Here is a 51,675-nt window from a genome sequence, read left to right as displayed (position 1 = left end):
GCTCGACGCAACTTGCATTGAGCGTGTCGCCCATCAGTGCCGGGGCGATGTAGTCGATGCTGCAGCCCAGGCCGATGGTGACCTGGTTGCCCGGTCCGGCACCCCGTCCAGGAAGGCGACCGCGGCTTCGATCTCGTAGGGGTGCGACTGCTCCAGGGCGTCGACGGCGCTCCAGCAGAAGTCCGTCGCCCGGAACAGCCAGGCGTGCCACACCTCGTTGCGGTGCAGCAGTCCGACGATCGGACCGGTCGCGAGCAGTTCGGCCGGTGGGTCGTCGACCACGGGGACGAACGGCGCGGCGGGATATCCGCGCTGTGAGGGGAGTAGCGCGGGCAGCGCGCCCTCTTTGGTCGACACGTCGCTCAGATAGCGGCAGATCCGTTCCACACGGGGCCCGTCGCAGCGGCCGATGGAGTCGAGGACGCTGAGCGCGTGGGCGGTGTGCAGCGGCTGGCTGACCGGACCGCGGAGGTCGGGTTCCAGCGCGTGGGCGTAGCCGCCGTCCTCGTTCCGGTAGGCGGCGAGCGCCGTCTCGACGGGGTCCGGGGCGCCGTCGAGGAAGCGGTGGGCGAACCTCCGCTGTTCGAGGACGCGGGCGGTGAGCCAGATGAAGTGCTCGGCGCGGGCGAGGGGGTGTGCTCCGGTTCCAGCCATGGACCGACCGTAGAGGGCGAAGGGGCCCCGGCACACACCCGGCGGACCGGCTGCACTCTCAGGAGCGCGATAATGAGGGCATGCGGTTGACGATTTTCTGGGAGCGGATGGCGGACCACTTCGGTGCCGTGTACGCGGACTCCTTCGCCCGTGACCATGTGATGGCCGAACTCGGCGGCCGTACGGTGCACCAGGCACTGGACGCGGGCTGGGAGGCGAAGGACGTCTGGCGCGCGGTCTGCACGTCCATGGACGTCCCCGCCGACAAGCGCTGACGGCGACGGGCCTCTCCGTCTGCGAGTGCTGACGCCCGGGGGCCTCCCCGTCAGCGAGCGCTGACACTCAGGGGCCTCCCCGGCGAGCGCTGACGCCCACAGGTTTTCCCCGTCGGCGAGCGCTGATCCCGTCACCGACCGGCCGGGGGACCGGCTGTCGGTGGCGTAGGCGAGACTTGTCCCGTGTCATCGACAGACGAGACCGTTCCGGCCCAGCCGCCCGCCGCCCCGCCCCCCGGGCCCCCCGCGCCACCGCCCGGCCCGGCGCCCTCCCGGATGCCGGGCTGGTTGCCGCGCGCGATGGTGCTGGCCCTGGCGCTCTACGCCTGTTTCCAGCTCGGCAGCTGGGCGTTCGACCAGGTCATCGGATTGCTGACCAATGTGCTGATCGCGTTCTTCCTCGCGCTCGCCATCGAGCCGGCGGTGGGCCGTATGTCGGCCCGGGGAATGCGCCGGGGGCTGGCCACGTTCCTCGTCTTCATCGGCCTGATGATCTTCAGTCTCGGGTTCGTCGTCCTGCTGGGGTCGATGCTGGCCGGCCAGATCGTCGACATGGTCGACGACTTCCCCAAGTACATCGACTCGGTGATCAACTGGGTCAACCAGACCTTCCACACCGAGCTCTCGCGGGTCCAGGTCCAGGACAGCCTGCTGCACTCCGACTGGTTGCAGAAGTACGTCCAGAACAGCGCCACAGGGGTGCTCGACATCTCCACCACGGTCCTGGGCGGTCTGTTCCGGCTGCTGACGATCTTCCTGTTCTCCTTCTACTTCGCCGCCGACGGCCCCCGGCTGCGCCGCGCCCTGTGCTCCGTACTGCCGCCGGCCCGGCAGACCGAGGTGCTGCGCGCCTGGGAGATCGCGGTCGACAAGACCGGCGGATACATCTACTCGCGCGGCCTGATGGCGCTGATCTCGGGCGTCGCGCACTACATCCTGCTGGTCGTCCTCGGTGTGCCCTACGCTCCGGCGCTCGCGGTCTGGGTGGGGCTCGTCTCGCAGTTCATCCCCACCATCGGTACGTATCTGGCGGGCGCCCTGCCGATGCTGATCGCCTTCACGGTCAACCCCTGGTACGCGCTGTGGGTGCTGGGCTTCGTCGTCATCTACCAGCAGTTCGAGAACTACGTCCTCCAGCCCAAGCTGACCGCCAGGACCGTCGCCATCCACCCGGCGGTCGCGTTCGGTTCGGTGATCGCGGGGACGGCCCTGCTGGGAGCCGTCGGCGCGCTGATCGCCATCCCCGCCGTCGCCACGCTCCAGGCGTTCCTGGGGGCCTATGTGAAGCGTTACGACGTCACCGACGACCCCAGGGTGCACGGCGGCCCCCCACCGCGGCGCGGGGAGCCGGTCCTCTCCCGGATACGCCGAGCGCTCGGCGCCGCCGGGCGGACGGACGACGGAGCGTCCGGGTAGAGCGCGGTCAGAGGTACGAGGGGCGCGTCACCCGGTGCCGGAAGGTGTGCCAGGTCCACGCCTGGGCGGCGACCAGCAGCGGGCAGAAGGCGAGCAGGACGGGGACGAGCAGGGTGAGGGTCGCCCGGTCCGCGGCGTTCGCCGTCAGATGCAGCGCCGGGCCCGCGAACAGCGGCAGGGCCCCCATCAGGACGGCGGTCAGGGCGAAGGACTTGCGGGCGCCGGTGCGCCCGACGAGCCGGTGCGCCCGCGTCCAGGGCCGCCCGGTCAGCCGTACGGCCGCGAAGCCCAGACCGTGCGCGGCGAACAGCGCGGCGACGGCGAGCGCGGTCACGGCCCCGACCGGGGCGGCGGCCGTGTGCTCCGGCGTACCCGCGAAGAGCGCGGCCAGCAGCCAGCCCCAGGCCAGCGCCACCGTCCAGCTGCCGCACACCACCGCGCCGTCGCACGCCGCCCGCCACCGCCGCCCGCCGGCCCGGCCGCGCAGCCACAGCCCCGCGTCGCGCACCATCCACCCGGCGATCAGCGGCACGACCACGGTGAGCTGGGCGCTCAGCAGCTCACCCTCCAGGACCGGGAAGCAGCCCACGAGCACGCCCGCGGTGGCGACCAGCCAGACCTCGTTGCCCAGGAAGAACGGGGCGAAGGAGGCGATCACCAGGCGTCGTTCGCCGTCGTCCTCGCCCAGGTACGGCAGCAGCATGCCGGTGCCGATGTCCGCACCGGCGAGGACGAAGTAGCCGGTGGCGAAGAAGGCGAGCAGGCAGACGGCCAGGGTGTCCACGACGGCTCCTCAGTAGCGGGGGGTGAAGGGCGGCGGCCCGGCGGGCCCGCCGGATTCCGGAGCGGCGGGGACCCGCTCGTCGTGTCCGAGCCCGCTCTCCACCGGACCGAGACGCGCGTGCCGCAGGAGCAGCCAGCCGTTGAGGACGGCCAGCGCCGCGAACAGCACGGTGAACGTGATCAGCGAGGCCAGCATGGTGCCCGGGGAGTGGCCGGAGACGGCGTCCTCGGTCTTCAGCAGCCCGTACACCACCCAGGGCTGGCGGCCCGCCTCCCGGAAGACCCAGCCGCTGATCATCGCCAGGTAGGGCAGCGGCACGGAGGCCATCAGCACCACGTGCCAGAGCCGGAAGCGCTGCACGACCTTGCGGAAGCAGGCGAGCACGACCCCGGCCAGGCAGAGGTACATCATCAGCGCGAAGGCGAGCAGCATCACCAGGGCGCCGCCCCGCGTCCACACCTCGGAGGGCACGTAGTCGCCGGGGCCGAACCGGGCGACCATCTCCGCCTGCAGTTCGGCGATCTCCGCCGTCTTCCCGCTGAAGACCGCGGACTTCATCGGCTGCATATCCGACAGCGAGGCCAGCTGGACTCCGCCGAACCCCGCCGTGACCCACAGGGCGGGGAAGGAGACGAAGACCCCGATGCGCAGGCTCCCCGTGAAAAAGCCCACCTCGGGCGTGCGCCGGAAGAGGTGGTGGGCGCTGACACCCGCCATGAAGAAGCCGGCCGTCAGCAGCGCGCCGCCCAGGATGTGCCCGAAGGCCAGCAGCGTACTGGGGTTGGTGAGCAGCGCCCCGGCGTCCGCGAGGACCAGTCGGCCGTTCTCGGTGCGGTGGCCCACGGGGTTGTTGAGGAAGCCGTTGGAGACGAGGATCCAGTACGCCGACACGCAGGCGGTCAGGGCGACGATCCAGATCGTCGCCAGATGGACCCACCGGTTGAACCGGTGCCACCCGAAGATCCACAGCCCCAGGAACGTCGACTCCACGAAGAACGCGACGATCGTCTCGACGGCCAGCGAGGCACCGAACACATTGCCCGCGTAGTGCGTCAGACCGCTCCAGCTCAGCCCGAACTGGAACTCCATCACCAGCCCGGTGATGATGCCGACCGCGTAGTTGATGACGTACAGCTGCCCCCAGAACCGCACCATACGGTGATGCGGCGCCTTATCGGTGACCGTGGCCGCGGTCTGGAGGCAGGCCACGATGAGGGCCATCCCGAGCGTCAGGGCGACGAAGAGGAAGTGGCCGCCCGCCGTGAGGGCGAACTGCAGCCGCGCGAGGTCGAGCGTTTCCGGATCCACCCCGCAAGGCTCGGTCCACGGTCCGCCGCCGCGCGTCGGCCCGGGGAGGGCAACGAGCCTACTCCGGAAGTTGTGGCCTCGGCTGTCCGCGTACTACGGAAGTTGACGCCGCGGGACCGCTCAGAACGGCGCTCCGGATCCCGAAGGACCGCGCTCAGAATCCCGAGAACGGTACTCAGGGTCCCGAGACGGTACTCAGGGACCCGACGACCGCGCGCAGGGCCCCGAAGGGCCGCGCTCAGGCCATCCAGCCGGGCGTGATCATGCCCGACTCGTAGGCGAGGATCACCAGCTGGGCCCGGTCGCGGACGCCGAGCTTCGTCATGATCCGGCTGACGTGCGTCTTGGAGGTGGCGGGGCTGAGCACGAGCCGGGCGGCGATCTCGTCGTTGGAGAGCCCGGCCCCGACCAGCCCCATGACCTCCCGTTCCCGCTCGGTCAGCGCGTTGAGGCGCGGGCCCGGCTCGGGCTGCTTCCGGCGGCTCGCGAACTCGGAGATCAGCCGCCGGGTCACGGCCGGGGCGATCAGCGCGTCGCCCCGCGCCACCACCCGTACGCCGTGCAGCAGCTCCATCGGCTCGGTGTCCTTGACCAGGAAGCCGGAGGCTCCGGCGCGCAGCGCACCGTAGACGTGGTCGTCCATGTCGAAGGTGGTCAGGATGACGACCCGGACGGCCGCCAGGCGCGGGTCGGTGGTGATGCGGCGGGTGGCCTCCAGGCCGTCGGTCCCGGGCATCCGGATGTCCATCAGGACCACGTCCGGGCGCTGTTCGTGGGCCAGGGCGACGGCCTGTTCGCCGTCGGCGGCCTCGCCGACGACCTCGATGTCGTCCTCGTCGGACAGGATCGAGCGGAAGCCCGCCCGTACCAGGGTCTGATCGTCGGCCAGCACTACGCGGATCATTCGGTCCCCTCGATCGGCAGCCGGGCGCTCACGCCGAAGCCCTGTGCGGTGTTCTGAGCCGTCAGCTCGCCGCCGAGGGCCCTGGCCCGCTCGGCCATGCCCCGGATGCCGCTGCCGGCCGGTGAGCCCTCCGGTGAGCCCTCCGGTGAGCCCTCGCCGTCGTCGTCGACCCGCACCCGTACGGCTCGCCCGTCCGTGTAGTCGACCGTCACCACCGCGCCGGTCGCCCGTGCGTGCCGGGTGACGTTGGTGAGCGACTCCTGCACGATCCGGTACGCCGCCAGGTCGACCGGGGGCGGCAGGGGCCGCCGCTCGCCCTCGGTGCGGAGGTGGACCTCGATGCCGGCCGAGCGGGCCCGTCCGACGAGTTCGTCGAGCCGGTCGAGCCCCGAGGTGGGCGAGGTCGGGGCCCTCTCGTCGGGCTCGCGCAGCGCGCCGAGGGTGGAGCGCAGCTCGCGCAGCGCGTCCTTGCTGGTGGCCTTGACCGCCTCCAGGGCCTCCTCTGCGGCGGACAGGGCCGCCGCGGGCTCCGGCTTCTTGCTCAACTTGTGCAGGGCCGCGCCCGACTGCACGTTGATCAGCGAGATGCTGTGCCCCAGGACGTCGTGCAGCTCCCGGGCGATCCGCAGCCGCTCCTCGGTCGCGCTCTGCTCGGCCCGCGCCTCCTGCTCCCGCTCGGCGGCCAGCGCCCGCTGCTCCACCTCGGCGAGATAGGCGCCGCGGGTCCACTGGGCCCGGCCCACGGCGACGAGGCTGATCAGCCAGCCCGCGAGCATGAACAGCGACATGTCGTCGATCTGCCGGTTGCCGTCGTGCTGGCGCACCTCGCCGAAGCCGACGGCGATCAGGGTGACGACGCCGAGGGCGACCGCGGCCGTGAACCGTCCTTCGGCCGCCGCCGTGTACAGCGCGACCGCGAACGTGACCATAAGAGGACCGTCGTACACGGACAGCGGGTAATAGACGACGCAGACGACCAGCGTCACGACGGCGACGGCCACGGGTGCGCGGCGCCGGAAGTACAGGGCGGCGCAGCCCACCGCGATGAGCGCCCAGCCGATCACCGTACGGTTCAGCGGCTCGCTCTCGTACCGCATGGTCGCCAGCGTCCAGACCGCCACCAGCACGGTGACGGCGGCGGCCACCCCGATGTCGGCCGTACGCGCGGACAGGGCGCCGCCGCGTGGACGGGAGGCACCGGCGTGCGGTCCGGGAGGGAGGGGCATGTCAGGAAGGATAGGCGCGCGGCGCCGAGCGATCACGGCCGGCGGCCCGGGACGACTTGCGAGGTCAGCGGTAGCCCGTGACGTCGGCGGGCAGCCCCCGGTCCTGGACCTCGGCCAGATACCGCCAGGCGTCGGGCCTGCTGCCGTCCGTGTCGGTGAAGCCGTACACCTGGGCGAGCCGCCCGCTGGAGAGCGACTGGCCGTTCCAGCGCGCCACCTCCGGGTCGCGGGCGAGGGCGGCCACGGCGCGGCCCACGTAGGCGGGGGACTCGGAGATCGCGAAGTGGGGCGCGTGGCCGATCGCGTCGCGCCAGGTGGCCTCGGTGACGCCGTGGGCCTGGAGCATCGCCTCGGAGCGGAGCCAGCCGGGGGTGAGCGCCACGGCGGTCGCACCGTGCGGGGCGAGCTCATGGGCGAGCGCGAAAGCCATCCGGTTCACCGCGGCCTTCGCCAGGTCGTAGAAGAAGGAGACGCGGTAGTTGGCCGCGTTGTACTCGTCCGTCCCGTCGGTCATCTCGACGACCAGGCCGCCCGGGGTCTCGATCAGCAGCGGCAGCGCGAAGTGACTGGTGATGGCGTGCGTGTCGACGGCCAGCCGCAGTGTGTGCAGTCCGGTGTCGAGCGACGACTCCCAGACCGGCTTGTTCCACTCGATCTCGGCGCCCCAGATGTCGTTCACCAGGATGTGCAGGGCCCCCTGCTCGGCGGAGACGCGTGCGACGAGCGCGCTGACCTGGTCGGGGACCAGGTGGTCGACCTGGACGGCGATCCCGCGCCCGCCCGCCGCGTCGACCAGGCCGGCGGTCTCCTCGATGGTCTCGGGCCGGTCCATCTCGGAGCGCTCGGAGCCGCTCGTACGCCCGGTGACATAGACGGTCGCCCCGGCGGCGCCGAGCTGTACGGCGATCCCGCGGCCCGCTCCACGGGTGCCTCCGGCGACGAGCGCCACCCGCCCGGCGAGGCCGGAGCCCGCGCCGGGCTCACCGGAGGGTGCTTTCGGTGTCATAGAGGGTCCCATATCGCCCTAATGTAGGGCGGTGCTTCCGTGTGCGCAGGCCGCCGTTCCGCTTCGGCTCCGCGTCGGATGCGTCGGCTCCGTGTCCGCGAACAGGAGCACGCGTCGCCTCAGAGGCCGAGCTGCGAGCCGATCTCGGTGCGGGACGACACCCCCAGCTTCCGCAGGGCGCGCGCCACGTGGTGTTCGACCGTCCGGTGCGAGAGGACCAGCTCACGCGCGATCTCGCGGTTCGAGAGGCCGAGCGAGGCCAGTCGGGCCACCGCTCGCTCCCGGGGCGAGAGATGGTCGCCGTACCCGAGAGCGCCCGGTCTTCGGACGGTGACCTGGCCGTGTTCCCGCAGCCCGCGCTGGCAGCGCAGCACATCCCATACGGCGTCGATGTCCTGGTAGGCCGCGATGGCCTCGTGCAGCACGGTACGCCCGCCCGCCGCCCCGGCGGCCAGCAGCCGCAGCCCCCAGGCCTCCCTGATGTACGCGGCCTCGTAGGGCCGCTCCAGGGCCGTCCAGGCGTCCGCGGCGGCCGTGTACGGGGCGTCGGACCCGTCGGCCTGGGCCTGCGGTCCGTTCGTGGCGGTGAGCAGCGCCCGGCAGGTCAGGAGGGCGGCGCGGGCGGCCGGCGCGTCCCGGTCGGTGATGCCGTCGGCCAGCTCCCCGACGAGGCGGTGGGCATCGTCGGGCCGGCCGTCCCGGATCAGCGCCTGAACGGCCACCGGGGCCAGGGGTGCCGCCCACATCCACGCACCGGTACGGCGGACGTGGCGCAGCGCCTCCTCCATCGCCTGGACGGCCTGGTGAGGACGGTCGGCGGCGAGATGGATCCGTACCACGGCGGCCGCGGCGGCGGTCAGCACGACGCCGGTGTCCAGCGCGGTCGTGCGGACGGCCCGCTCCAGGAGACGGCGCGCCACGTCGGTCTGCCCCTTGGTGTGCAGGCGCAGCAGCCCGCAGGTCACGAGGGCCTCCGCGTGGAAGTCGGGCACGTCCCGGTACTGCGCCTCGGCGCGCTCGGCCCGCTTCAGCAGCCCGGTCCACCGGCCCCCCGCGAAGGCGGCGAGCATGTCCGTGGTCTCGACGAACGCCTCGAGGTACGGGGCGTGATGCGGCCGGAGGGCCTGCCAGGCCCGGGTCTGGCAGGCGCGGGCACGCTCCGGATGGCCGAGGGTGGTCGCGGCGCCCGCCAGGTTGGCGTGCATCCGCGCCGTCGCCTCGTCGGGGAGGGCGGCGGGCAGATCGGCCACCGCGTCCCAGGCCGACCGGTCGCCCATCAGGGCCAGGGCGGTGGCGCGGTTGGCCAGCACGGCCGAACGCAGGTCCTCCTCGTCGACCTGGGGCAGCAGCCGTTCCGCCTCGGCCAGCAGACGCCGGTGCTCGCCGACCGGCCAGCCCTTGAGGGAGGGGATGGCGATGATCGCCAGCGCGCGTGCGGCCTGCCCCGTCGACACGGCGAGGAGATCGGGAACGGCGCGCGCTATCTCCTCCAGCGCTTCCAGCCCCGAACCCGACTGGTTGCGCAGCAACAGCCCCAGGAGCAGCCGGATCTCGCCGCTGGGCCCGGGGTCCAGGGAGCGCTGATCGAGCACCTGCCGCAGGGCGGCGGGCACCTGGGGGCCGGGCCGGGCGTTCAGCGCGACGCGGGCCAGCTTCAGCGCGAGCCGGTCCCGGACGACGGCCGAGGGGTCGCCGCGCAGGGCGTCGAGGTAGTGGGCCGTGGCGGTCCCCGCGTCCCCGCTCCCGGCGGCCCGGTCCGCCGCCGCCTCCAGGCACCGCACCGCCTGCGCGGACCGACCGGCCAGGCGGTGGTGCTCGGCGATCCGCACGAGCGGGAGGGGGCTGGTGTGCCAGGCGAGGGCACGGGCCGCGCGTAGGTGCAGTACGGGCCGTTCCGGTTCGGCGACCGCCTCGTAGGCGGCCCGGCGCGCCAGCTCGTAAGGGAAGGCGTAGGTTCCGTCCGCCGCCCGTACGACGCCTTCCCTCAGAGCCGCCGCGAGCGCACGACGGGTCTCCGGCTCGTCCAGCCCGGCGATCGTCCCCAGCAGGTGTACGGGCGCCGGGTCACCGAGAACCGCCGCCGCGGCGACCACCCGCCGCGCGTCCGAAGGAAGGTGACGCAACCGCTCCACCACCACGCGCCGCACCGACGCGGGCAGGGCCGGCTCCGGGATCTCCGCCGTCCCGGCAGGGCACGCCGCGGAGTCGGGCCACTGCCGCAGCACCTCCTCGATCACGTGAGGGAGGCCCCCCGTCCACCGGTGCAGACGTTCGGCGAACGCCTCCGGCGCCGCCCCCGCGCCGAGCAGGCCGACGGCCATCGCACCCGTCTCCGCCACCGACAGCGGTACGAGGTGACGCTCGGCCACCGTCACATGGGCCGGTGGGCGCAGCGGGAAGGGGAGCCCGCCGTCCCCCTCCACGTCGGTGTCGGGAACCGTGTGGCTGCGGGCGGTGAGCGCGAGCCCCAGGTGCGGCGGCGGATCGGCGACGACCGTACGGAGGAAGGCGCGGGTGGACCCGTCGGCCCACTGGAGGTCCTCCACGGCCAGAACCGCCCTCCCCAGGGATGCGGTCAACGCGCACAGGGCCCGCAGGAGCCGGTGGCGTTCAACGTGCGGATCGCCCAGAGGCGGTGGGGCGGGCGGGAGGAGGTCCGCGAGGTCGGGCAGCACCCCGCGCAGCGCCCCCGTCACCGGTGGCAGGTCCTTCGGGAGCGGCCGGCACAGGCTCAGCGCCTCGATGAGCGGTGCGAACGGGAAGGGGTCGTCCGACGGCTGGCAACGGGCGACCAGCGTGACGGTGTCCGAGGAGCGCGAGGAACCGGGGGGACTCGGGGGACCCAGGGGACCCGAGGGGCCGGGGGAGCCCGACGGCGGGGTCCGTGTCAGGAGTTCGCGTACCAGCCGGCTCTTCCCCACCCCCGCCTCACCGGTGATCACCACGACGGCGGGCCGGCGGTCGAGCTCAGAGCGCAGCTCGTCCAGGAGCGTGGAGCGTCCGATCAGGACATCGGGGGTGGAGGTCGGGGGGTAGGCGTTCACGGCTTCCTTCCGCACCCGTGGGCAACATGGGCATGACGGGCGGGCGGTTCGGCCGGGCCGCCCGGCGGCCTCATGATGACCCGTCGCGAGGGCGGTGAAAAGGGGAGTGACGCCTGCGGCGCGTGTGCGGACGCCGCAGACGCCCCCCATCCGTCCGGTGAGGTTCGCGGAGAGGTCTCACCGGACGGGTTCGCCGGGGTCCACCAGGGTTCGGGAGCGGACCACCGGCGGTCCTGTGGGTAGCGGCCGGAAAGGTGGCGCCGCTTTTGGAGCCGGTCAGCGGGTCAGGGCCGCTCCGGGCCGGTCAGAACCCGAAGGTCCGGCCCGAGGGCGGTGGCGTGGTGTCGCCCTGGGCCACGGAGTCCTTGAACGTGGCGATGTACGAGCCCTTCACCGCGCCGGCGCGGTCGGCACCCAGGATGCGGCCCTCGCCGGGCGGGGGCGTGGGTGTGGCCCCGGCCGTACCGGCGCCGGCGATCGGTGCGCCGACGGCACAGGTGGCAGCGGCGAAACGCCCCACCGCGGCTCGAAGCACCATGCGACTCCTCCTGAGGGTCGGCCGGACCGGCTCGGTCCGGTGTGGCCCACGCACGGCGAACACCGGGCGCGGGCGAAGGAAAGGGCACGGAGGGGGCTCCGGACGACGGGACGTCGGCCTTGCACGGCGGCTGCCGATCTCGGGGGCCGGCAGATGCACGAGGGCGGAGCCACCGCCGCCTCAGGAAGAATCGAGCCATAGGGGCAGGTCGAACAATGCGTAGGCGTACCCAACCGTTCCGGCCGACCGGACTCCGCTGTCCTGACCGACAGGACCCCGCTGTCCTGTCCGACCGGGTCCGCCGTCCCGGCCGACCGGACCCCGCGTGGTGCGCTTGACACCAAAATCGAACATCCATTCTCATGGATTTCGGCCGGGTTTTTCCGGGGCCCGACCGTGGAGTTGTCCACAGGCCGGGAGGACGTCGAGGCCCATTGTCAGTGGCAGGGGTTAGCGTCTTTGACGTGAAGCGATCGACTCAAGCAAATCGGGTGGAACCCATGGCAGGAACCGACCGCGAGAAGGCGTTGGACGCCGCACTCGCACAGATTGAACGACAGTTCGGCAAGGGCGCGGTGATGCGCCTCGGTGAGCGGCCCAACGAGCCCATCGAGGTCATCCCCACGGGATCGACCGCCCTCGACGTCGCCCTCGGCGTCGGCGGTCTGCCGCGCGGCCGCGTGGTGGAGGTGTACGGACCGGAGTCCTCCGGTAAGACGACGCTGACGCTGCACGCCGTGGCGAACGCGCAGAAGCTCGGCGGTTCGGTGGCGTTCATCGACGCCGAGCACGCCCTCGACCCCGAATACGCCAAGAAGCTCGGCGTCGACATCGACAACCTCATCCTGTCCCAGCCGGACAACGGTGAGCAGGCGCTCGAGATCGTCGACATGCTGGTCCGTTCCGGCGCCCTGGACCTGATCGTCATCGACTCCGTCGCGGCGCTCGTGCCCCGTGCGGAGATCGAGGGCGAGATGGGCGACTCGCACGTGGGCCTCCAGGCCCGTCTGATGAGCCAGGCACTCCGCAAGATCACCAGTGCGCTCAACCAGTCCAAGACCACGGCGATCTTCATCAACCAGCTGCGCGAGAAGATCGGTGTGATGTTCGGCTCCCCGGAGACCACGACCGGTGGCCGGGCGCTGAAGTTCTACGCCTCGGTGCGTCTCGACATCCGCCGGATCGAGACGCTCAAGGACGGTACGGACGCCGTCGGCAACCGCACCCGTGTCAAGGTCGTCAAGAACAAGGTCGCCCCGCCCTTCAAGCAGGCCGAGTTCGACATCCTCTACGGCCAGGGCATCAGCCGCGAGGGCGGGCTGATCGACATGGGCGTGGAGCACGGCTTCGTCCGCAAGGCCGGCGCCTGGTACACGTACGAGGGCGACCAGCTCGGCCAGGGCAAGGAGAACGCCCGCAACTTCCTCAAGGACAACCCCGACCTCGCCGACGAGATCGAGAAGAAGATCCTGGAGAAGCTGGGTGTCGGTGCCCGTCCGGAGGCCGAGTCCGCCGAGCCGGCCGCAGAAGGAGCGGCGACCGCGGGAGCGGCGGCGGACGGTGCGGCGAAGCCGGTGACCGCTGCGGCCACCAAGGCGAAGCCGGCCAAGACCGCGGCGGCCAAGAGCTAGGCCGTGACACGTCGTACGGAGTGGCCGGGGAGGCCCGTGGAGCCCGGAAACGGCCCCGAATTCGCCGACGGACCCACCGACGGGCCCCTCGACGGACCCACCGACGGGTTCGTCTCCGGGCCGGTGACCGGGCGCGGGGGGCGGTCCGGGCGCCGCTCCCGCGCAGGGGCGGACGCGGGCGGCGGGTTCGGCGAAGGGGCGGGCCGCCGTGCCCGCTCCGGCACCAGAAGCAGCGGCTCCCCCTCCTCGTCGAGGGCCGAGCAGGGGGAGTCGCGTGACCGGCGGGACAAGGGGGAGCCGCGCGACCCGGTCGAGCAGGCGCGCAACATCTGTCTGCGCCTGCTCACCGGGACACCGAGAACGCGCAAGCAGCTCGCGGACGCCCTGCGCAAGCGGGAGATCCCGGACGAAGCCGCCGAGGAGGTCCTCGCGCGCTTCGAGGACGTCGGGCTGATCGACGACGCGGCCTTCGCCGGGGCATGGGTGGAGTCCCGGCACCACGGCCGGGGGCTCGCCCGCCGCGCCCTGGTCCGCGAGCTGCGCACGAAGGGCGTCGACCCGTCCGTGATCGACGAGGCGGTCGGGCAGCTCGACGCCGACCAGGAGGAGGAGACGGCCCGGGAGCTGGTGGCCCGCAAGCTCCGCTCCACCCGAGGCCTGGACCGCGACAAGCGGCTGCGCCGCCTCGCGGGCATGCTCGCCCGCAAGGGATACGGGGAGGGCATGGCCCTGCGGGTGGTGCGCCAGGCGCTGGAGGAGGAGGGCGAGGACACCGAAGGCCTGGACGAGCCGTTCTGAGGACCGGAGCCGTCAGGTGCGGTGCCCCGGTGCCCCGGTGTTCCGGTGCCCTGGTGCTTTCAAGCCCGCCGTCCGATGGGCGCCCGGTCAGTGTCCGGCCAGGGCCGCGCGGCGGGCGGCCCTGTCGATGAGGGTCAGCGCCTCCGTGGCGGTGCGGCCCGGCACGCGGTTCCAGGGGCCGATCAGGCCGGGCCAGCCTTGGGCGCGGAGCTCGGTGATGAGCCAGGCGCCGGCCCGGTCCACGGTGGCGGAGGAGCCGTAGCCGAGCCGGTGCGCGGTGAGCAGCGCGCCGCAGACGCAGCGCGCCCCACGGGCGTCGCGCAGCCGGTACGGGGTGTTCTGCCAGCCCCACTCGGCCAGGATCTGCCGTGCGTAGCCGAGGTGGACGGAGGGCCTCAGGTCGCTCTGGCCGACCCGCCGCCAGGCGTGGACGCGGTCAGGCAGGACCGCCCCCAGCCGCCCGGGGAGCGGGCGCTCGGGCGGAGGCGCTGCCGGCAGCGTCCGCAGCGAGTCCTCGATGAGCCGGTCGACGGGGACGGACAGCAGACTCCGCCAGTCGGCGGGCCGGTCCGGTGCCGGGGGCTGCGCGCGGGCCGGTTCCGTATGCCCCGCCAGGGACGGGCCGGGCTCGGGGGCGGTGCGCTCCCACCCCGAGACGATCTGCTGCCACGCCTGTGTGTCGTGCAGCTGGGACGCCTGGGCGTCGAGCTGGTCGGGGGTGAGAACAGACATCGCCATAAGTGCGTCATCTCCGTACATTTCGCCTCTGTGTGAGGTGAATGTCGGTCGTGCGCGGCGATGGCTCCACCGGAGTGTGGCGTTCGGGTGTGTCCCGCCCGGAGATGAGACACGAGTGAGGGAGGGGGGCGGCCACGTCACGCCGGTGGCCGCCCCCTCCCTCTCACGTTCGGCGTCAGCCGTCGGCGGTGGCCGGGGCCACCGGAAGTCCCGCCGCGCGCCAGGCCTGGAATCCGCCGATCAGGTCGGTGGACCGGTGCAGCCCGAGCCCGCGCAGCGACGCCACCGCGAGGCTGGACGCGTACCCCTCGTTGCAGATGACGACGACCGGGAGGTCGTGGCTCACCGCCTCGGCGGCGCGGTGGCTGCCCTGCGGGTCGAGCCGCCACTCCAGTTCGTTGCGCTCCACGACCAGGGCGCCGGGGATGAGCCCGTCCCGCTCCCGGAGGGCCGCGTACCGGATGTCCACCAGCAGCGCGCCGTCCGCCGCCGCGGCCGCCGCCTCGTGCGGGCCGATCCGTTCGTAGCCGGCGCGGACCCGCTCCAGCAGCTCGTCTATGCCCACCCGTTCCGTAGCGCCCGCGCGTTCCGTGGCATCCACCCGTTCCGTAGCGCCCGCGCGCTCGGCCCGGCCCTGGTCGTCGCTCACTGCCAGTCCTCCGGGACCTCGGTCTGCTCCAGGCGGAGCACCGCGCCGGTGCGGCTGAAGCGGCGGATCCTCGGCAGCGGCGGGTAGTACGCGTGGACGGAGACGGCGTGCACGCTGTCGGACTCGTTGAGGACCTCGTGCACGTGGTTCTGCCCGAAGGCCCGGCCCTGACCGGCCGCCAGCTCCCGTGACCGGTCCACCCCTTCGTTCAGCTCCAGGGTCTTCCAGCCGTCGGTGGGCAGCCGTACGGCCAGCGAGTGCTCCTTGAGGGTGCCGGACGCGGTGGTGAAGGCGCCGACCGAGTCGGCGTGGTCGTGCCAGCCCGTCCCGGTCCCCGGCGGCCAGCCGATCAGCCACGCCTCGCTGCCTGCGGGCCCGTCGAGCCGGACCCAGGTGCGGCCCTCCGGATCGAGCGGCAGGGAGTCGATGAGCGCCGTGTCCTCGGCGGCGCGACGTACGAAGTCGAGCAGCTCCGCGACCGTGGGGCCGGAGGCGGCGGGACGGGACGGGCCGACCCGCGCCGAGACGGCGGGGGCGGAGGCCACAGCGGTGACAGGAGTGGCGGGGGAGGGTACGGAGGCAGCAGCCGTGGGCACGGCGGAAGAAGGGGATGACACGGAGACCGTCCTGAGGGTTCGCGCGAGGACCCGGCCGTGCGGAAAGCGGCACGCACCGGCAGAGGAAGGCGATTCAGCAGGACGGGCGACACACGCAGCCCGCGTAACGGAGGAGGTCCATATGGACCCTCCGCCACAGGCGCACATCGGTGTCGGTCATGATCTGGAGTACACCATGCGCGCCCGTGACGGTCAATTGATCCTGGCGGTCCGATCGGCGTGAACCCGCTCGCGAGGCCCCGGAGCGCGCGCCGCCCCCGGCTCGCCCGCGCCGCCCTTCCCTTCTCCGCCCTGCCCGTCCCCGCTCTCGCCGTCCCCACGCTCCGTGGAACCGGAGTCGGGACCGGAACCCGAGCCGGAGCTAGAACTCGGTCCAGAACCCGAGCCAGAACCCGAACCGGCTGAGGCCCCAGGCGACCCGCCCAGTGCCGCTCGCGCCGCGGCGAGCAGCTCCGCGGGCCGTACGCCGGCGAAGGCGGCCACCAGATGACCGTCGGGCCGTACCAGCAGGACGGTGTGGGCCGACGCCCCCGGATAGCTCTCCGTGACCAGCAGTTCCGCCGTGGACGGCAGCGCCTCCACGGCCTCCACGAGGCGCGGCATGATGCCGGCGGTCAGCCAGTGCCGCCGGTCCCACACCCCGGTGCCGGGCGCCACGAGGATCACCAGCGGATGCCCCCGCCCGAGCCGCTCGCGCAGCCGTATCGCCGTCCCGTCCGGCGCCGTCACCCGTACATCGGCGACCGGCGCACCGGGGGGCGTACCCACCGACGTGTGCGCCTGGGCGTGCAGTGGTGCGAGGGGGGAGTGCGAGTACGAGGGGGGCGCACCGAGGGCTCCACAGCCCAGGTGGCCGTCGGCGAGCAGGGTGTCGTGGCTCCGGGCCGTACCCGGCACCAGCGTCCGCAGCCCACCGCCGCCCCGCAGTATCGGCAGGGACTGGTCGGCGGCGCGCAGCCGGGCGGCCACCGCGGCCCGGCGCTCGGCCTGGTAGCTGTCGAGCAGCTGGTCGCCGCCGCTGTGATGCCAGGCGTGGGCGAGCTTCCACGCCAGGTTCTCGGCGTCCCGGATCCCCTCGTCGAGCCCCTGGGTGCCGAGCGCCCCCAGCAGATGCGCCGCGTCGCCCGCCAGAAAGGCCCGCTGCACCCGCCAGCGCCGGGCGAGGCGGTGGTGGAGCGTGTGGACGCCGGTGTCGAGCAGCTCGTACGGCGGGGTCTCGCCGCACCAGCCGGCCAGGGTGTCCCGGACGCGGGTGATCAGGGCGTCCGGGGTGACCAGCTCGCCGCGCGGCGGGAGCAGCCAGTCCAGCCGCCAGACCCCGTCCGGCAGCGGCCGCCCGCTGACCTCGGCACCCCCGGTGCGCCACGGCGGCTGCCGGTGCAGCACGGCCTCGCCGGGCCAGGGCAGGTCGGCCCGCAGCGCGGCGACGGCGTGCCGCTCCACCGCCGTACGACCGGGGAACCGGATGTCCAGGAGCTTGCGAACGGTCGACCGGGCGCCGTCGCAGCCGACCAGATAGCTGCCGCGCCACCACGTCGAACCGGGCTCCTTGGTGTGCACCGTGACGCCGTCGCGGTCCTGTTCCAGGGTGTCGACGCGGCTGAGCGGCACCAGCTCGACCAGGGGCGCCGCCGCCACCGCCGCGCGCAGGGCGGAGGCCAGCGCATGCTGCGGAACGTGGAGGGGGGCCGGGAGAGGCGCCGCCTCCTCATGACGGGAATCACGGGAACCACGGGAGCCACCGAGGCCCCCCGGGCCACCGGAGCCACCGGACCCCGCGTCCAGCGGCACATCGCGGACCAGTTGCTTCCGGCGCATCGAGCGCCACCCGCTCCACCGCAGCCCGTCCTTCTCCAGACCGGCGGCGCCGAGGCGTTCGACCAGGTCGGCGGTGTCCTCACGCAGCACGACCGTGCGGGCGAGACGTACTTCCTCCGTGCCGGGCCCCTCGTCCAGGAGCACGCACGGAACGCCCTGGGCGGCGAGGGCCAGCGACAGCGTCAGACCGACGGGTCCGGCGCCGACGACGATCACCGGGTCCACGGCGCGTCTCCTCCGGCCCGTACGGTCATGCGGAACGTGGCAGTGGAAGCCGGGTGCGTGATCACAGAACGTATGCAACCCATTGGGGGTGCTTGCGTCAAGTGACCGAGGCAGCGACGCGTGCGCCGCTGCCTCGAATGCTTCCGCCGGGAAAGACCCCTGAAGGTCAGTCCTTCGTCACTCCGGCCCCACCGGCACCGCCGGCCTCGGGGCCTGCGCCCCCTGCGCCCCCCGCACCCTCGGCGTTCGGGCCGAACGTGGCGGCCGTCGCGTCGATGGTTCCGGGCGCCTGGGCGGCCGGCGCCACCGCGATGCCGGTCTTGGCGCGGCGGCCGCGCTTCTCGATCCAGGTCGCCAGCGACGAGAGCAGCAGACACAGGGCGATGTAGATCGTGCCGATGACGGCGATCGTCGAGACGTACGGGTACTGCTCGTTCACCTGTGTGTTGGAGGCGATCAGACGCGCGGTCTGGAGCAGCTCCGGGTAGAGGATGATGAAGCCGAGCGAGGTGTCCTTGAGGGTCACCACCAGCTGGCTGATGATCGTCGGCAGCATCGACCGGACGGCCTGCGGCATCAGCACGGTGACCATGACCTGGGTCTTGCTCATGCCGAGCGCGTACGCGGCCTCGCTCTGGCCCCGGGGGACGGCGTTGATGCCGGCGCGCAGTACCTCGGCCTGTACGCAGCCGTTGTAGACGGACAGGCCCGCCGCCAGCGCCCACATCGAGTAGTCCGTGAGGAAGCCGACCCAGATGGCGTAGATCGTGATGAGCAGCGGGAGCGAGCGGAACAGCTCGATGAAGGTGGTCGCCGCCCAGCGCACCGGTTTGTGGTCGGAGAGGCGTCCCACCGCGAGCACCACGCCGAGGACGAGCGAGCCGACCGCCGCCAGCCCGAACGCCTTGAGCGTGGCGACGAGGGCGTCGGCGATGTTCTGCCGGATACCCGCGTAGTTGAAGATGTCCCACATCTCGGGGGCCAGGTGGCCCTTGTCGGCGAGCCGCAGCAGGCTGACGGCGATCAGCGCCGCGATGGCGAGGGTGCCGACGACGGCGTAGACGCGGTTGCGGACGAGAGCCTTGGGGCCCGGGGCGTCGTAGAGAACGCTGGCGCTCATCGGGCGACCTCCATGCGACGCTCCAGCAGCCGGAAGAGGCCGCTGATGGTAAACGTGACCACCAGGTAGCCGAGAGCCACCCAGATGAAGACGGGGACGATGTCGTAACCGCGGTCGCTCATCAGCTTCTGCCAGCCGAAGAGCTCGGCGACGCTGAAGGCGCCGGCGATCGCGGAGTTCTTGGTGAGCGCGATGAAGATGCTGCTCAGCGGCGGGATGACGGTCCTGGTCGCCTGGGGGAGCACCACGATGCGCAGGGTCTGCGCGAACGTCATACCGATCGAGCGCGCGGCCTCCGCCTGTCCCAGCGGCACGGTGTTGATGCCGGAACGGACCGCCTCGCAGACGAACGAGGAGGTGTAGAAGCCGAGGGCGAGCGAGCCGAGCACGAACGGGCTCATCCCCGGGAAGAGGATCTCCGGGACGACGAAGAAGAAGATCAGGAAGAGCAGCGTGAGCGGGGTGTTGCGCATCAGCGTCACCCAGGCCGTGCCGAAGTACCGCAGCGGCGGCACCGGCGAGACCCGGAAACCGGCGATGATGACACCGAGCACCAGGGCGATAACCGAGCTGATGGCGGTGATCGACACGGTTCCTATGAAGCCGTCGCGGAACTCTGGGAAATTGTCGAGCAGTACGTTCATGAGGTCTCCGCGTCGGCGGTCAGCGGCATCAGGGCAGGGGAAGGGGCGCCCCGTACGCCCGCCGTGCTCCACAGCAGCGGCGGCGTACGGGACGCCTGGGTCACACGCGGTGCGTCAGTGACGGGTGTCGGCCGCGGGGGCGGCGGACGGCGTCAGTAGCGCTCGAGCGCCGGCGGCTCGACGTAGTCCGAGCCGGACAGGCCCAGCGTCGCCTCGTAGATCTTCTTGTACGTGCCGTCCTTGACCCGGTTCTCCAGCGAGGTGGTGATGGCCTCGCGCAGCACCTTGTCGTCCTTGTTCAGACCGACGCCGTAGGGCTCGTCGGTGAACGGCTGGCCGACGACCTCGAGCTTGCCGGAGTTGGCGGCCGCGTAGCCCTTGAGGATCGAGTCGTCCGTGGTGACGGCGTCGACCTGCTTGGTCAGCAGCTGCTGCACGCAGTCGGAGTACTTGGCCAGCTCGACGACGCTCGCGCCGTACTCCGGCTTCTTGATCTCCTGGAGCGGCGTGGAACCGACGATCGAGCAGACCTTCTTGCCCTTCACCGACTCCTTGCCCTTGATCGAGTCGTCGCCCTTGCGGATCAGGAGGTCGGCGCCCGCCTTGTAGTACGGACCGGCGAAGCCGACCTGCTTCTTGCGCTCGTCGTTGATCGTGTACGTGCCGAGGTAGTAGTCGACCTGGCCCTTGGAGATGGCCGTCTCACGGATGCCGGAGTCGACGGTCTTCCACTCGATCTCCTTCTCCGAGAAGCCGAGGTCCGCCGCGATCATCCGGGCGATCTCGATGTCGAAGCCGGAGCGCTCCTTGGTCGACTGGTCCTCGAAGCCGAGGTAGGGCTGGTCGGCCTTGGCGCCGATGATCAGCTTGCCGCGCTGCTTCGCCTTCTTGAAGACCGGCGAGTCCAGGTCGACGTCCTTGGCCACGGTGTACGTGGGCACCTCGGGAGCGTCGGAGGAACCGGGCGTGGCGCCGCCCGGCTTGTCACCGGCGGAGCCCTCCTTGCCGCCGCACGCGGTCGCGGTCAGGGCGAGCACAGCGATGGCCGCGACGGCGGCCGACTTGCGGAGCTTCATGTGAGATTTCCTTATGCCGTAGGTCGTTGTCGTCAGTGATGAAGGATCTTCGACAGGAAGTCCTTGGCCCGGTCGCTGCGCGGGTTGCTGAAGAACTGCTCGGGTGTGGCCTCTTCGACGATCTTGCCGTCCGCCATGAACACCACACGGTTGGCGGCCGAACGGGCGAAGCCCATCTCGTGGGTGACGACGATCATCGTCATCCCGTCCCGGGCCAGCTGCTGCATGACTTCGAGGACCTCGTTGATCATCTCCGGGTCGAGAGCCGACGTGGGCTCGTCGAAGAGCATGACCTTCGGGTCCATCGCCAACGCCCGCGCGATGGCGACGCGTTGCTGCTGGCCACCGGAGAGCTGCGCCGGGTACTTGTCGGCCTGCACACCGACGCCCACCCGGTCGAGCAGGGTCCGGGCCTTCTCCTCCGCGGCCTGCTTGTCGGTCCTGCGGACCTTGGTCTGGCCCAGCATGACGTTCTCCAGCACCGTCTTGTGGGCGAAGAGATTGAACGACTGGAAGACCATGCCCACGTCGGCGCGCAGCCGCGCCAGCTCCTTGCCCTCCTGGGGCAGGGGCTTGCCGTCGATCGAGATCGCACCCGAATCGATCGTCTCCAAGCGGTTGATCGTGCGGCACAGCGTGGACTTGCCGGACCCGGAGGGCCCGATGACGACCACGACCTCGCCACGGGCGATGGTCAGGTCGATGTCCTGGAGCACATGCAGCGCGCCGAAGTGCTTGTTGACGTCGCTCAGTACGACAAGGTCGTCGCCCGCGGGCGCGGCATCCTCGGCGGCCTTGGTCACTGAAACTCCGCTCATCGGCTTCTTGCTCCGTCCTCCTCGGGTGCCAAGGACACTAATGACGCGGTGCGACCAGCGTCATTACATCTGAGCGGAAATTGAGCATAACGATCCGGCAGCAACCGGACACTCCACGTGAAGGGGACGCCCCGAGCGGCGCCGGGGCGTACCGGGTGCATAACGGAAACCCCGCTGTAACCGGCAGCCCCTTGACTGGCACACCCGTCATCGGCGTGGATGCCTGTGCGGCACAGGAACGTGAAACACCGCTGAACGGAGAGTTCGGCCGAAGATCTTCCGGGTGAAGCGGAGCGAAACCCGCGGTTCCGCCTCGTGACGCCGTGCGACGGTGGTGCGCACGAGAGCCGGTTACGTGAACGAGTCCGGGAGAGCCCGACGGCCCGGGGAGAGCGAGAGGAGGGCCATGAGACTGCTGCTCGTCGAGGACGACGACCATGTCGCGGCGGCCCTGTCCGCCGTGCTCGCCCGGCACGGGTTCCAGGTCGTGCACGCCCGCAACGGCGAGGAGGCCCTGCGCGCGCTGCTGCCCGCGGAGAAGGAGCCCTTCGGGGTCATCCTCCTCGACCTCGGCCTGCCCGACCAGGACGGCTACGAGGTGTGCGGCAAGATCCGCAAGCGCACCACGACCCCGGTGATCATGGTGACCGCCCGTGCCGATGTGCGCTCGCGCATCCACGGACTCAACCTCGGCGCCGACGACTACGTCACCAAGCCCTACGACACCGGTGAGCTGCTCGCCCGTATCCACGCGGTCGCCCGGCGCACCACCAGCGGCGAGGACACCGCCCCCACGCCGGTCGCCGCTCTGCGCCTGGGCTCCGTCCGGATAGAGCTGCCCACCCGGCGCGTCAGCGTCGACGGCACCGAAGTCCAGCTCACCCGCAAGGAGTTCGACCTCCTGGCCCTCCTCGCGCAGCGCCCCGGCGTGGTCTTCCGCCGCGAGCAGATCATCAGCGAGGTCTGGCGCACCAGCTGGGAGGGGACCGGGCGCACGCTGGAGGTGCACGTGGCCTCGCTGCGCTCCAAGCTGCGGCTGCCCGCCCTCATCGAGACCGTGCGGGGCGTCGGCTACCGGCTCGTCGCGCCGTCCGCGTAGCGGCCGGGTACCTCCCCGGTGCGCACCCGTCTCCTTCCGCTGCTCATCACACTCATGGCGGCCGTCCTGCTCACCCTCGGCCTCCCGCTCGCGGTGAGTGTGGCCGCCGCCGAGCAGCAGCGCCTGGTCATCGACCGGATCGACGACACCTCCCGTTTCGCGGCCCTCGCCCAGTCCATCACCGACACCCTCCCGGCCACCGACGAGCGCCGGCTGACGCTCGCCACCGACCTGGAGGTCTACGCCTCGGTCTACGGGATCAGGGCCGGCGTCTTCTACCGCAACGACCTCGCCATGGCGAAGGCCCCGGGCGGCTGGATGCTGCCCGCCGAGGGAGAGGGGCGCAGGGCCTTCAACGAGGCGCTGCTCGGCCGCCGTTCGCACGACCCTCCGCAGGTCTGGCCCTGGCAGGACGGCCGTGTCGTCGTCGCCTCGCCCGTCGTGCGCGACGGTGACGTCGTCGCCGTGGTCGTCATCGACTCGCCCACCGACGAGATGCGCTCGCGGATCCTGCGGACCTGGGTGCTGATCGCGCTGGGCGAGGCCCTGGCCATGCTGGTCGCGGTCGGCGCCGCCGTACGGCTCACCGGCTGGGTGCTGCTGCCGGTACGGGTCCTGGACGCGGCCACCCACGACATCGCCGTCGGCCGGATGCGCTCGCGGGTGGCCGCCGCGGGAGGACCGCCGGAACTCAGGCGGCTGGCCCGGTCCTTCAACGAGATGGCCGACAACGTCGAGGACGTACTGGAACAGCAGCGCGCCTTCGTCGCCGACGCCTCGCACCAGCTGCGCAACCCGCTCGCCGCACTCCTGCTGCGCATCGAGCTCCTGGCGCTGGAACTGCCCGAGGGCAACGAGGAGATCGCCGCCGTACGCACCGAGGGCAAGCGGCTGGCCCGGGTCCTGGACGACCTGCTCGACCTGGCGCTGGCCGAGCACACCGAGGCGGACCTCCAGCTGACCGACATCGTCCCGCTCACCGCCGAGCGCGTCGCCTCCTGGCGCCCGATGGCGGACGAGAAGGGCGTGCGCCTCGTCCAGGACGGGGCCCCGGCCGCCACCGCCTGGGCCGACCCCGTGGCGCTCTCCAGCGCGCTGGACGCGGTCATCGACAACGCCCTGAAGTTCACCCCGGCGGGGCAGGAGGTACGGGTCACGGTCACCTCGGGAACCACCGCGACGACCGTCGTGGTCGCCGACCGGGGCCCCGGCCTCACCGAACAGGAGCTGGAGCGCGTCGGGGACCGCTTCTGGCGCAGCACCCGCCACCAGAACGTCAGCGGGTCGGGGCTCGGCCTCTCCATCTCCCGCGTGCTGCTCGCGGCGGGCGGCGGCTCCATCACGTACGGACTCCACGAGCCGCACGGCCTGCGGGTCACCCTCACGGTGCCCCGGGAGCTGCCGCACATCCCCTGAGCCGCACGGACGTCCTGTAAGGGAGACGCGTCATGACTACAGGAGGCGTGTCAGGGCGCGACGGCCTCCACAGGCGGCGTGCCGGGTGGGCGGGGCGTCAGGTGAAGGGACCGGCTCAGGGCTTGACCGAGCGGTAGTAGCGCTTGGCGCCCTCATGCATCTCCAGCGGGTCCGTGTAGATCGCCGTCCGCAGGTCCACCAGCTGCGCCGCGTGCACCTCGCGGCCGATCCCGTCCCGGCTGTTGATCACGGTCCGGGTGAACGCCTCGGTCATGGCCGGATCCGTACGGTCCGTGGTGATGAGCAGATTGGCGACGGCGACCGTGGGGACCGACTGGCCGCGCTGGGCGAAGCGGTAGGCGTCGGCGGGCATCGTGGCCGACCGGTAGTAGCGGGCGGAGCCGCCGTTCGACTGCAACTCCTTGATCAGGGACTCCTCCAGCGGGACCAGCTGGACGGCGAACCGCTCCGACAGCTCCTGCACCGCCCCGGTCGGCAGCCCGCCGGACCAGAAGAAGGCGTCGAGGTCCCCCTCGACCAGCCGGTCCGGCATGGTGTTGATGCCCGCCGACACCGCGGTCACGTCCCGCGTCGGGTGGAGGCCCGCGGCGCTCATGAGCCGGTCCGCGACCAGCCGGACACCGGAGCCCTCCTGGCCGACGCCGACCCGCTTGCCGCGCAGCTCGGCGACGCTGCCGATCCCGGAATCGCGCGGGACGACCAGCTGGACGTAGTCGTCGTAGAGCCGCACACAGCCCCGCAGCCGGTGGGCGCCGGGCCTGCCGTCGCGCACATAGGTGGCCACGGCGTCGGCGGTGGCGATGGTGAAGTCGGCCTCGCCCGTCGCCACCCGCGCGAGGTTCTGTTGGGAGCCCTCACTGGTGAGGAGCTTTATGGACGCCTCGGGCATGTCCTGGGCAAGGGCGCCTTCCAGCCGTTGCCCGTACCGCTGGTAGACACCGCTCGGCACCCCCGTGGAGAAGGTCAGCGTCCCGCTCGGGGGCCGTTCCCCCAGGGGGAGGAGCCACCACGCGAGCAGCCCGAGCACGACCGCGAGCGCGGCGCCCGTCTGAAGGGTGCGGCGGCGGCCGAATCGGGACGGAGCGTGCAGCATGCGCGCGATCCTGCCAGCTCACCGCCCCCCTGACCAGGCCCGGCCGCCTGGGCGGACCTGGCCCGGCCGTCCGGGCGGATCGGGCCCGGAAGGGGCGCGCCCGGCAACCGCCTACCCTGGTCACATGAGCAGCGGCAACCGGAGCGAAGCAGTGGACGTCCAGAAGAGCTACGAGGTACGCACCTACGGGTGCCAGATGAACGTCCACGACTCCGAACGGCTGTCGGGTCTCCTGGAGGACGCCGGTTACGTACGCGCCCCCGAGGGCTCCGACGGCGACGCCGACGTCGTCGTCTTCAACACCTGCGCGGTGCGCGAGAACGCCGACAACAAGCTCTACGGCAACCTCGGTCGGCTCGCCCCGATGAAGACCAAGCGCCCCGGGATGCAGATCGCCGTCGGCGGCTGCCTCGCCCAGAAGGACCGCGACACCATCGTCAAGCGGGCCCCCTGGGTGGACGTCGTCTTCGGCACGCACAACATCGGCAAGCTGCCGGTCCTCCTGGAGCGCGCCCGTGTCCAGGAGGAGGCGCAGATCGAGATCGCCGAATCCCTGGAGGCCTTCCCCTCCACGCTCCCCACGCGCCGCGAGTCCGCCTACGCCGCGTGGGTCTCCATCTCCGTCGGCTGCAACAACACCTGCACCTTCTGCATCGTCCCGGCGCTGCGCGGCAAGGAGAAGGACCGCCGCACCGGCGACATCCTGGCCGAGATCGAGGCCCTGGTCGCCGAGGGCGTGTCCGAGATCACCCTGCTCGGCCAGAACGTCAACGCGTACGGCTCCGACATCGGCGACCGCGAGGCCTTCTCCAAGCTGCTGCGCGCCTGCGGGAGGATCGAGGGCCTGGAGCGCGTCCGCTTCACCTCGCCGCATCCCCGCGACTTCACCGACGACGTCATCGCCGCCATGGCCGAGACGCCCAACGTCATGCCGCAGCTCCACATGCCGATGCAGTCCGGCTCCGACCGCATCCTCAAGGCGATGCGTCGCTCCTACCGTCAGGAGCGCTTCCTCGGGATCATCGAGAAGGTGCGCGCCGCGATGCCGGACGCCGCCATCTCCACCGACATCATCGTGGGCTTCCCCGGCGAGAGCGAGGAGGACTTCGAGCAGACCATGCACGCGGTCCGCGAGGCCCGTTTCGCCAACGCGTTCACCTTCCAGTACTCGAAGCGCCCCGGGACGCCGGCCGCCGACATGGACGGCCAGATCCCCAAGGAGGTCGTGCAGGAGCGGTACATGCGCCTGTCCGCCCTCCAGGAGCAGATCTCCTGGGACGAGAACAAGAAGCAGGTCGGCCGCACCCTGGAGGTCATGGTCGCCGAGGGCGAGGGCCGCAAGGACGGCGCCACCCACCGTCTCTCCGGCCGCGCCCCCGACAACCGCCTCGTCCACTTCACCAAGCCCGCCCAGGAGGTGCGCCCCGGCGACGTGGTGACCGTGGAGGTCAGCTACGCCGCCCCGCACCACCTGCTCGCCGAGGGCACCCCCCTCGCCGTACGGGCCACCCGCTCGGGCGACGCCTGGGAGAGGCGCACCACGGCCGCCGCCGCCAAGCCCGCCGGAGTGATGCTCGGGCTGCCCACGATCGGCGCCCCGGACCCGCTGCCGGCCGCCGCGGCCCCCGCGTGCGGGATCGGCTGACGGCTCAGGGCACCACGGCCGGCGGCCCCGGCGCCCACCGGTCTCCGGGCACGGCCGGTGCCCTCCAGCACCGCCCCCGGCCCAACCGCCCCCCGGCCCCAGGACACGGCCGGTGTCCACGGCCGACGGCCCTGGGCGACGTCCCCGGCCCCGGCAAGTACGCTGACCAGCATGCTTGTCGCCGCCGCCGTGTGTCCCTGTCCGCCGCTCCTGGTGCCCGAGGTCGCCGCCGGGGCCGCCCCCGAACTCGACACCGCGCGGGCGGCGTGCCTCGATGCCGTGGGGGTGCTCGCCGCCTCCCGTCCCGATCTGCTCGTGGTCGTGGGACCGGGGGACGGCCGGGCCTACCCGGAGGGCGGGCACGGCTCCTTCCGGGGCTTCGGCGTCGGCCTCGACGTCACCCTGGGCGAGCCGGACCCGGCCGCGCAGGAGCCGCCGCTGCCGGACTCCCTCGCCGTCGGCGCGTGGCTGCTTCAGCGGGCCCGCTGGACGGGAGCCCCGGTCGAAGGGCTCGCGGTGGACGGGCGCGGCCCCGCGGACGCGTGCGCACGGGCCGGCCAGGAGCTGGCCTTCCGCGCCGACCGCGTCGCGCTCCTGGTGATGGGCGACGGCAGCGCCTGCCGCACGCTCAAGGCGCCCGGCTATCTGGACGAGCGTGCCGAGGCCTTCGACGCCCGGGTGACCCGGGCGCTGGGCTCCGCGGACCTCGCCGCACTCGACGCGCTGGACGAGACGCTCGCGTACGAGCTCAAGGCGGCCGGCCGGGCCCCCTGGCAGCTGCTCAGCGGCGCCGCACGGGGAGCGGAGCTGGGCGGGCGACTGCTGTACGAGGACGCGCCCTACGGGGTCGGCTACACCGTCGCCGCCTGGTCCTGAACGCACCGACGGCGGCACCGGAACCCTCCGGTGCCGCCGTCGCGGGCGGTGCCGCCGACAGGTCAGGAAGCGGGAGGCGTGGGGGGAGGGGTGGCGCCGGGGGTGCCACCGTCCTTCTGGCCCAGCTTGTCCACGGCCTCCTTGGCCTTGCGCGTACCCGTGTCGATCTTGTCGCTGTACTTGCCCTTGGTCTTCTCGTCGACCGTGCGCGCGGCCTTGTCGAGCCCCTGCTCGATCTTGTCCCCGTGCTGCTGCGCGAGATCGCCGACCTTTTCCTTGGCCGGTTCCAGCTTGGCCTTCAGGTTGTCCAGGAACCCCATTGGGTCACCTTCCGTGCAGTGAGGACGGTCTACGGGAGCGTTCTCCCGCCTCCATTGTCCGTCACCTGTCCCTCCCCGCCGACTTCACGCGCCCTTCGGCCTCCTTCCGTCCGCCCGTCCGCCCGTCCGCCCGGCCGGGGACGGGTGCGGGAAGGCCCCGGGGATTTGGGAGACTGTCCCGGTGAACCGTCCCGCTTCAGCCCCCCGCGTCATTACCGTCGTCGGCCCCACCGCGGCCGGCAAATCCGATCTGGGGGTCTTCCTCGCCCGGGAGCTCGGCGGGGAGGTGGTCAACGCCGACTCCATGCAGCTCTACCGAGGGATGGACATCGGTACGGCGAAGATGACGGTTGACGAACGCGCGGGCGTCCCCCACCACCTGCTGGACATCTGGGACGTCACCGAGGCCGCCAGCGTCGCCGAGTACCAGCGACGGGCCCGGTCGGCGATCGACCGGCTGCTCGCCGAAGGCCGTACGCCGGTCCTCGTGGGCGGCTCCGGGCTGTACGTGAAGGGCGCCATCGACGCGCTGGAGTTCCCCGGTACGGACCCCGAGGTGCGCGCCCGCCTCGAACAGGAGCTGGCCGAGCGGGGATCCGGCTTCCTGCACCAGCGGCTCGCCGCCGCGGACCCCGCCGCCGCCCGCTCCATCCTCGCGAGCAACGGCCGCCGGATCGTCCGCGCCCTCGAGGTCATCGAGATCACCGGCAAGCCCTTCACCGCCAACCTCCCCGGCGACGAACCGGTCTACGAGGCCGTGCAGATCGGCGTCGACGTGGAGCGCCCCGAGCTGGACGAGCGCATCGCCCTGCGCGTCGACCGGATGTGGGAGGCCGGCCTCGTGGACGAGGTGCGCGCCCTGGAGGAGGCCGGACTGCGCGAGGGGCTCACCGCCTCACGGGCCCTCGGCTACCAGCAGGTGCTGGCGGCGCTCGCGGGGGAGTGCACCGAGGAGGAGGCGCGGTCCGAGACCGTGCGCGCCACCAAGCGCTTCGCACGCCGGCAGGACTCCTGGTTCCGCCGCGACCCGCGCGTGCGGTGGCTGGATGGCGGGCACCGCGACCGGGAGGAACTCCCGCGCCGGGCGCTGACGTTGATCGAACGAGCGGTCACAGCCTGATCACGTGATGGCATCGGGACGCTCCGGCCGTCAATTCGGCGCCCGTGCACGTGCCATCATCGAGCATCGATCCACCAGTGCAGTCCGAGTTGGGAGGGCGCGTGGCGATGGAGGCCGGCCCTCGCGACACGGAGCAGCACGACGTACCGTCACCGCGGGAGATCGCGGGGCGGCTGAGCCCCGACGGGCCCGACGAGCAGGATGTCGTCCCCGAGGTCGAGGTCGAGCTCAGGCCCGCCCGCAGGCTGCGGATCTGGCAGCTCGCGCCCATCGTCGTGCTGGCCGCCGTCGGCTCCCTGATGTTCGCCTTCCCGCTCGCCTTCGAGTTCGGTGACGGCGGCGCCGTGGTCGCCATGCTGGGGCTCCTGATCAGCTGCTGCGCGGCCGGCTGGGGCATGATGGCGGCCCGCCGCGTCGGCCACACCTGGCCCGGCCTGCCGGCCAGGGGTTCGGGCGACCGTCCCGACTGGCGTGTGATCGCGCTGTACGTCGCCACGGGCGCCGCACTGGTCGCCCTCGCCGTCTGGCGCGTGGCCCGCCTGCGCTGAGGCAGCCATGCGTGGTCCGCCTGCGGCTGAAGCCGCCAGGGGTGCCCGGTGGGTCCGGCGTCGCGGAGTGTCGGTGGCGGCTCGTACGATTGCCCTGTGAGCACTTCGCAGATCACCTTCCTCAAGGGGCACGGCACCGAGAACGACTTCGTGATCGTCCCCGACCCGGACAACGCCCTCGCGCTGCCCGCCTCCGTCGTCGCCCGGATCTGCGACCGCCGGGCCGGCATCGGCGGGGACGGTCTGCTGCACGTCGTGCGCTCCGCGGCCCACCCCGAGGCCCGGGACATGGCCGCCGAGGCCGAATGGTTCATGGACTACCGCAACGCGGACGGCTCGATCGCCGAGATGTGCGGCAACGGGGTGCGCGTCTTCGCCCACCACCTCCAGCGCGCGGGCCTCGTCGAGCAGGGCGGCCTCGCCGTCGCCACCCGGGGCGGCGTCAAGCAGGTGCACCTCGGCAAGGACGGCGACATCACCGTCTCCATGGGGCGCGCCCTGCTGCCCGAGGAGAGCGCCACGGTCGCCGTCGGGGAGCGCAGCTGGCCCTCCCGCAACGTCAACATGGGCAACCCGCACGCCGTCGCCTTCGTCGACGACCTCACCCACGCCGGCGACCTGCTCTCGGCCCCTCCGGTCAGCCCCGCCGCGGTCTACCCCGACGGCGTCAACGTCGAGTTCGTCGTCGACCGGGGCCCGCGCCACGTCGCCATGCGCGTCCACGAGCGCGGCTCCGGCGAGACCCGCTCGTGCGGCACCGGCGCCTGCGCGGTGGCCGTCGCCGCCGCCCGCCGGGACGGCGCGGACCCGGCGGTGACCGGGCTCCCCGCGACGTACCGGGTGGACCTCCCCGGCGGCACCCTGACCATCACCGAACACCCGGACGGTTCGGTCGAGATGACCGGCGCCGCCGTGATCGTCGCCGAGGGCACCATCGACCCGGCCTGGCTGGAAACGGCGGCCGGCTGACCGACGGGCGGCCACCGGACAGGCGCCGGGCCACCGTTGGCCGGGCGCCGGACGGCTCGCGGTTCGAAACCGTGGTCGGCCGGAGCTTCGCTCGAATGGGTGATCCGTTTCACGCTGGGCGAGAGCCGGACTGCGCCACGTGGTGGGGTCGATAGCATCAAGCACCGGCCCGGAGAAGCGTCCGCCTCTCCCCACCGCCGGTCGACGCCGCCGGAGGGACCCCATGAGTGCAGAGGCCGCCGATCCCGCCGCTGTGCCGCGCAGGCGGAGCCGGCCCAGGATCGATCTGCGCAGACTGGGCCGGGTGGCGCTGCTCGGCCCGGTCTCCCGCGACCGGCTGCCCGACGCCATCGGCCATGTCGCCGACGCGCACCGCGCCCACCATCCCGACGCCGACCTGGGCATCCTCCACCGCGCCTACGTCCTGGCGGAGTCCTCGCACCGCGGCCAGATGCGCAAGAGCGGCGAGCCGTACATCACGCATCCGCTGGCCGTCACCCTGATCCTCGCCGAGCTGGGCGCCGAGACCACCACCCTCACCGCCTCCCTCCTCCACGACACCGTGGAGGACACCGAGGTGACCCTCGATCAGGTACGCGAGCAGTTCGGCGAGGAGGTCTGCTATCTCGTCGACGGCGTCACCAAGCTGGAGAAGGTCGACTACGGAGCCGCCGCCGAGCCCGAGACCTTCCGCAAGATGCTCGTCGCCACCGGCAACGACGTCCGGGTCATGTCGATCAAACTGGCCGACCGGCTGCACAACATGCGCACCCTGACCGTGATGCGCCCCGAGAAGCAGGCCCGGATCGCCAAGGTCACCCGGGACGTCCTCATCCCCCTGGCCGAACGGCTCGGCGTACAGGCGCTCAAGACCGAGCTGGAGGACCTGGTCTTCGCGATCCTGAACCCCGAGGGGTACGAGGACACCCGCGCCCTCATCGCCGCGGTGACGGGCGTGAGCGACCCCCTGGCCCCCATCGCCGGCAGCGTCCGGGCCACCCTGCGGGACGCGGGCATCAACGCCGAAGTCCTCATCAGGCCACGCCACTTCGTCTCCGTGCACCGGGTCCGCAGGAAACGCGGCGAGCTGCGCCCCACCGACTTCGGCCGGCTGCTCGTCCTGGTCGCCGAGGATGCCGACTGCTACGCCGTCCTCGGTGAGCTGCACACCTGCTTCACCCCGGTGATCTCCGAGTTCAAGGACTTCATCGCCGCCCCCAAGTTCAACCTGTACCAGTCGCTGCACACCGCCGTCGTCGGCCCCGAGGGCGCGGTCGCCGAAGTCCTCATCCGTACGCACCGGATGCACAAGGTCGCCGAGGCGGGCGTCGTCGCCCTGGGCAACCCGTACGCCCATGACGGCCCCCCCGCCCATGACGGCACCGTCCAGCCGGCCGAGCCCTCCGACGAGCGCGCCGACCCGACCCGGCCCGGCTGGCTCTCCCGGCTGCTGGACTGGCAGGAGTCCGCCACCGACCCGGACACCTTCTGGACCACCCTGCGCGCCGACCTCGCCCAGGACCGCGAGATCACCGTGTTCCGCACCGACGGCAGGACCCTCGGCCTGCCCGCCGGGGCCAGCTGCGTCGATGCCGCCTACGCCCAGCACGGGGAGCGGGCGCACGCCTGCATCGGCGCCCGGGTCAACGGCCGCCTCGCCACCCTCTCCACCCAGCTCGGCGACGGGGACACCGTGCAGCTGCTGCTCGCCCAGGACACCGCCTCGGGCCCGTCGCCCCAGTGGCTCGACCACGCCCGCACCCCCGCCGCCCGGATCGCGATCACCGGCTGGCTCTCCGCCCACCCCGACGACGATCCGGGCCCCGAGGCCCCGGGATCCGACGGCCGGACCGGGCCCGCCGGGGACGGCCCCCCCTCCACCGCACCGGCCCGCACCAGGTCCGGGGGGCGCGCCGCCAACGTCGTCGTCGACGGCCCCCACAGCCCCACCCGCCTGGCCGGCTGCTGTACGCCGGTGCCCCCGGACGAGGTGATCGGCTTCGTCGTCCGGGGCGGCGCCGTCACCGTGCACCGCCAGGAGTGTTCCGCCGTCGCCCGGATGCGGGAGACCGGCCGCGCCCCGGTGGCGGCCCGCTGGCGCGACGAGGACGGCTGGGGCGACACCGCCGCCTGCCGGGTCACGCTCGTCGCCGAGTCCTTCGGACGCCCCCGGCTGCTCGCCGACCTCACCGAGGCCATCGCCACGGCCGACGCGGCCATCGTCTCCGCCACCGTCGAACCGCCCAGCGAACAGCGCGTCCGCCACACCTACACCCTCCAGCTCCCCGACGCCGCCGGACTGCCCGCCCTGATGCGGGCGATGCGCGAGGTCGCCGGGGTCTACGACGTCAGCCGCGCCCAGCACCCGGCCGCCACCGGCTGACCCGCTCCCCGTTCGGGTGGTGCGGCGCGCGGCACCACCGGGAGAGCGCCGGGCGCTGATAGCGGTAGTCCATGCCGCTCCTCTCCCGCCGCCTGCGGGCCGCCCTCCTGGCCACCGCGTCGCTCTCCCTCGTCGCCGCCGCCCTGCCCGCCCCCGAACCCCTGGGCATCGGTGACCGGCTCTTCCCCGAGCTGGGCAACCCCGGCTACGACGTCCTCACGTACGACATCGCCCTCACGTACCACGGCAGCAACACCAAGCCCCTGGACGCCGTCACCAGGATCAGGGCCCGCACCACCGCACCGCTGGAGCGGATCAACCTCGACTTCGCCCAGGGCACCGTCCAGGCCGTCGAGGTCAACGGGCACGCCGCCGACTTCGGGAGCAAGAACGAGGACCTGATCGTCCAGGCCCCCCGACGCCTCCCCGAAGGCGTACCCCTGAACATCACCGTCCGGCACACCAGCGACCCGTCCGGGACCGCGGGCAACGGCGGCTGGATCCGCACCGCCGACGGCCTCGCCATGGCCAACCAGGCCGACGCCGCCCACCGGGTCTTCCCCGGCAACGACCACCCCTCGGACAAGGCGCACTTCACCTTCCGCATCACCGCCCCCAAGAACCTCACGGCCGTCGCCAACGGACTGCCCGCCGGCCACACCCGCAACGGCGCCACGACCACCTGGACCTACCGCACCCAGCACCCCATGGCCACCGAGCTGGCCCAGGTCTCCATCGGCCGCTCCGCCGTCCACCACCACACCGGACCGCACGGACTGCCGCTGCGCGACGTCGTCCCGGCCGCCGACCGGGCCGAGCTGGAGCCCTGGCTGAAGAAGACCCCCGCCCAGCTGGAGTGGATGGAGCGGCGGGTCGGCCGCTACCCCTTCGAGACGTACGGGGTCCTCGTCGCCGACAGCCCCATCGGCTTCGCGCTGGAGACCCAGACCCTCTCCCTGTTCGGCAGGTCCCTGTTCACCGAGCCCGCCTACCCCGAGTGGTACGTCGACTCCGTCATGGTCCACGAGCTGGCCCACCAGTGGTTCGGCAACAGCGTCTCGCCCGCCTCCTGGTCCGACCTCTGGCTCAACGAAGGGCACGCCAGCTGGTACGAGGCCCTGTACGCCGAGGAGCACGGCGGGGGGACGCTGGAGCGGCGGATGCGTCAGGCGTACAAGCTCTCCGACGGCTGGCGGGCGAACGGCGGCCCGCCGGCGCACCCGGACGGCCCCGCCGAGGGGGAGAAGCTCTCCCTCTTCCGGCCCGTCGTCTACGACGGCAGCGCGCTGGTGCTCTACGCCCTGCGCCAGGAGATCGGCGCGGCCGCCTTCGACCGGCTGGAGCGCTCCTGGGTACGGATCCACCGGGACGGTACGGCGACCACCGCGGACTTCACCCGGCTCGCCTCCGGGATCGCGGGACGGGACCTCAAGGCCTTCTTCGACGGCTGGCTGTACGGCGAGAAGACACCGCCGATGCCCGGCCACCCCGACTGGCGGACCGCCGAGCCCGCCGCCACCCCCTGAGAACGGGGGAAAACCCCAGTGACGGGCCCGGTGGGGCCGTGCCACTATCGACACGTCGGTGCGGCGGATCCGCCCGGGATCTCCTCGCGGGAATCATCCGGGCAGATCACACGTTGTGACTGACGTAAAGACTTCTATCGACGTAAGGAACCAATGACCTCCTCTTCTTCCCTTCCCCAGGACGCGCGGAGCGCCACGGAGAACACCCCCGAGAGCCTCACCGAGAGCCTTCGGGCCGACGCCCTGATGGAAGAGGACGTCGCCTGGAGCCAGGAGATCGACGGAGCGCGCGACGGCGACCAGCTGGACCGCTCCGAGCGTGCCGCCCTGCGGCGCGTGGCCGGTCTCTCCACGGAGCTCGAGGACGTCACCGAGGTCGAGTACCGACAGCTGCGCCTGGAGCGCGTCGTGCTGGTCGGTGTCTGGACCTCGGGGACGGTGCGCGACGCGGAGATCTCCCTCGCGGAGCTGGCCGCACTCGCCGAGACGGCGGGCGCACAGGTGCTGGACGCGGTGTACCAGCGGCGCGACAAGCCCGACGCCGCGACCTACATCGGGTCCGGCAAGGCGCTGGAGCTGCGCGACATCGTCCTGGAATCCGGGGCGGACACCGTCGTCTGCGACGGTGAGCTCAGCCCCGGCCAGCTGATCCACCTGGAAGACGTCGTCAAGGTGAAGGTGGTTGACCGGACCGCCCTCATCCTCGACATCTTCGCCCAGCACGCCAAGTCCCGTGAGGGCAAGGCGCAGGTCTCGCTGGCCCAGATGCAGTACATGCTGCCGCGGCTGCGCGGCTGGGGCCAGTCGCTCTCCCGCCAGATGGGCGGCGCCGGTTCCGGCGGCGGTGGCGGTATGGCCACGCGCGGTCCCGGTGAGACCAAGATCGAGACGGACCGGCGCCGGATCCGCGAGAAGATGGCGAAGATGCGCCGGGAGATCGCGGAGATGAAGACCGGCCGTGAGATCAAGCGCCAGGAGCGCAAGCGCAACAAGGTGCCCTCCGTCGCCATCGCCGGATACACCAACGCGGGCAAGTCCTCGCTGCTCAACCGCCTCACCGGAGCCGGTGTCCTGGTGGAGAACGCCCTGTTCGCCACCCTGGACCCGACCGTGCGCCGGGCCGAGACACCGAGCGGCCGTATCTACACCCTCGCCGACACCGTCGGGTTCGTGCGGCACCTGCCGCACCACCTCGTCGAGGCGTTCCGCTCCACCATGGAGGAGGTCGGCGAGTCCGATCTCATCCTGCACGTGGTGGACGGCTCGCACCCGGTGCCGGAGGAGCAGCTCGCCGCGGTGCGCGAGGTGATCCGGGACGTCGGCGCGGTGAACGTGCGCGAGATCGTCGTGATCAACAAGGCGGACGCGGCGGACCCGCTGGTCCTCCAGCGGCTGCTGCGCAACGAGAAGTACGCGATCGCGGTCTCGGCCCGCACCGGTGCCGGGATCGACGAGCTGCTGGCGCTCATCGACGCCGAGCTGCCGCGCCCGTCCGTCGAGATCGAGGCGCTCGTGCCGTACATCCAGGGGGCTCTGGTCTCCCGGGTGCACGCCGAGGGTGAGGTGCTCTCCGAGGAGCACACCGCCGAGGGCACCCTGCTCAGGGCCCAGGTCCACGAGGAACTGGCGGCGGAGCTGGGGACGTTCGTCCTCGCCCCGCACTGACAGGCACTGATCACCGCACGGCGCAGGCCGTGACGGAGACGCCCGGCCGGGCCTCCCGGCCGGGCGTCACCCGTTTCCGGGGCCCTGACGCTCCCCGTCCGCCGCGTGGGAGCCGTCCGCCCCGCCCTCCTCGTACCCGGGAGGCACGAAGCACGCGGTCACGGTCTTGCCGTCCCGCTGCGGATGGTGCTGCCAGCTGTCGGCCAGCGCGTCCACGATGGCCATGCCCCGGCCGCCGAGTGCGCCCGGGTCGCCCTCGCGCTGGGTGGGCGGCTGCGAACTGGAGTCGTGGACACTCACGTGCAGGCATGTGCTGTCCCAGGTCAGGACGAGCTGGGCGTCACTGCGGGCGTGTTTGTGCGCGTTGGTGATGAGCTCGGAGACGGCGAGGAGCACCGAGTCCACGGTGTCGGGCGCCTCCTCGGCCCACTCCAGGGTCCGCAGGTGCTCACGCGCCCAGTGGCGCCCCGCTCGTACCCCTTGGGATATGGGGAAGGACTGCGCCCAGCCCACCGCCCTCATCGTGGAATCGGTCATCGCCATGCCTCTCGGTCGTGGTCGCACGGGTTCCGGCGCTCGGTCGCCCTCCGTGTACCCGCCGGAACGCCGAACACCGTCCCGCCGAGGGCGGGACGGTGTTCGCAGCTGTCGGGCGCGGGCGGTGAAGGCCCTACTGGCCCGCGTACTTCTCGCTGACCGCGCGGTAGACGCCCTCGGCCTCCTTGCCGAGCCGGGGACCGGCCAGCCAGCCCGCCGAGACCGGGCCGATCGAGGTGTTCGAGACCAGGGCCGGCTTACCGTCCTGCCCGGCCGTCACCCAGCCACCGCCGGAGGAACCACCGGTCATGGTGCAGCCGATGCGGTACATCGTCGGCTCGTCCTGACGGACCGAGAGGCGGCCCGGCTTGTCCTCGCACCGGAGCAGCTTCTGGCCGTCGAACGGCGGCGCGGCCGGGTAGCCGGTGGCCGTCAGGTCCGCCATCTGCGGTACGGCGGGGGCGTTGAAGTCGACCGGCAGCGCCGAACCGACCGTCTCCTCCAGCGACTTGCCCGTGGAGCCCTTCTCCGGCGTCACGTGCAGCACCGCGAAGTCGTACGGGGCACCCTGCCCGCCGGTCGCCGCACCCTGGGCGATCCACTGCTCGGAGGTCTGGGCCCACCGGCCCCACCACACGCCGTACGGGGCGATCTTCTCCTTGGGCGCGGTCTCCAGCTCCGCCAGGGAGAGGCCGTCGTTGTTGTACGACGGGACGAAGGCGATGTTGCGGTACCAGCCGCCCTCCTTGCCCGCGTGCACACAGTGCCCGGCGGTCCACACCATGTTGGACTTGCCGGGGTTCGCCGGGTCCTTCACCACGGTCGCGGAACAGACCATCGAGCCCTTGGGGCCGTCGAAGAGCAGCTTCCCGGACTCCGGCGCGTTGTCGTGGTACGGCGTCGCGACACCGGCCGCCTGGACGGGGGCGGGCGTCGGGTCCGTCACGCCGTCGTCACCGGAGATGTCGTTGTCGACCGGGTTCTCCGGGGGCTTGTCCGCCTCCCGCATCCGGTCCGGGTCCCACAGGCCGTCGATGATCGGGTTGACGAAGTCCTTGGCCTCCCGCAGCCACTTGTCCTTGTCCCAGTTCTTCCACTCACCGTCACGCCACTTGTCCGGGTCGATCCCGTGCTCCTTGAGCCGGTCCTTGAGCTCCTCCGGGATCGTGACCTTGCCGTCGGCCTGGCCGGCCGAGGCACTGGGCGTACCGCCGCCGATGTCCTCCTCCGGGCCGCAGGCGGTGGCGGTGAGCGCCAGGACGGCGACGGCCGCCGTCGCGGCGAGCACGCCGGAGGGCATGCGCCGTACGCGCCTGCCGCGGCGTGCGGTGTCGTTCGGGCGAATGGGTCGCATCTGGTGATCCCCCTGGGACTTCGTCACTCGTAACCTCGTGCTGCTTTTCGGACACTCCGGGGCGGTGGAGCAGGTTCTCCACCCCTCGGTGCGGCCCCCACTATGCCGGTGCCGATGGGGACGGTACGCGGCAGGTCCACGGTTCCGTCCCCGCAAGGATGTTCCGATTTACCCGTGATCCCTTGCGGCCGGTGTCGTTGGTACGTGCGGGGGACACCAGGACAGCGTTCACCCCCGCACTCCGTCCGCGCGAAAACGTACCGACGTGCAACGCAACTGTTACCGCAGGAGGATCAAGAGCCGTGTCCGTGACCGAACCCGCTCCGGTGGCAGCGCCCCCCGCGCCCCCCGGGCACGAGGGCATCCTCCGCCGCCAGTCGCTGCGCGAGTCGGCCGCCCGCACCTACGCGCGGTCCCTGCCGATCGTCCCGGTCAGGGCGCGCGGGCTCACCATCGAGGGCGCGGACGGACGGCGATATCTGGACTGTCTGTCGGGCGCGGGCACCCTGGCGCTCGGCCACAACCACCCGGTCGTGCTCGAAGCCATCCGGAAGGTCATCGACTCCGGCGCCCCCCTGCACGTGCTCGACCTCGCCACCCCGGTCAAGGACGCCTTCACCACCGAGCTGTTCGCCACCCTGCCGCGCGAGTTCGCCGACAACGCCCGCGTCCAGTTCTGCGGCCCCGCCGGTACGGACGCGGTCGAGGCCGCGTTCAAGCTGGTCCGCGCCGCGACCGGGCGCGAGCCCCTGCTGACCTTCACCGGTGCCTACCACGGCATGACGGCCGGGGCGCTGGAAGCCTCCGGCGGCGCCCGTGACGTCCGGGTGACCCGGCTGCCCTTCCCGCAGGACTACCGCTGCCCGTTCGGGATCGGCGGTGAGCGCGGCGCCGCCCTCGGCGCGCGCTGGACCGAGCACCTGCTGGACGACGACAAGGGCGGTCTCCCGGCCCCGGCGGGGATGATCGTGGAGCCGGTCCAGGGCGAGGGCGGCGTCAACCCGGCCCCGGACGCCTGGCTGCGCCGGATGCGCGAGATCACCCGGGCCCGCGGTATCCCGCTGATCGCCGACGAGGTGCAGACCGGCGTCGGAAGGACCGGCGCGTTCTGGGCGGTCGAGCACAGCGGCGTGGTGCCGGACGTCATGGTCCTCTCCAAGGCGATCGGCGGTTCCCTCCCGCTCGCCGTCATCGTCTACCGCTCTGAGCTGGACCTCTGGCAGCCGGGCGCCCACGCGGGTACGTTTCGTGGCAACCAGCTCGCCATGGCGGCGGGCGCGGCCACCCTCGCGTACGTCCGGGAGAACGGGCTGGCGGAGCGTGCGGCGGCCTTGGGCGCCCGAATGCTCGACAGCCTGCGGAAGTTGCGGGCGGACCATGCGGGCATCGGCGACGTACGGGGGCGCGGACTGATGATCGGCCTGGAGCTGGTGGACCCCGAGGCGGCGCCCCTGCCGGCCGAGGCCGACGACCACGCCCCGGCCCCGCCCCCGGACCCGGCCCTCGCCCGCGCCGTCCAGCAGGAGTGCCTGGACCGCGGCCTCATCGTCGAACTGGGCGGCCGGCACAACGCCGTGGTCCGCCTGCTGCCCCCTCTCACCCTCACCGACGAGCAGGCGAGCGCCGTCGTCGACCGGCTGGCCGACGCGCTGGCGGCCGCGGAGCGTTCGCCGCACCGCGGGGCCGCCGCCGGGCTGACCACCTGACCCCCGGAACCACACAAGGAAGACCGCCGTGAACCCCACCCCCGCGTCCGAGGCCGACGGCCCCGGCACCCCCCAGCACCGAGGGCAGGACGGACCGGCCGCCCCCGGCACGGTCGAGGCGACGACTGTGCCCCGCCAGAAAGCCGTGCACCAGGACGGCCCAGGCGCCCCGGCGTACGCCCCCGCGGAGCCCGGCGCTCCGGAAGCACTCGACGACGCGGCCCGCGAGGAGAAGGCCCGCGGGAAAGCCCGCGACGCCGAAGCGCGTGCCGGGCAAGTCCGTGACGACGGCCTCCACGAAAGCGCCGACGACACGGTCCTCGGCGACGAAGTCCTCGAGGGCCAGGACCCGTTGGACCAGCCCGACCCGCTACGGGCCGCCGACGCCGCCGGCACCGAGAGCCTCCTGCGCTGCTGGATCCGGGAGAACGACCTGCCCCGCCCCGAGGGCGACACCCTGCGCGTCGCCTTCCCCGCCACCGGCACCGCCCTGCTCGTCCCCGTGCGCTACTGGTCCGCCACCGGAGCCCACCGCTTCGGCGCCCCGGCCCTGGAGGGCGCCCCCGAGAAGGCCCCGGCCGCCGACGCCGTCACCGTCGCCGTCCTCATCGGCCGGGAAGCCGACCGCAACGGCTCCGCCGACCTGGTCGCCCGGGTCGCCGACTCCGTACGCCACACCGCGGGCTTCGTCGAGCAGCGGCGCCGCCACCCCGCCGACCCGGTCGACGCCGATCTCTTCCTCAACGCCGAGCAGTCCCTCCTCCTCGGCCACCCGCTCCACCCCACCCCCAAGAGCCGCGAAGGGCTCTCCGAGGCGGAGTCCCGGCGCTATTCGCCGGAGCTGCACGGCTCCTTCCCGCTCCACTGGTTCGCCGTGGACCGTTCCCTGACCGCCACCGACTCCGCCTGGACCGACGGCGGCGAGGCGTCCGCCGAGGAGCTGCTGGCCCCGCACCGCGCGGGGCTGCGCCTGCCGCCCGGCACCGCCGCCCTCCCGCTGCACCCCTGGCAGGCCGCCGACCTGCTCAGCCGTCCGCAGGTCGCCGCCCTCCAGGAGGCCGGCCTGCTGCACGACCTGGGCCCGCACGGCGAGCACTGGCACCCCACCTCGTCCATCCGTACCGTGCACCGCCCCGGCGCCCGGGTGATGCTCAAGCTCTCCCTCGGCGTACGCATCACCAACTCCCGCCGCGAGAACCTCCGCAAGGAGCTGCACCGGGGCGTCGAGGTCCACCGCCTCCTGACCACCGGGCTGGCCGAGCGCTGGCAGCGGGTCCACCCCGGCTTCGACATCGTCCGCGACCCGGCCTGGCTCGCCGTCGACGACCCCGAGGGCGCCCCCGTCACCGGCCTCGACGTGATGCTCCGCCAGAACCCCTTCGGACCCGGCGACGACGCCGTATGCATCGCCGGACTCACCGCCCAGCGTCCCCGGCCCGGCCGGCCGGAGATGCGCTCCCGGCTCGCCGAGGCCGTGACCGCCCTGGCCGCACGGACCGGCCGCCCGGTCGCGGACGTCTCCGCGGAGTGGTTCCGGCGCTACCTGGACCGGGTCGTACGCCCCGTCCTCTGGCTCGACGCCCACGCCGGCGTCGCCCTCGAAGCCCACCAGCAGAACACCCTGGTCCTGCTCGACCCGGACGGCTGGCCGGTCGGCGGACGCTACCGGGACAACCAGGGCTACTACTTCCGTGACTCGCGCCGCGACGAACTGGAACAGCGGCTTCCGGGCATCGGCTCCGTCAGCGACACCTTCGTCTCCGACCCGGTCACCGACGAGCGGTTCGCCTACTACCTGGGCATCAACAACGTCCTCGGCCTCATCGGCGCGTTCGGCTCCCAGCGCCTCGCCGACGAACAGGACCTCCTCACCGCCCTCCGCCGATTCCTCACGGAGACGGCGGAACTGGGCTCGCCCCTGCCCGCGTATCTCCTCGACCACCGTCAACTGCGCTGCAAGGCCAACCTGCTGACCCGGCTGCACGGCCTGGACGAGCTGGTGGGCCCGGTCGACACCCAGTCCGTCTACGTCTCCATCGCCAACCCGCTGCACGCCTGAGGGGCCGGCCGCGCCCGCGCCGCCCCCGCTCCAGAGAGGAGAGTGTCACCGTGCCTCCCGCCGACGCGTCCGCGGAATCCGGCGCGGCGCCTCCGGAACCGGCCGACGCGCCTCCGGATCCGCGCCCCGGGCCCAGGGACCCGGGGACCCCCGCCGCGCCCAGCGGCACCGGCACCGAGGACACCCTCGACCTGAAGCTCACCGAGGAGCTGCTCACCCTCATCGGCGAGGACCGGAGCAGGGCGGCGGCACGGCACGACCCCGCCGACGAGCTGCTCGGCGACCCGGCCACCTGGCCCGGGGCGGCCACCGGGGCCGGGGTGTTCCACCTGGTCCCGGTGGTCCTGGAGCGCGACCTCGCCGTCCTCAGCCGCTGGATGAACGACCCCGCCGTCGCCGCCTTCTGGGAACTCGCCGGCCCCGAATCCGTCACCGCCGACCACCTGAGGCCGCAGCTCGAAGGGGATGGCCGCTCCCTCCCCTGCCTCGGCGTGCTCGACGGAACGCCCATGAGCTACTGGGAGATCTACCGCGCCGACCTGGACCCGCTGGCCCGCCACTACCCCGCCCGCCTCCACGACACCGGCGTCCATCTCCTCATCGGGGGCGTGAGTAACCGGGGGAGGGGCGTGGGCACCACCCTGCTCCGCGCCGTCGCCGACCTCGTCCTGGACAACCTTCCGCGGTGCGGCCGGGTCGTCGCCGAGCCGGATCTGCGCAACACCCCGTCCGTGTCGGCATTTCTGAGCGCCGGATTCCGCTTCTCCGCAGAAGTGGACCTCCCCGACAAACGTGCCGCCCTCATGATCCGCGACCGAACGTACCGTGATCACCTGTGAACATCGCGCCGCACCGTCCACACCGCTCGAACCTCATCGGTTCCACCCGGAGGAGTCCCCGTGCCGACATATCCCGCGAGCCCTGATTCCGTCGAACCCCACCCCCTGCTCAGCCCCCCGGAGCTGACCCGGCAGGTCTGGGACCGGGCCGCAGCGCGGCTGCTCGCCAAGATGCTCGGCGAGTTCGCGTACGAGGAGATCATCGAGCCCGAACGCCGGCCCGGCGACGGCCGCCTCCACCGCCTCTCGCTCGACGACGGTACGGAGCTCCGCTTCTCGGCCCGCCGGGGCGTCTACGGCAGCTGGCGGGTCGACCCCGACTCCATCGAGACGGTCCACGGGCCCGCGACCGCCCTCTCCAACGGCTCGTCCCCGGTGCCGCTCCCGGCCGACGCCTCCTCCCACAACGCGTCCGCCAACGGTTCCTCCGCCAACGGCTCGCCCGCCGGGACCCGGCCGTTCCGTGACCCGCTGCGCTTCCTCGCCCGCGCCAGGGGGCTCCTCGGACTCGACGGTGCCACCCTCGGCCACCTCATCCGCGAGCTGACCCTCACGCTCTCCGCCGACGCCCGGCTGGAGCACACCGCCCTCAGCGCGGACCGGCTCGCCGACGTCGGCTACGCGGAGCTCGAAGGACACCAGACCGGCCACCCCTGGCTGGTGGCGAGCAAGGGCCGCCTCGGTTTCTCCGCCGCCGACGCGGCCCGCTTCACGCCCGAGACCCGCAGCCCCCTCCGGCTGCCGTGGATCGCCGTGAGCACCCGCATAGCCCAGTACCGGGGCGTCGGCGGCGTCACGACCCCCGAGCACCTCTACGCCCAGGAGCTCGACCCCTCCGTGCGCGCCTCGTTCGCCGCCGAACTGCACGCCCGGGGGCTCGACCCCGAGAGCTACCTCTACCTCCCCGTACACCCCTGGCAGTGGGACGAGTGGATCGTTCCGCTCTTCGCCCCCGCCATCGCCGACGGGGACATCGTGGCGCTGCACACCGACGGCGACGCGCGCCTGGCGCAGCAGTCCGTCCGCACCTTCGCCAATGTGCAACACCCCGACCGGCACACGGTGAAGCTGCCGCTCTCGATCCTCAACACCCTGGTCTGGCGCGGCCTGCCCACCGAGCGGACCCTCGCCGCCCCCGCCGTCACCGCCTGGGTCCAGGGCCTGTGCGAGGCCGATCCGTTCCTGCGGGACACCTGCCGGGTCATCCTCCTGGGCGAGGTCGCCTCCGTCGCCGTGGAGCACCCGCTCTACGACCACCTCCCCGAAGCCCCGTACCAGTACAAGGAGATCCTCGGCGCGATCTGGCGCGAGCCCCTGCCGCCCCGCCTCGCGCCGGGCGAACGCGCCCGCACGCTCGCCTCCCTCCTGCATACGGATCCGGCGGGCCGGGCGTTCACCGCCGAACTCGTCGAGCGCTCCGGGCTCGCCCCGGCCGCCTGGCTCACCCGTCTCTTCGCCGCCCTGCTGCCGCCCCTGCTGCACTTCCTCTACCGCTACGGAACGGTCTTCTCCCCGCACGGCGAGAACGCCATCGTCGTCTTCGACGAGAACGACGTGCCCGTACGGCTCGCGATCAAGGACTTCGTCGACGACGTCAACGTCAGCGCCCACCCGCTGCCCGAGCACGACACCATGCCCGACGAGGTGCGTGCGGTCCTCCTCACCGAGGAGCCGTCCTTCCTCACCCAGTTCATCCACGCGGGCCTCTTCGTCGGGGTCTTCCGCTACCTCTCCCCGCTCTGCGAGGAGCAGCTGGGAGTGAGCGAGGACGAGTTCTGGTCACTCGTCCGGACGGAGATAGCCCGCCACCACGCCCGCTTCCCGGAGCTCAAGGAGCGGTTCGAGCTGTTCGACATGCTCACCCCCGAGATCGAACGGCTCTGTCTCAACCGCAACCGGCTGCACGTGGACGGCTACCGCGACCGCTCCAGCCGCCCGCACGCGGCGATCCACGGCACGGTTCCCAACCCGCTGCACCCCGCCGCCCGGATCCGGGAGTGATCGCCGTTGTCAGCGGTGCGCCGTAGGGTGGTCGGGCTATGACGAAGCCATCCCTCCCCGAGCTCCTGCACGCCGCCGTCACCGCCGTCGGCGGTACGGAACGGCCCGGCCAGGCCGCCATGGCCGAGGCCGTCGCCGAGGCGGTCGACGACCAATCCCACCTGCTCGTCCAGGCCGGTACCGGCACGGGCAAGTCCCTCGGCTACCTGGTGCCCGCGCTGGCGCACGGGGAGCGGGTCGTCGTGGCCACGGCCACCCTCGCCCTCCAGCGCCAGCTCGTGGAGCGGGACCTTCCGCGCACGGTGGATGCCCTCCACCCGCTGCTGCGCCGGCGCCCGCAGTACGCGATGCTCAAGGGCCGCTCCAACTACCTCTGCCTGCACCGGCTCCACGAAGGGGTCCCGCAGGACGAGGAGGAGGGGCTCTTCGACCAGTTCGAGGCGGCGGCCCCCTCCAGCAAGCTGGGCCAGGACCTGCTGCGGCTGCGGGACTGGTCGAGCGATACGGAGACGGGGGACCGGGACGACCTCACCCCCGGCGTCTCGGACCGGGCCTGGGCGCAGATCTCGGTCTCCTCGCGCGAGTGCCTGGGCGCGTCGAAGTGCGCGTACGGAGCGGAGTGCTTCGCGGAGGCGGCCCGTGAGCGCGCCAAGCTCGCCGATGTGGTCGTCACCAACCACGCCCTGCTCGCCATCGACGCCATCGAGGGCGCCCCGGTGCTGCCGTCGCACGAGGTGCTGATCGTGGACGAGGCCCATGAGCTGGTCTCCCGGGTCACCGGCGTGGCCACCGGCGAGCTGACCCCCGCCCAGGTCAACCGGGCGGTGCGCCGGGCGGCGAAGCTGGTCAACGAGAAGGCCGCGGACGCGCTCCAGAGCGCCGCCGAGGGGTTCGAGCGGGTGATGGAGCTGGCGCTCCCGGGGCGGCTGGAGGAGGTGCCCGAGGACCTCGGGTACGCGCTGATGGCGCTGCGCGACGCGGCCCGTACGGTGATCTCCGCGATCGGCGCCACCCGGGACAAGTCGGTCGAGGACGAGAACGCGGTCCGCAAGCAGGCCCTGGCCTCGGTGGAGTCGGTCCACGGGGTCGCCGAGCGCATCACCCAGGGCTCGGAGTACGACGTCGTCTGGTACGAGCAGCACGACCGGTTCGGCGCCTCCGTGCGGGTGGCCCCGCTCTCCGTCTCCGGGCTGCTGCGCGAGAAGCTCTTCACCGAGCGCTCGGTGGTCCTGACCTCGGCCACGCTGAAGCTCGGCGGCGACTTCAACGGGGTGGGGGCGTCCCTGGGGCTGGCCCCCGAGGGCACCGCGGGCGACGACATCCCGCAGTGGAAGGGGCTGGACGTCGGCTCCCCGTTCGACTATCCGAAGCAGGGCATCCTCTATGTCGCCCGGCATCTGAACACCCCGGGGCGCGAGGGGTCCCGTACGGACATGCTGGACGAGCTCGCCGAGCTGGTGGAGGCGGCGGGCGGCCGCACGCTGGGGCTGTTCTCCTCCATGCGGGGGGCAAAGGCGGCCGCGGAGGAGCTGCGGGGCCGGCTGGACAAGCCGATCCTGCTCCAGGGCGAGGAGACCCTCGGCGAGCTGATCAAGAACTTCGCCGCCGACCCGGAGACCTGCCTCTTCGGCACGCTCTCGCTCTGGCAGGGCGTCGACGTGCCGGGGCCGAGCTGCCAGCTGGTGGTCATGGACCGGATTCCCTTCCCCCGGCCCGACGACCCGCTGATGAGCGCACGCCAGAAGGCGGTCGAGGAGGCCGGCGGCAACGGGTTCATGGCCGTGGCCGCGACGCACTCCGCCCTGCTGATGGCCCAGGGCGCGGGCCGCCTCGTGAGGGCCACGGGCGACAAGGGCGTCGTCGCCGTGCTGGACCCACGGCTCGCCAACGCGCGGTACGGCAGCTATCTGCGCGCCTCGCTGCCGGACTTCTGGTACACCACGGACCGCAACCAGGCGCGCCGCTCACTCGCCGCGATCGACGCCCTGGCCAAGGCGGAGGGCAAGTAGGGGCAGGCAGTCGAGAAGAGGCCCCGGGACCTCTGTGAGACGGAGAGTTGCGGGGGCGCGACAGGACGCGTGCCGTGGGATTGCCGCGCCGTAGGACGAGAACCCCGGGGCCGCCGTAGGACGCGAGAGCCCCGGGACCGCCGTAAAGCGTCCCGGGGCTCTCGCGTCTCCGCGCGGCCGACGACCGGCGCTCTTCACACCCGCCGCAGCACGGCCACGACCTTGCCGAGGATCGTCGCCTCGTCACCGGGGATCGGCTGGTACGCGGCGTTGTGCGGCAGCAGCCACACATGCCCGTCCTCGCGGCGGAAGCGCTTGACCGTCGCCTCGCCGTCGAGCATCGCGGCGACGATGTCCCCGTTCTCCGCGACGGGCTGGCGGCGCACGGTGACCCAGTCGCCGTCACAGATCGCCGCCTCGATCATCGAGTCACCGACGACCTTCAGCACGAACAGCTCGCCGTCACCGACGAGCTGGCGCGGCAGCGGGAAGACGTCCTCGACCGACTCCTCGGCGAGGATCGGCCCACCGGCGGCGATCCGGCCCACCAGCGGAACGTACGACGCGGCGGGCTTCCCCGTCGTGTCGGTCGGCTGGGTGCTGGGCTGGTCCGATCCGCGCACCTCGTAGGCGCGGGGCCGGTGCGGGTCCCGCCGGAGGAAGCCCTTGCGCTCCAGGGCCATCAGCTGATGGGCGACGGACGACGTGCTGGACAGGCCCACCGCCTGACCGATCTCCCGCATGGAGGGCGGGTAGCCCCGGCGCTGCACGGAGTCGCGGATGACCTCGATGACCCGCCGCTGCCGGTCCGTGAGCCCCGAGCTGTCGGCCCTGATCCCTGGCGGCCTGCCGGGCAAGGAGCGCCCGGCGCGTGCGGGCTCGGGCCCGTCCGTGTTCGTGACTGAGTCATTCATGGCATGCACCGGCTCAAGTCGGCTCTGGGAGCGGTGGTCCCGGGCGGTGATGGTGGCACTGTCTGCGGTCGTGGTCACGTCGGCCCCTCTCGAATGTTCTCCCTAGCTGGACAACGGTAGTAGCTTTCGAAAGGTTGCGCCAAACACACGTTCGAGTGAAAAACGAATAAAGGGCTGCCGCGATGCTTCCCGTAGGTGTATGAGCACGAGACGCACGGTGCGTACGGGGTTTCACGCGGCCCCCGCGGAGGTCGGCCCAGTCTTTCATCCGGCTCCCCGCCCCGGGGTCCGGGGGCTCGCGGACCGCGCGATTCCCGTACCCTCTTCCCTGGCCCGCGCTCCTCCCCGGGCTCGCGTCCGGGGTGCGACACGCGGGGGCCGAAAACGCGACCCAACCCTAGATCTAGTGGTTGGATCGTCCCGGCCACCCAGAAGTTGTGGTCCTGGGTTCATTCGGCCCTGGGCCATCGCCTATGCTGGGGACTGCCTCCGAGGAGCCCGCAAGGGCAGGCCGAAGAGGCTATTCAGTCGTGCTGTGAAGGAGGGTTGGGAGCCATGCACTGCCCCTTCTGCAGGCACCCCGACAGCCGGGTCGTCGACAGTCGCACCACCGACGACGGGACGTCGATCCGTCGCCGCCGCCAGTGCCCCGACTGCTCCCGCCGTTTCACCACGGTGGAGACCTGCTCGCTGATGGTCGTCAAACGCAGCGGCGTGACCGAACCCTTCAGTCGCACCAAGGTCATCTCCGGCGTCCGCAAGGCATGCCAGGGCCGGCCCGTCACGGAGGACGCCCTCGCCAAACTCGGCCAGCGGGTCGAGGAGGCGGTGCGCGCCACCGGCAGTGCCGAGCTGACCACCCATGACGTGGGTCTGGCCATACTCGGCCCCTTGCAGGAGCTCGACCTCGTCGCGTACCTGCGCTTCGCGTCCGTCTACCGGGCGTTCGACTCCCTGGAAGACTTCGAGGCCGCCATCGTGGAACTGCGCGAGCGGCAGCCCTCCGCTGAGGACCGCGGGAGCGGCGAGACCCCTGAGGTCCCCGCCCCTGCCATCGCCGCCGACTGAGCGGCACCTGCCCGTCACCGTCCGGCATGACGTCCGCCGACCGGTGACCGGGCGATTCACCACCTGTTCCCGTGGCCGAGCGCGGCCCGCGGGACGACGGACACACACTGTGCCTGGGAAGAACTGGGCACTTCAGGGCGTTTTTGCCCACATATGGGAGGCGGCATGACAGAGACGGCGAGCGGCCCGGCACGAGGTTCCCGCACCAAGGGCACCAAGGCGAGCAAGGGTCTGCGCATCGAGCGCATCCACACCACCCCCGGCGTGCATCCGTACGACGAGGTGACGTGGGAGCGCCGTGACGTCGTCATGACCAATTGGCGCGACGGCTCGATCAACTTCGAGCAGCGTGGCGTCGAGTTCCCCGACTTCTGGTCGGTGAACGCGGTCAACATCGTCACCAGCAAGTACTTCCGCGGGGCGGTCGGCACGCCGCAGCGCGAGACCGGCCTCAAGCAGCTGATCGACCGGATCGTGAAGACGTACCGGAAGGCCGGCGAGGAGAACGGTTACTTCGCCTCCCCCGCGGACGCCGAGATCTTCGAGCACGAGCTGGCCCACGCCCTCCTGCACCAGATCTTCAGCTTCAACTCCCCGGTCTGGTTCAACGTCGGCACGCCCCAGCCGCAGCAGGTCTCCGCCTGCTTCATCCTGGCCGTCGACGACTCCATGGAGTCGATCCTCGACTGGTACAAGGAAGAGGGCATGATCTTCAAGGGCGGCTCCGGCGCCGGCCTGAACCTCTCCCGCATCCGCTCCTCCAAGGAGCTCCTCTCCTCCGGCGGCAACGCCTCGGGTCCGGTCTCCTTCATGCGCGGCGCCGACGCCTCCGCCGGAACCATCAAGTCCGGTGGCGCCACCCGCCGCGCGGCCAAGATGGTCATCCTCGACGTCGACCACCCCGACATCGAGGCCTTCATCGAGACCAAGGTGAAGGAGGAGGAGAAGATCCGCGCCCTGCGTGACGCGGGCTTCGACATGGACCTGGGCGGCGACGACATCACGTCCGTCCAGTACCAGAACGCCAACAACTCGGTCCGCGTGAACGACGAGTTCATGAAGGCCGTCGAGGCGGGCGGCAAGTTCGGGCTGCGCGCCCGGATGACCGGCGACGTCATCGAAGAGGTCGAGGCCAAGTCCCTCTTCCGCAAGATGGCCGAGGCCGCCTGGGCCTGCGCCGACCCGGGCATCCAGTACGACGACACCATCAACGCCTGGCACACCTGCCCGGAGTCCGGCCGGATCAACGGCTCGAACCCGTGCAGCGAGTACATGCACCTGGACAACACCTCGTGCAACCTCGCCTCGCTCAACCTGATGAAGTTCCTCAAGGACGACGGCCTGGGCAACCAGTCCTTCGAGTCCGAGCGCTTCTCCAAGGTCGTCGAGCTGGTCATCACCGCGATGGACATCTCGATCTGCTTCGCGGACTTCCCGACGCAGAAGATCGGTGAGAACACCCGCGCCTACCGCCAGCTGGGCATCGGCTACGCCAACCTCGGCGCCCTCCTGATGGCGACCGGCCACGCGTACGACAGCGACGGCGGCCGCGCCCTGGCCGGCGCCATCACCTCGCTGATGACCAGCACCTCCTACAAGCGCTCCGCCGAGCTGGCCGCGGTCGTCGGCCCGTACGACGGCTACGCCCGCAACGCCGAGCCGCACCAGCGCGTCATGAAGCAGCACGCCGACGCCAACACCAAGGCCATCCGCACCGACGACCTGGACGCCCCCGTCTGGGCCGCGGCGACGGAAGCCTGGCAGGACGTGGTCCGGCTCGGAGCGAAGAACGGTTTCCGCAACGCGCAGGCCTCGGTCATCGCGCCCACCGGCACCATCGGCCTGGCGATGTCCTGCGACACCACCGGCCTGGAGCCCGACCTCGCCCTGGTCAAGTTCAAGAAGCTCGTCGGCGGCGGCTCGATGCAGATCGTCAACGGCACCGTGCCGCAGGCCCTGCGCCGCATGGGCTACCAGCCGGAGCAGATCGAGGCGATCGTCGCCCACATCGCCGACCACGGCAACGTGATCGACGCGCCGGGCCTGAAGACCGAGCACTACGAGGTCTTCGACTGCGCGATGGGCGAGCGCTCCATCTCCGCGATGGGTCACGTCCGGATGATGGCGGCCATCCAGCCGTGGATCTCCGGCGCGCTCTCCAAGACGGTCAACCTGCCCGAGAGCGCCACCGTCGAGGACGTCGAAGAGGTCTACTTCGAGGCGTGGAAGCTGGGCGTCAAGGCGCTCGCGATCTACCGCGACAACTGCAAGGTCGGCCAGCCCCTCTCCGCCAAGACCAAGGACAAGGAGAAGGAAGAGGTCACCGCGAAGGCCGAGGAGACCATCCGTACGGCGGTCGAGAAGGTCGTCGAGTACCGCCCGGTCCGCAAGCGCCTCCCCAAGGGGCGTCCCGGCATCACCACCTCCTTCACGGTGGGCGGCGCCGAGGGCTACATGACCGCCAATTCCTACCCGGACGACGGTCTCGGTGAGGTCTTCCTGAAGATGTCCAAGCAGGGCTCGACCCTCGCGGGCATGATGGACGCCTTCTCCATCGCCGTCTCGGTCGGTCTGCAGTACGGCGTCCCGCTGGAGACGTACGTCTCGAAGTTCACGAACATGCGCTTCGAGCCGGCCGGCATGACGGACGACCCGGACGTGCGGATGGCGCAGTCGATCGTCGACTACATCTTCCGCCGCCTGGCGCTCGACTTCCTGCCCTTCGAGACCCGCTCCGCCCTCGGCATCCACTCCGCCGAGGAGCGCCAGCGCCACCTCGACACCGGTTCGTACGAGCCGTCCTTCGAGGCGGACGGCGTGGACTCCGAGAGCCTGGCCCAGTCGGCCCCGGTGCAGCCCGAGCCCCTGAAGGCGGTGGCGGCTCCCCGCGAGTCCGCCGAGAAGCCGGCTCCGGCGACGGCCCACACCTCGGCCGAGCTGGTCGAGATGCAGCTCGGGATCAGCGCGGACGCCCCGCTCTGCTTTTCCTGCGGCACGAAGATGCAGCGCGCCGGCTCCTGCTACATCTGCGAGGGCTGCGGCTCGACCAGCGGTTGCAGCTGACACCGGGCGGAATTGCGTCGGATGCAACACCCGACGTAGCTGAACCCGAAGCGTGATCTCTGAAAGGGAGGGGCGGCGGGGCCGGGGGGGGGCGCCCCCCCGCCGGGTGTTGTGGGGGGGGGGGAGTTTATAAACCCCCCCGCTCCACGCGCGCC

Annotated in this window: 41 protein-coding genes and 2 pseudogenes; 21 read left to right on the top strand and 22 right to left on the bottom strand. The window is 72.1% G+C overall.

Annotated features, from left to right (window positions below):
• Positions 1 to 90: 90 nt before the first annotated feature.
• Positions 91 to 654: pseudogene (locus AB0917_RS12430) on the bottom strand (hypothetical protein); the annotation flags it as partial.
• An 80-nt stretch (positions 655 to 734) separates the two neighbouring features.
• Between AB0917_RS12430 and AB0917_RS12425 the strand changes: the two are divergent.
• Together AB0917_RS12425 and AB0917_RS12420 are read left to right on the top strand one after the other, a co-directional pair.
• Entirely contained in the window at positions 735 to 929 is a 195-nt protein-coding gene (locus AB0917_RS12425) for a DUF3046 domain-containing protein (RefSeq protein ID WP_366819460.1), read from the top strand.
• Positions 930 to 1,205: 276 nt separating this feature from the next.
• Positions 1,206 to 2,345 (top strand): AI-2E family transporter, encoded by a 1,140-nt coding sequence (locus AB0917_RS12420; RefSeq protein ID WP_366819463.1) that lies wholly within the window; start codon positions 1,206 to 1,208, stop codon positions 2,343 to 2,345.
• Positions 2,346 to 2,352: 7 nt separating this feature from the next.
• Here the strand turns inward: AB0917_RS12420 and AB0917_RS12415 are convergent, their stop codons facing one another.
• The 7 genes and pseudogenes from AB0917_RS12415 to AB0917_RS12385 all read right to left on the bottom strand — a co-directional run.
• A complete protein-coding gene (locus AB0917_RS12415) occupies positions 2,353 to 3,129 on the bottom strand; it encodes a cytochrome d ubiquinol oxidase subunit II (RefSeq protein ID WP_366819459.1) in 777 nt (258 codons plus the stop codon).
• Positions 3,130 to 3,138: 9 nt separating this feature from the next.
• Positions 3,139 to 4,437 (bottom strand): cytochrome ubiquinol oxidase subunit I, encoded by a 1,299-nt coding sequence (locus AB0917_RS12410; protein ID WP_366819458.1) that lies wholly within the window; start codon positions 4,435 to 4,437, stop codon positions 3,139 to 3,141.
• Between the two features lie 238 nt (positions 4,438 to 4,675).
• Positions 4,676 to 5,341 carry a response regulator transcription factor gene (locus tag AB0917_RS12405; RefSeq protein ID WP_366819457.1) on the bottom strand — a complete coding sequence of 222 codons (666 nt, stop codon included), beginning with the start codon at positions 5,339 to 5,341 and terminating at the stop codon, positions 4,676 to 4,678.
• Positions 5,338 to 6,567 (bottom strand): sensor histidine kinase, encoded by a 1,230-nt coding sequence (locus tag AB0917_RS12400; protein ID WP_366819456.1) that lies wholly within the window; start codon positions 6,565 to 6,567, stop codon positions 5,338 to 5,340. Before AB0917_RS12400 ends, AB0917_RS12405 begins: the two co-directional genes overlap by 4 nt.
• Before the next feature lie 64 nt (positions 6,568 to 6,631).
• Positions 6,632 to 7,573, bottom strand: a complete 942-nt coding sequence (locus tag AB0917_RS12395) for an SDR family oxidoreductase (protein WP_366819455.1) — start codon at positions 7,571 to 7,573, stop codon at positions 6,632 to 6,634.
• A 119-nt stretch (positions 7,574 to 7,692) separates the two neighbouring features.
• Positions 7,693 to 10,617: an AAA family ATPase gene (locus AB0917_RS12390; protein ID WP_366819454.1), complete on the bottom strand. Its 2,925-nt coding sequence runs from the start codon at positions 10,615 to 10,617 to the stop codon at positions 7,693 to 7,695.
• Between the two features lie 349 nt (positions 10,618 to 10,966).
• Positions 10,967 to 11,155 (bottom strand): annotated as a pseudogene (locus AB0917_RS12385) (S8 family peptidase); the annotation flags it as partial.
• A gap of 500 nt (positions 11,156 to 11,655) precedes the next feature.
• Here AB0917_RS12385 and recA point away from each other — a divergent pair.
• Positions 11,656 to 12,786 carry a recombinase RecA gene (gene recA, locus AB0917_RS12380; protein WP_366819453.1) on the top strand — a complete coding sequence of 377 codons (1,131 nt, stop codon included), beginning with the start codon at positions 11,656 to 11,658 and terminating at the stop codon, positions 12,784 to 12,786.
• A 3-nt stretch (positions 12,787 to 12,789) separates the two neighbouring features.
• Positions 12,790 to 13,584: a recombination regulator RecX gene (gene recX / locus AB0917_RS12375; RefSeq protein WP_366819452.1), complete on the top strand. Its 795-nt coding sequence runs from the start codon at positions 12,790 to 12,792 to the stop codon at positions 13,582 to 13,584.
• 87 nt (positions 13,585 to 13,671) lie between these two features.
• On the opposite strand, the gene AB0917_RS12370 is transcribed toward recX, so the two are convergent.
• From AB0917_RS12370 to AB0917_RS12330, 9 genes are all read right to left on the bottom strand, one after another.
• Positions 13,672 to 14,322, bottom strand: a complete 651-nt coding sequence (locus tag AB0917_RS12370) for a hypothetical protein (RefSeq protein ID WP_366819451.1) — start codon at positions 14,320 to 14,322, stop codon at positions 13,672 to 13,674.
• Positions 14,323 to 14,497: 175 nt separating this feature from the next.
• Positions 14,498 to 14,923: a rhodanese-like domain-containing protein gene (locus AB0917_RS12365; RefSeq protein WP_366819462.1), complete on the bottom strand. Its 426-nt coding sequence runs from the start codon at positions 14,921 to 14,923 to the stop codon at positions 14,498 to 14,500.
• Between the two features lie 44 nt (positions 14,924 to 14,967).
• Entirely contained in the window at positions 14,968 to 15,567 is a 600-nt protein-coding gene (locus AB0917_RS12360) for a cysteine dioxygenase (protein WP_366819450.1), read from the bottom strand.
• Positions 15,568 to 15,661: 94 nt separating this feature from the next.
• Entirely contained in the window at positions 15,662 to 15,748 is an 87-nt protein-coding gene (locus AB0917_RS12355) for a putative leader peptide (RefSeq protein ID WP_311307652.1), read from the bottom strand.
• A gap of 32 nt (positions 15,749 to 15,780) precedes the next feature.
• Positions 15,781 to 17,631 (bottom strand): FAD-dependent monooxygenase, encoded by a 1,851-nt coding sequence (locus AB0917_RS12350; RefSeq protein WP_366819449.1) that lies wholly within the window; start codon positions 17,629 to 17,631, stop codon positions 15,781 to 15,783.
• A gap of 166 nt (positions 17,632 to 17,797) precedes the next feature.
• Positions 17,798 to 18,751 (bottom strand): amino acid ABC transporter permease, encoded by a 954-nt coding sequence (locus AB0917_RS12345; protein ID WP_366819448.1) that lies wholly within the window; start codon positions 18,749 to 18,751, stop codon positions 17,798 to 17,800.
• Positions 18,748 to 19,395: an amino acid ABC transporter permease gene (locus AB0917_RS12340; RefSeq protein WP_366819447.1), complete on the bottom strand. Its 648-nt coding sequence runs from the start codon at positions 19,393 to 19,395 to the stop codon at positions 18,748 to 18,750. Before AB0917_RS12340 ends, AB0917_RS12345 begins: the two co-directional genes overlap by 4 nt.
• Before the next feature lie 152 nt (positions 19,396 to 19,547).
• Positions 19,548 to 20,471 (bottom strand): glutamate ABC transporter substrate-binding protein, encoded by a 924-nt coding sequence (locus AB0917_RS12335; protein ID WP_366819446.1) that lies wholly within the window; start codon positions 20,469 to 20,471, stop codon positions 19,548 to 19,550.
• Positions 20,472 to 20,503: 32 nt separating this feature from the next.
• Positions 20,504 to 21,289: an amino acid ABC transporter ATP-binding protein gene (locus AB0917_RS12330; RefSeq protein ID WP_366819445.1), complete on the bottom strand. Its 786-nt coding sequence runs from the start codon at positions 21,287 to 21,289 to the stop codon at positions 20,504 to 20,506.
• 406 nt (positions 21,290 to 21,695) lie between these two features.
• On the opposite strand from AB0917_RS12330, the gene AB0917_RS12325 reads away from it, so the two are divergent.
• Together AB0917_RS12325 and AB0917_RS12320 are read left to right on the top strand one after the other, a co-directional pair.
• Complete coding sequence (locus AB0917_RS12325) at positions 21,696 to 22,388, top strand: response regulator transcription factor (RefSeq protein WP_366819444.1); 693 nt, start codon at positions 21,696 to 21,698, stop codon at positions 22,386 to 22,388.
• Positions 22,389 to 22,406: 18 nt separating this feature from the next.
• Positions 22,407 to 23,804, top strand: a complete 1,398-nt coding sequence (locus AB0917_RS12320) for a HAMP domain-containing sensor histidine kinase (RefSeq protein WP_366819443.1) — start codon at positions 22,407 to 22,409, stop codon at positions 23,802 to 23,804.
• 115 nt (positions 23,805 to 23,919) lie between these two features.
• Here the strand turns inward: AB0917_RS12320 and AB0917_RS12315 are convergent, their stop codons facing one another.
• Positions 23,920 to 24,918, bottom strand: a complete 999-nt coding sequence (locus AB0917_RS12315; RefSeq protein ID WP_366819442.1) for a TAXI family TRAP transporter solute-binding subunit — start codon at positions 24,916 to 24,918, stop codon at positions 23,920 to 23,922.
• 124 nt (positions 24,919 to 25,042) lie between these two features.
• Here AB0917_RS12315 and miaB point away from each other — a divergent pair, with 124 nt between their 5' ends.
• Together miaB and AB0917_RS12305 are read left to right on the top strand one after the other, a co-directional pair.
• Complete coding sequence (gene miaB / locus AB0917_RS12310; RefSeq protein ID WP_366819441.1) at positions 25,043 to 26,563, top strand: tRNA (N6-isopentenyl adenosine(37)-C2)-methylthiotransferase MiaB; 1,521 nt, start codon at positions 25,043 to 25,045, stop codon at positions 26,561 to 26,563.
• Between the two features lie 171 nt (positions 26,564 to 26,734).
• The gene (locus AB0917_RS12305; RefSeq protein ID WP_366819440.1) at positions 26,735 to 27,439 is read left to right on the top strand and encodes a class III extradiol dioxygenase subunit B-like domain-containing protein; all 705 of its coding nucleotides are present in this window, start codon (positions 26,735 to 26,737) and stop codon (positions 27,437 to 27,439) included.
• Positions 27,440 to 27,501: 62 nt separating this feature from the next.
• On the opposite strand, the gene AB0917_RS12300 is transcribed toward AB0917_RS12305, so the two are convergent.
• Entirely contained in the window at positions 27,502 to 27,759 is a 258-nt protein-coding gene (locus tag AB0917_RS12300) for an antitoxin (RefSeq protein ID WP_366819439.1), read from the bottom strand.
• Between the two features lie 181 nt (positions 27,760 to 27,940).
• On the opposite strand from AB0917_RS12300, the gene miaA reads away from it, so the two are divergent.
• The 6 genes from miaA (at position 27,941) to hflX (ending at position 35,970) form a co-directional block, all read left to right on the top strand.
• The gene (gene miaA / locus AB0917_RS12295) at positions 27,941 to 28,879 is read left to right on the top strand and encodes a tRNA (adenosine(37)-N6)-dimethylallyltransferase MiaA (protein ID WP_366819438.1); all 939 of its coding nucleotides are present in this window, start codon (positions 27,941 to 27,943) and stop codon (positions 28,877 to 28,879) included.
• A gap of 107 nt (positions 28,880 to 28,986) precedes the next feature.
• The gene (locus AB0917_RS12290; protein ID WP_366819437.1) at positions 28,987 to 29,427 is read left to right on the top strand and encodes a hypothetical protein; all 441 of its coding nucleotides are present in this window, start codon (positions 28,987 to 28,989) and stop codon (positions 29,425 to 29,427) included.
• Between the two features lie 96 nt (positions 29,428 to 29,523).
• Positions 29,524 to 30,396: a diaminopimelate epimerase gene (dapF, locus tag AB0917_RS12285; protein ID WP_366819436.1), complete on the top strand. Its 873-nt coding sequence runs from the start codon at positions 29,524 to 29,526 to the stop codon at positions 30,394 to 30,396.
• Positions 30,397 to 30,619: 223 nt separating this feature from the next.
• A complete protein-coding gene (locus AB0917_RS12280; protein ID WP_366819435.1) occupies positions 30,620 to 32,779 on the top strand; it encodes an HD domain-containing protein in 2,160 nt (719 codons plus the stop codon).
• Positions 32,780 to 32,850: 71 nt separating this feature from the next.
• Positions 32,851 to 34,305, top strand: a complete 1,455-nt coding sequence (locus AB0917_RS12275) for a M1 family metallopeptidase (RefSeq protein WP_366819434.1) — start codon at positions 32,851 to 32,853, stop codon at positions 34,303 to 34,305.
• 153 nt (positions 34,306 to 34,458) lie between these two features.
• Positions 34,459 to 35,970, top strand: a complete 1,512-nt coding sequence (gene hflX / locus AB0917_RS12270; protein WP_366819433.1) for a GTPase HflX — start codon at positions 34,459 to 34,461, stop codon at positions 35,968 to 35,970.
• Between the two features lie 66 nt (positions 35,971 to 36,036).
• On the opposite strand, the gene AB0917_RS12265 is transcribed toward hflX, so the two are convergent.
• On the bottom strand, positions 36,037 to 36,507 hold the full coding sequence (locus AB0917_RS12265; protein ID WP_366819432.1) for an ATP-binding protein: 471 nt from the start codon (positions 36,505 to 36,507) through the stop codon (positions 36,037 to 36,039).
• 133 nt (positions 36,508 to 36,640) lie between these two features.
• Positions 36,641 to 37,807: a hypothetical protein gene (locus AB0917_RS12260; protein ID WP_366819461.1), complete on the bottom strand. Its 1,167-nt coding sequence runs from the start codon at positions 37,805 to 37,807 to the stop codon at positions 36,641 to 36,643.
• A 356-nt stretch (positions 37,808 to 38,163) separates the two neighbouring features.
• Here AB0917_RS12260 and AB0917_RS12255 point away from each other — a divergent pair, with 356 nt between their 5' ends.
• From AB0917_RS12255 to AB0917_RS12235, 5 genes are read left to right on the top strand one after another with little or no spacing between them, the layout of a single operon-like run.
• Positions 38,164 to 39,567 carry a diaminobutyrate--2-oxoglutarate transaminase family protein gene (locus AB0917_RS12255; RefSeq protein ID WP_366819431.1) on the top strand — a complete coding sequence of 468 codons (1,404 nt, stop codon included), beginning with the start codon at positions 38,164 to 38,166 and terminating at the stop codon, positions 39,565 to 39,567.
• Positions 39,568 to 39,595: 28 nt separating this feature from the next.
• Positions 39,596 to 41,626 carry an IucA/IucC family protein gene (locus AB0917_RS12250; protein ID WP_366819430.1) on the top strand — a complete coding sequence of 677 codons (2,031 nt, stop codon included), beginning with the start codon at positions 39,596 to 39,598 and terminating at the stop codon, positions 41,624 to 41,626.
• 50 nt (positions 41,627 to 41,676) lie between these two features.
• A complete protein-coding gene (locus AB0917_RS12245) occupies positions 41,677 to 42,465 on the top strand; it encodes a GNAT family N-acetyltransferase (RefSeq protein ID WP_366819429.1) in 789 nt (262 codons plus the stop codon).
• A 60-nt stretch (positions 42,466 to 42,525) separates the two neighbouring features.
• On the top strand, positions 42,526 to 44,466 hold the full coding sequence (locus AB0917_RS12240) for an IucA/IucC family siderophore biosynthesis protein (RefSeq protein WP_366819428.1): 1,941 nt from the start codon (positions 42,526 to 42,528) through the stop codon (positions 44,464 to 44,466).
• Positions 44,467 to 44,504: 38 nt separating this feature from the next.
• Entirely contained in the window at positions 44,505 to 46,475 is a 1,971-nt protein-coding gene (locus AB0917_RS12235) for an ATP-dependent DNA helicase (RefSeq protein ID WP_366819427.1), read from the top strand.
• Between the two features lie 194 nt (positions 46,476 to 46,669).
• On the opposite strand, the gene lexA is transcribed toward AB0917_RS12235, so the two are convergent.
• On the bottom strand, positions 46,670 to 47,467 hold the full coding sequence (lexA, locus tag AB0917_RS12230) for a transcriptional repressor LexA (RefSeq protein ID WP_366819426.1): 798 nt from the start codon (positions 47,465 to 47,467) through the stop codon (positions 46,670 to 46,672).
• 477 nt (positions 47,468 to 47,944) lie between these two features.
• On the opposite strand from lexA, the gene nrdR reads away from it, so the two are divergent.
• Positions 47,945 to 48,457, top strand: a complete 513-nt coding sequence (nrdR, locus tag AB0917_RS12225; protein ID WP_366819425.1) for a transcriptional regulator NrdR — start codon at positions 47,945 to 47,947, stop codon at positions 48,455 to 48,457.
• A 165-nt stretch (positions 48,458 to 48,622) separates the two neighbouring features.
• Positions 48,623 to 51,520, top strand: a complete 2,898-nt coding sequence (locus tag AB0917_RS12220) for a vitamin B12-dependent ribonucleotide reductase (protein ID WP_366819424.1) — start codon at positions 48,623 to 48,625, stop codon at positions 51,518 to 51,520.
• Positions 51,521 to 51,675 lie beyond the last annotated feature (155 nt).

The sequence above is a fragment of the Streptomyces sp. NPDC007346 genome (assembly GCF_040703535.1).
GTDB lineage: Bacteria > Actinomycetota > Actinomycetes > Streptomycetales > Streptomycetaceae > Streptomyces.
Note: the sequence above shows the minus strand (reverse complement) of the source record. Positions and strands in the feature narration are given on the sequence as shown.

What these genes read in the sequence shown, in the direction of transcription:
- AB0917_RS12290 (WP_366819437.1), top strand. Translation starts at nt 28,987, where the DNA reads ATGGAGGCCGGCCCTCGCGACACGGAGCAGCACGACGTACCGTCACCG.
- AB0917_RS12305 (WP_366819440.1), top strand. Translation starts at nt 26,735, where the DNA reads ATGCTTGTCGCCGCCGCCGTGTGTCCCTGTCCGCCGCTCCTGGTGCCC.
- AB0917_RS12340 (WP_366819447.1), bottom strand. Translation starts at nt 19,395, where the DNA reads ATGAACGTACTGCTCGACAATTTCCCAGAGTTCCGCGACGGCTTCATA.
- AB0917_RS12355 (WP_311307652.1), bottom strand. Translation starts at nt 15,748, where the DNA reads ATGACCGACACCGATGTGCGCCTGTGGCGGAGGGTCCATATGGACCTC.
- AB0917_RS12345 (WP_366819448.1), bottom strand. Translation starts at nt 18,751, where the DNA reads ATGAGCGCCAGCGTTCTCTACGACGCCCCGGGCCCCAAGGCTCTCGTC.
- AB0917_RS12280 (WP_366819435.1), top strand. Translation starts at nt 30,620, where the DNA reads ATGAGTGCAGAGGCCGCCGATCCCGCCGCTGTGCCGCGCAGGCGGAGC.
- AB0917_RS12335 (WP_366819446.1), bottom strand. Translation starts at nt 20,471, where the DNA reads ATGAAGCTCCGCAAGTCGGCCGCCGTCGCGGCCATCGCTGTGCTCGCC.
- AB0917_RS12265 (WP_366819432.1), bottom strand. Translation starts at nt 36,507, where the DNA reads ATGACCGATTCCACGATGAGGGCGGTGGGCTGGGCGCAGTCCTTCCCC.
- AB0917_RS12400 (WP_366819456.1), bottom strand. Translation starts at nt 6,567, where the DNA reads ATGCCCCTCCCTCCCGGACCGCACGCCGGTGCCTCCCGTCCACGCGGC.
- AB0917_RS12370 (WP_366819451.1), bottom strand. Translation starts at nt 14,322, where the DNA reads ATGGCGATGTCTGTTCTCACCCCCGACCAGCTCGACGCCCAGGCGTCC.
- AB0917_RS12235 (WP_366819427.1), top strand. Translation starts at nt 44,505, where the DNA reads ATGACGAAGCCATCCCTCCCCGAGCTCCTGCACGCCGCCGTCACCGCC.
- AB0917_RS12260 (WP_366819461.1), bottom strand. Translation starts at nt 37,807, where the DNA reads ATGCCCTCCGGCGTGCTCGCCGCGACGGCGGCCGTCGCCGTCCTGGCG.
- AB0917_RS12315 (WP_366819442.1), bottom strand. Translation starts at nt 24,918, where the DNA reads ATGCTGCACGCTCCGTCCCGATTCGGCCGCCGCCGCACCCTTCAGACG.
- AB0917_RS12395 (WP_366819455.1), bottom strand. Translation starts at nt 7,573, where the DNA reads ATGACACCGAAAGCACCCTCCGGTGAGCCCGGCGCGGGCTCCGGCCTC.
- AB0917_RS12220 (WP_366819424.1), top strand. Translation starts at nt 48,623, where the DNA reads ATGACAGAGACGGCGAGCGGCCCGGCACGAGGTTCCCGCACCAAGGGC.
- AB0917_RS12330 (WP_366819445.1), bottom strand. Translation starts at nt 21,289, where the DNA reads ATGAGCGGAGTTTCAGTGACCAAGGCCGCCGAGGATGCCGCGCCCGCG.
- AB0917_RS12420 (WP_366819463.1), top strand. Translation starts at nt 1,206, where the DNA reads ATGCCGGGCTGGTTGCCGCGCGCGATGGTGCTGGCCCTGGCGCTCTAC.
- AB0917_RS12300 (WP_366819439.1), bottom strand. Translation starts at nt 27,759, where the DNA reads ATGGGGTTCCTGGACAACCTGAAGGCCAAGCTGGAACCGGCCAAGGAA.
- AB0917_RS12405 (WP_366819457.1), bottom strand. Translation starts at nt 5,341, where the DNA reads ATGATCCGCGTAGTGCTGGCCGACGATCAGACCCTGGTACGGGCGGGC.
- AB0917_RS12275 (WP_366819434.1), top strand. Translation starts at nt 32,851, where the DNA reads ATGCCGCTCCTCTCCCGCCGCCTGCGGGCCGCCCTCCTGGCCACCGCG.
- recA (WP_366819453.1), top strand. Translation starts at nt 11,656, where the DNA reads ATGGCAGGAACCGACCGCGAGAAGGCGTTGGACGCCGCACTCGCACAG.
- AB0917_RS12325 (WP_366819444.1), top strand. Translation starts at nt 21,696, where the DNA reads ATGAGACTGCTGCTCGTCGAGGACGACGACCATGTCGCGGCGGCCCTG.
- AB0917_RS12425 (WP_366819460.1), top strand. Translation starts at nt 735, where the DNA reads ATGCGGTTGACGATTTTCTGGGAGCGGATGGCGGACCACTTCGGTGCC.
- miaB (WP_366819441.1), top strand. Translation starts at nt 25,043, where the DNA reads ATGAGCAGCGGCAACCGGAGCGAAGCAGTGGACGTCCAGAAGAGCTAC.
- nrdR (WP_366819425.1), top strand. Translation starts at nt 47,945, where the DNA reads ATGCACTGCCCCTTCTGCAGGCACCCCGACAGCCGGGTCGTCGACAGT.
- hflX (WP_366819433.1), top strand. Translation starts at nt 34,459, where the DNA reads ATGACCTCCTCTTCTTCCCTTCCCCAGGACGCGCGGAGCGCCACGGAG.